This window comes from Mycobacterium pinniadriaticum (genome assembly GCF_026242045.1).
GTDB lineage: Bacteria > Actinomycetota > Actinomycetes > Mycobacteriales > Mycobacteriaceae > Mycobacterium > Mycobacterium pinniadriaticum.
In genome coordinates this window covers 167,927-225,461 of the sequence record NZ_JAPJDO010000010.1, presented here as the reverse complement: position 1 = coordinate 225,461, position 57,535 = coordinate 167,927, and the positions used below count along the sequence as shown (strand labels likewise).

General features: G+C 66.9%; 52 protein-coding genes, 3 tRNA genes and 2 pseudogenes (1 of these 57 only partly in view). 17 read left to right on the top strand and 40 right to left on the bottom strand.

The genetic code is table 11. The annotated features are described in order from the left end of the window. A partial coding sequence (locus tag ORI27_RS14580; RefSeq protein WP_265997590.1) for a hypothetical protein occupies positions 1-242 on the top strand: 242 nt, incomplete at its 5' end. Between the two features lie 49 nt (positions 243-291). Here ORI27_RS14580 and clpX read toward each other — a convergent pair. Then, positions 292-1,572, bottom strand: a complete 1,281-nt coding sequence (gene clpX / locus ORI27_RS14575) for an ATP-dependent Clp protease ATP-binding subunit ClpX (RefSeq protein WP_265997588.1) — start codon at positions 1,570-1,572, stop codon at positions 292-294. A 291-nt stretch (positions 1,573-1,863) separates the two neighbouring features. On the opposite strand from clpX, the gene mmuM reads away from it, so the two are divergent. After that, positions 1,864-2,730 (top strand): homocysteine S-methyltransferase, encoded by an 867-nt coding sequence (gene mmuM, locus ORI27_RS14570; protein ID WP_407666311.1) that lies wholly within the window; start codon positions 1,864-1,866, stop codon positions 2,728-2,730. On the opposite strand, the gene ORI27_RS14565 is transcribed toward mmuM, so the two are convergent. The 4 genes from ORI27_RS14565 to ORI27_RS14550 all read right to left on the bottom strand — a co-directional run bounded on the left by ORI27_RS14565 (position 2,727) and on the right by ORI27_RS14550 (position 5,623). Continuing rightward, positions 2,727-3,389 carry an ATP-dependent Clp protease proteolytic subunit gene (locus ORI27_RS14565; protein ID WP_265997586.1) on the bottom strand — a complete coding sequence of 221 codons (663 nt, stop codon included), beginning with the start codon at positions 3,387-3,389 and terminating at the stop codon, positions 2,727-2,729. The genes mmuM and ORI27_RS14565 overlap by 4 nt on opposite strands. Then, positions 3,382-3,969, bottom strand: a complete 588-nt coding sequence (locus ORI27_RS14560; protein WP_265997599.1) for an ATP-dependent Clp protease proteolytic subunit — start codon at positions 3,967-3,969, stop codon at positions 3,382-3,384. Before ORI27_RS14560 ends, ORI27_RS14565 begins: the two co-directional genes overlap by 8 nt. 105 nt (positions 3,970-4,074) lie before the next feature. Continuing rightward, a complete protein-coding gene (gene tig / locus ORI27_RS14555; protein WP_265997585.1) occupies positions 4,075-5,496 on the bottom strand; it encodes a trigger factor in 1,422 nt (473 codons plus the stop codon). 53 nt (positions 5,497-5,549) lie between these two features. Next, positions 5,550-5,623 (bottom strand) — tRNA-Pro (locus ORI27_RS14550). A 134-nt stretch (positions 5,624-5,757) separates the two neighbouring features. Between ORI27_RS14550 and ORI27_RS14545 the strand changes: the two genes are divergently transcribed. The 3 genes from ORI27_RS14545 to ORI27_RS14535 all read left to right on the top strand — a co-directional run bounded on the left by ORI27_RS14545 (position 5,758) and on the right by ORI27_RS14535 (position 7,985). Beyond that, positions 5,758-5,828, top strand: a tRNA-Gly gene (locus ORI27_RS14545). 192 nt (positions 5,829-6,020) lie between these two features. Beyond that, positions 6,021-6,845, top strand: coding sequence for a hypothetical protein (locus tag ORI27_RS14540; RefSeq protein WP_265997584.1), 825 nt, complete (start codon positions 6,021-6,023; stop codon positions 6,843-6,845). A gap of 228 nt (positions 6,846-7,073) precedes the next feature. After that, entirely contained in the window at positions 7,074-7,985 is a 912-nt protein-coding gene (locus tag ORI27_RS14535) for a CHRD domain-containing protein (RefSeq protein WP_265997583.1), read from the top strand. A gap of 14 nt (positions 7,986-7,999) precedes the next feature. Here the strand turns inward: ORI27_RS14535 and ORI27_RS14530 are convergent, their stop codons facing one another. From ORI27_RS14530 to ORI27_RS14505, 6 genes are all read right to left on the bottom strand, one after another. Next, positions 8,000-8,326 carry a hypothetical protein gene (locus ORI27_RS14530; protein ID WP_265997582.1) on the bottom strand — a complete coding sequence of 109 codons (327 nt, stop codon included), beginning with the start codon at positions 8,324-8,326 and terminating at the stop codon, positions 8,000-8,002. Positions 8,327-8,464: 138 nt separating this feature from the next. Further along, positions 8,465-9,940 (bottom strand): hypothetical protein, encoded by a 1,476-nt coding sequence (locus ORI27_RS14525; RefSeq protein WP_265997581.1) that lies wholly within the window; start codon positions 9,938-9,940, stop codon positions 8,465-8,467. Positions 9,941-10,061: 121 nt separating this feature from the next. Next, complete coding sequence (locus ORI27_RS14520) at positions 10,062-10,799, bottom strand: hypothetical protein (protein WP_265997580.1); 738 nt, start codon at positions 10,797-10,799, stop codon at positions 10,062-10,064. After that, positions 10,796-11,980 carry a zinc ribbon domain-containing protein gene (locus tag ORI27_RS14515; RefSeq protein WP_265997579.1) on the bottom strand — a complete coding sequence of 395 codons (1,185 nt, stop codon included), beginning with the start codon at positions 11,978-11,980 and terminating at the stop codon, positions 10,796-10,798. Before ORI27_RS14515 ends, ORI27_RS14520 begins: the two co-directional genes overlap by 4 nt. Then, a complete protein-coding gene (locus ORI27_RS14510; protein WP_265997578.1) occupies positions 11,977-13,560 on the bottom strand; it encodes a S53 family peptidase in 1,584 nt (527 codons plus the stop codon). Before ORI27_RS14510 ends, ORI27_RS14515 begins: the two co-directional genes overlap by 4 nt. Positions 13,561-13,623: 63 nt before the next feature. Beyond that, entirely contained in the window at positions 13,624-15,252 is a 1,629-nt protein-coding gene (locus ORI27_RS14505) for a metallophosphoesterase (protein ID WP_265997598.1), read from the bottom strand. A 248-nt stretch (positions 15,253-15,500) separates the two neighbouring features. On the opposite strand from ORI27_RS14505, the gene ORI27_RS14500 reads away from it, so the two are divergent. Continuing rightward, positions 15,501-16,682, top strand: coding sequence for a serine hydrolase domain-containing protein (locus ORI27_RS14500; RefSeq protein ID WP_265997577.1), 1,182 nt, complete (start codon positions 15,501-15,503; stop codon positions 16,680-16,682). 54 nt (positions 16,683-16,736) lie between these two features. Beyond that, entirely contained in the window at positions 16,737-17,546 is an 810-nt protein-coding gene (locus ORI27_RS14495) for a DUF1542 domain-containing protein (RefSeq protein ID WP_265997576.1), read from the top strand. A gap of 32 nt (positions 17,547-17,578) precedes the next feature. Here ORI27_RS14495 and ORI27_RS14490 read toward each other — a convergent pair whose 3' ends face one another. The 7 genes from ORI27_RS14490 to ORI27_RS14460 form a co-directional block, all read right to left on the bottom strand. Then, positions 17,579-19,270 carry a cation:proton antiporter gene (locus ORI27_RS14490; RefSeq protein ID WP_265997575.1) on the bottom strand — a complete coding sequence of 564 codons (1,692 nt, stop codon included), beginning with the start codon at positions 19,268-19,270 and terminating at the stop codon, positions 17,579-17,581. A 36-nt stretch (positions 19,271-19,306) separates the two neighbouring features. After that, complete coding sequence (locus tag ORI27_RS14485; RefSeq protein WP_265997574.1) at positions 19,307-20,098, bottom strand: Fpg/Nei family DNA glycosylase; 792 nt, start codon at positions 20,096-20,098, stop codon at positions 19,307-19,309. A 3-nt stretch (positions 20,099-20,101) separates the two neighbouring features. After that, entirely contained in the window at positions 20,102-20,581 is a 480-nt protein-coding gene (locus ORI27_RS14480; protein ID WP_265997573.1) for a ribose-5-phosphate isomerase, read from the bottom strand. Positions 20,582-20,668: 87 nt separating this feature from the next. Next, entirely contained in the window at positions 20,669-21,622 is a 954-nt protein-coding gene (locus ORI27_RS14475; RefSeq protein WP_265997572.1) for an isopenicillin N synthase family dioxygenase, read from the bottom strand. Further along, positions 21,619-22,065, bottom strand: a complete 447-nt coding sequence (locus ORI27_RS14470; protein WP_265997571.1) for a nucleoside deaminase — start codon at positions 22,063-22,065, stop codon at positions 21,619-21,621. Before ORI27_RS14470 ends, ORI27_RS14475 begins: the two co-directional genes overlap by 4 nt. Next, a complete protein-coding gene (locus ORI27_RS14465) occupies positions 22,062-23,456 on the bottom strand; it encodes a purine-cytosine permease family protein (protein ID WP_265997570.1) in 1,395 nt (464 codons plus the stop codon). The genes ORI27_RS14470 and ORI27_RS14465 overlap by 4 nt, the downstream gene beginning before the upstream one ends. Before the next feature lie 57 nt (positions 23,457-23,513). Next, positions 23,514-24,122, bottom strand: coding sequence for a mycothiol-dependent nitroreductase Rv2466c family protein (locus ORI27_RS14460; protein WP_265997569.1), 609 nt, complete (start codon positions 24,120-24,122; stop codon positions 23,514-23,516). 85 nt (positions 24,123-24,207) lie between these two features. On the opposite strand from ORI27_RS14460, the gene pepN reads away from it, so the two are divergent. Next, positions 24,208-26,814 carry an aminopeptidase N gene (gene pepN / locus ORI27_RS14455; RefSeq protein WP_265997568.1) on the top strand — a complete coding sequence of 869 codons (2,607 nt, stop codon included), beginning with the start codon at positions 24,208-24,210 and terminating at the stop codon, positions 26,812-26,814. A 23-nt stretch (positions 26,815-26,837) separates the two neighbouring features. Then, entirely contained in the window at positions 26,838-27,176 is a 339-nt protein-coding gene (locus ORI27_RS14450; protein ID WP_265997567.1) for an HNH endonuclease, read from the top strand. A 138-nt stretch (positions 27,177-27,314) separates the two neighbouring features. Here ORI27_RS14450 and ORI27_RS14445 read toward each other — a convergent pair whose 3' ends face one another. Genes ORI27_RS14445 through ORI27_RS14435 form a run of 3 tightly spaced genes read right to left on the bottom strand, consistent with a single transcriptional unit; the run spans position 27,315 to position 28,672 of the window. Further along, positions 27,315-27,794 carry a DUF5130 domain-containing protein gene (locus tag ORI27_RS14445; RefSeq protein ID WP_265997566.1) on the bottom strand — a complete coding sequence of 160 codons (480 nt, stop codon included), beginning with the start codon at positions 27,792-27,794 and terminating at the stop codon, positions 27,315-27,317. Continuing rightward, on the bottom strand, positions 27,781-28,020 hold the full coding sequence (ctaJ, locus tag ORI27_RS14440; protein WP_265997565.1) for an aa3-type cytochrome oxidase subunit CtaJ: 240 nt from the start codon (positions 28,018-28,020) through the stop codon (positions 27,781-27,783). The genes ORI27_RS14445 and ctaJ overlap by 14 nt, the downstream gene beginning before the upstream one ends. Before the next feature lie 19 nt (positions 28,021-28,039). Further along, positions 28,040-28,672, bottom strand: coding sequence for an HNH endonuclease (locus tag ORI27_RS14435; RefSeq protein WP_265997564.1), 633 nt, complete (start codon positions 28,670-28,672; stop codon positions 28,040-28,042). Positions 28,673-28,802: 130 nt separating this feature from the next. Here ORI27_RS14435 and ORI27_RS14430 point away from each other — a divergent pair, with 130 nt between their 5' ends. Both ORI27_RS14430 and ORI27_RS14425 read left to right on the top strand, forming a co-directional pair. Next, positions 28,803-29,198 carry a globin gene (locus tag ORI27_RS14430; RefSeq protein WP_265997563.1) on the top strand — a complete coding sequence of 132 codons (396 nt, stop codon included), beginning with the start codon at positions 28,803-28,805 and terminating at the stop codon, positions 29,196-29,198. Positions 29,199-29,206: 8 nt separating this feature from the next. Then, entirely contained in the window at positions 29,207-30,817 is a 1,611-nt protein-coding gene (locus tag ORI27_RS14425) for a glycoside hydrolase family 13 protein (protein WP_265997562.1), read from the top strand. Here the strand turns inward: ORI27_RS14425 and ORI27_RS14420 are convergent. The 6 genes from ORI27_RS14420 to ORI27_RS14395 form a co-directional block, all read right to left on the bottom strand. Beyond that, complete coding sequence (locus ORI27_RS14420) at positions 30,814-31,476, bottom strand: DUF1345 domain-containing protein (protein WP_265997561.1); 663 nt, start codon at positions 31,474-31,476, stop codon at positions 30,814-30,816. The two genes, ORI27_RS14425 and ORI27_RS14420, sit on opposite strands and share 4 nt — an antisense overlap. A 9-nt stretch (positions 31,477-31,485) precedes the next feature. Next, positions 31,486-32,121 (bottom strand): hypothetical protein, encoded by a 636-nt coding sequence (locus ORI27_RS14415; RefSeq protein WP_265997559.1) that lies wholly within the window; start codon positions 32,119-32,121, stop codon positions 31,486-31,488. Next, positions 32,118-32,531 carry an acyl-CoA thioesterase gene (locus tag ORI27_RS14410; RefSeq protein ID WP_265997597.1) on the bottom strand — a complete coding sequence of 138 codons (414 nt, stop codon included), beginning with the start codon at positions 32,529-32,531 and terminating at the stop codon, positions 32,118-32,120. The genes ORI27_RS14415 and ORI27_RS14410 overlap by 4 nt, the downstream gene beginning before the upstream one ends. Beyond that, the gene (locus ORI27_RS14405; protein ID WP_265997558.1) at positions 32,524-37,356 is read right to left on the bottom strand and encodes an NAD-glutamate dehydrogenase; all 4,833 of its coding nucleotides are present in this window, start codon (positions 37,354-37,356) and stop codon (positions 32,524-32,526) included. Before ORI27_RS14405 ends, ORI27_RS14410 begins: the two co-directional genes overlap by 8 nt. A gap of 51 nt (positions 37,357-37,407) precedes the next feature. Continuing rightward, entirely contained in the window at positions 37,408-39,081 is a 1,674-nt protein-coding gene (gene ettA, locus ORI27_RS14400; protein WP_265997557.1) for an energy-dependent translational throttle protein EttA, read from the bottom strand. Positions 39,082-39,195: 114 nt separating this feature from the next. Then, complete coding sequence (locus ORI27_RS14395) at positions 39,196-39,657, bottom strand: single-stranded DNA-binding protein (protein ID WP_265997556.1); 462 nt, start codon at positions 39,655-39,657, stop codon at positions 39,196-39,198. A 554-nt stretch (positions 39,658-40,211) separates the two neighbouring features. Here ORI27_RS14395 and ORI27_RS14390 point away from each other — a divergent pair. Continuing rightward, positions 40,212-40,709 carry a hypothetical protein gene (locus tag ORI27_RS14390; protein WP_265997555.1) on the top strand — a complete coding sequence of 166 codons (498 nt, stop codon included), beginning with the start codon at positions 40,212-40,214 and terminating at the stop codon, positions 40,707-40,709. A 29-nt stretch (positions 40,710-40,738) separates the two neighbouring features. Here ORI27_RS14390 and ORI27_RS14385 read toward each other — a convergent pair whose 3' ends face one another. The 5 genes and pseudogenes from ORI27_RS14385 to ORI27_RS14370 all read right to left on the bottom strand — a co-directional run bounded on the left by ORI27_RS14385 (position 40,739) and on the right by ORI27_RS14370 (position 46,714). Continuing rightward, complete coding sequence (locus ORI27_RS14385; protein WP_265997554.1) at positions 40,739-43,075, bottom strand: glycerol-3-phosphate 1-O-acyltransferase; 2,337 nt, start codon at positions 43,073-43,075, stop codon at positions 40,739-40,741. Further along, positions 43,075-43,230 (bottom strand): annotated as a pseudogene (locus ORI27_RS33145) (hypothetical protein); the annotation flags it as partial. The pseudogene ORI27_RS33145 and the gene ORI27_RS14385, both read right to left, overlap by 1 nt. Before the next feature lie 189 nt (positions 43,231-43,419). After that, positions 43,420-44,634 (bottom strand): annotated as a pseudogene (locus tag ORI27_RS14380) (HAD-IB family hydrolase/lysophospholipid acyltransferase family protein); the annotation flags it as partial. Positions 44,635-44,678: 44 nt separating this feature from the next. Next, entirely contained in the window at positions 44,679-46,163 is a 1,485-nt protein-coding gene (locus ORI27_RS14375) for a wax ester/triacylglycerol synthase family O-acyltransferase (protein ID WP_265997552.1), read from the bottom strand. Between the two features lie 302 nt (positions 46,164-46,465). After that, entirely contained in the window at positions 46,466-46,714 is a 249-nt protein-coding gene (locus ORI27_RS14370) for a hypothetical protein (RefSeq protein WP_265997551.1), read from the bottom strand. Positions 46,715-46,830: 116 nt separating this feature from the next. Here ORI27_RS14370 and ORI27_RS14365 point away from each other — a divergent pair, with 116 nt between their 5' ends. The 3 genes from ORI27_RS14365 (at position 46,831) to ORI27_RS14355 (ending at position 48,118) form a co-directional block, all read left to right on the top strand. Continuing rightward, on the top strand, positions 46,831-47,055 hold the full coding sequence (locus ORI27_RS14365) for a hypothetical protein (RefSeq protein WP_265997550.1): 225 nt from the start codon (positions 46,831-46,833) through the stop codon (positions 47,053-47,055). Beyond that, entirely contained in the window at positions 47,052-47,354 is a 303-nt protein-coding gene (locus ORI27_RS14360; RefSeq protein ID WP_265997549.1) for a hypothetical protein, read from the top strand. Before ORI27_RS14365 ends, ORI27_RS14360 begins: the two co-directional genes overlap by 4 nt. A gap of 95 nt (positions 47,355-47,449) precedes the next feature. Beyond that, complete coding sequence (locus ORI27_RS14355) at positions 47,450-48,118, top strand: SDR family oxidoreductase (protein WP_265997548.1); 669 nt, start codon at positions 47,450-47,452, stop codon at positions 48,116-48,118. Positions 48,119-48,120: 2 nt separating this feature from the next. Here the strand turns inward: ORI27_RS14355 and ORI27_RS14350 are convergent, their stop codons facing one another. Further along, on the bottom strand, positions 48,121-49,329 hold the full coding sequence (locus tag ORI27_RS14350) for an alpha/beta hydrolase (protein ID WP_265997547.1): 1,209 nt from the start codon (positions 49,327-49,329) through the stop codon (positions 48,121-48,123). A 264-nt stretch (positions 49,330-49,593) separates the two neighbouring features. Between ORI27_RS14350 and ORI27_RS14345 the strand changes: the two genes are divergently transcribed. Continuing rightward, positions 49,594-49,953: a hypothetical protein gene (locus tag ORI27_RS14345; protein WP_265997546.1), complete on the top strand. Its 360-nt coding sequence runs from the start codon at positions 49,594-49,596 to the stop codon at positions 49,951-49,953. A gap of 70 nt (positions 49,954-50,023) precedes the next feature. Then, positions 50,024-50,097 (top strand) — tRNA-Arg (locus ORI27_RS14340). A gap of 193 nt (positions 50,098-50,290) precedes the next feature. Here the strand turns inward: ORI27_RS14340 and ORI27_RS14335 are convergent. From ORI27_RS14335 to fdrA, 7 genes are all read right to left on the bottom strand, one after another. Further along, positions 50,291-50,677 carry a hypothetical protein gene (locus ORI27_RS14335; RefSeq protein WP_265997545.1) on the bottom strand — a complete coding sequence of 129 codons (387 nt, stop codon included), beginning with the start codon at positions 50,675-50,677 and terminating at the stop codon, positions 50,291-50,293. Further along, on the bottom strand, positions 50,670-51,311 hold the full coding sequence (locus ORI27_RS14330; RefSeq protein WP_265997544.1) for a nucleotidyltransferase domain-containing protein: 642 nt from the start codon (positions 51,309-51,311) through the stop codon (positions 50,670-50,672). Before ORI27_RS14330 ends, ORI27_RS14335 begins: the two co-directional genes overlap by 8 nt. Positions 51,312-51,562: 251 nt before the next feature. Then, positions 51,563-53,260, bottom strand: coding sequence for a sensor domain-containing protein (locus ORI27_RS14325; protein WP_265997543.1), 1,698 nt, complete (start codon positions 53,258-53,260; stop codon positions 51,563-51,565). Positions 53,261-53,314: 54 nt separating this feature from the next. Then, the gene (locus tag ORI27_RS14320; protein ID WP_265997542.1) at positions 53,315-54,412 is read right to left on the bottom strand and encodes a GGDEF domain-containing protein; all 1,098 of its coding nucleotides are present in this window, start codon (positions 54,410-54,412) and stop codon (positions 53,315-53,317) included. A gap of 77 nt (positions 54,413-54,489) precedes the next feature. After that, positions 54,490-55,857: a carbamate kinase gene (locus tag ORI27_RS14315; protein WP_265997541.1), complete on the bottom strand. Its 1,368-nt coding sequence runs from the start codon at positions 55,855-55,857 to the stop codon at positions 54,490-54,492. Continuing rightward, complete coding sequence (locus ORI27_RS14310; RefSeq protein ID WP_265997540.1) at positions 55,854-57,272, bottom strand: YlbE family protein; 1,419 nt, start codon at positions 57,270-57,272, stop codon at positions 55,854-55,856. The genes ORI27_RS14315 and ORI27_RS14310 overlap by 4 nt, the downstream gene beginning before the upstream one ends. Then, positions 57,269-57,535, bottom strand: the final stretch of a protein-coding gene (gene fdrA, locus ORI27_RS14305; protein WP_265997539.1) for an acyl-CoA synthetase FdrA. Its footprint extends 1,278 nt past the window's final position; only the last 267 of its 1,545 coding nucleotides appear in the window; the start codon falls outside the window, past its right edge; the stop codon is at positions 57,269-57,271. The genes ORI27_RS14310 and fdrA overlap by 4 nt, the downstream gene beginning before the upstream one ends.

The window sequence follows — 57,535 nt, the reverse complement described above, 5'->3', positions numbered from 1 at the left end:
TCCCGTTTAAACTCGTCGGGATAATTTTTCCTTGCCATCGTGGTGGATCATCTCGCTTCCCCCGCCAATCTTGCGGGATTAAGCGTGTCCAACACACGGGGGCAGGGCCCAAGTATCAGAAGCTCGGCATCGACGCGATTCGCATCGAAAGCCCCGCCAGTCAGGCGCTGTACGACACGAGCCGGTTAGAAGACGTTTCGCGGATCTTCTCCGAATACGGAGTCACGGCAGAAACAGGCTGAGCGGGACGATTCGTGCCGATTCCCATCGCGGGGCTCGACGAATCGCTCGCTACGCGGACTTGTCGCGGCGCTCGGGGCGGGCCGGCTTGCGGGGCACGATCGTCGGCAGGACGTTGTCCTGGACGGTCTCCTTGGTCACCACGACCTTGGCCACGTCGTCGCGGCTGGGGATGTCGTACATCACCGGCAGCAGGACTTCTTCCATGATCGCGCGCAGGCCGCGGGCACCGGTGCCGCGGTGGATCGCCTGGTCGGCGATGGCCTCCAGCGCGTCGTTGGTGAACTCCAACTCGACGCCGTCCATCTCGAACAGCCGGGTGTACTGCTTGACCAGAGCGTTCTTCGGCTTGGACAGGATCTGCACCAGCGAGTCCTTGTCCAGGTTGGTCACCGAGGCCACGACCGGCAGACGGCCGATGAACTCCGGGATCAGACCGAACTTGATCAGATCCTCGGGCATCACCTCGGCGAAGTGATCCTGGGTGTCGATCTCGGCCTTGGATTTCACCTCGGCACCGAAACCCAGGCCGCGCTTTCCGACCCGGTCGGAAACGATCTTCTCCAGCCCCGCGAACGCACCGGCCACGATGAACAGCACGTTGGTGGTGTCGATCTGGATGAACTCCTGGTGCGGATGCTTACGGCCGCCCTGCGGCGGGACCGAGGCCTGCGTGCCCTCCAGGATCTTCAGCAGCGCCTGCTGCACACCCTCACCGGAGACGTCGCGGGTGATCGACGGGTTCTCGCTCTTGCGGGCGATCTTGTCGACCTCGTCGATGTAGATGATGCCGGTCTCGGCACGCTTGACGTCGTAGTCGGCCGCCTGGATGAGCTTGAGCAGGATGTTCTCGACATCCTCACCGACGTAGCCGGCCTCGGTCAGGGCCGTCGCATCGGCGATCGCGAACGGGACGTTGAGCATCTTGGCCAGGGTCTGCGCCAGGTAGGTCTTGCCGCAACCGGTGGGGCCGAGCATCAAGATGTTGGACTTGGCCAGCTCCACCGGCTCGGAGCGGGAGTCGCGGTGCTTCTCGCCGGCCTGGATGCGCTTGTAATGGTTGTAGACCGCCACCGCGAGGGTGCGCTTGGCGGTGTCCTGCCCGATGACGTAGCTCTCCAGGAACTCGCGGATCTCGGCCGGCTTGGGCAGCTCGTCGAGTTTGACGTCGTCGGCGTCGGCCAACTCCTCTTCGATGATCTCGTTGCACAGATCGATGCACTCGTCGCAGATGTAGACGCCCGGACCCGCTATGAGCTTCTTCACCTGCTTCTGGCTCTTACCGCAGAACGAGCACTTCAGCAGGTCACCGCCGTCTCCGATACGCGCCATGGTGGTGGGGTCCTACTTTCCTTCGCCGGGTCTTCGATCGTTGCCAAGAAGTCAGTGTCGGTGTCTGTCCCGACGCTACCCGCTTGCTCTGCCGGGGTGCGACAGATAAAGCCGAATCGCGTCACTGGTATTCGTGCGTGATGGAGAACATATCCCCTGACACGCCTCTCGTCGCCCCGGAACGCGTAGCTGTGTTTTTGGCGTGTCGCCCCCGTGACCGAACCGAGAGGCTTTGAGCTGCGCCGAACGTAGAGTTGCGTCGTGGTGTTCGCCGTTCCCCACGATACCGTGCTGATTGCCGATGGCGGGCTGGCCACCGAGCTGGAGGCCCGTGGCCATGACCTGTCCGACGACCTGTGGTCGGCCCGGCTCCTGGTGGACTCCCCCGACGAGATCGTGGCGGTTCACGAGGCCTTCTACACCGCCGGCGCCGACATCGCGATCAGCGCCAGCTACCAGGCGTCGTTCGACGGTTTCGCCGAACGCGGAATCACCCGGGACGAGGCCCGCCGGCTCCTGATCCGCAGTGTCGAACTGGCCCGAGCGGCCCGCGACCGGGTCGGCGACGGTGGCTGGGTGGCCGCGTCGGTAGGCCCGTACGGCGCTGCGCTGGCGGGCGGCGAGGAGTATCAGGGTCGTTACGGCCTTACCGTCGCGGAGCTGGCCGACTGGCATCGCCCGCGGCTCGAGGTGCTGGTGTCCGCGCAACCGGACGTACTGGCCCTGGAAACGGTGCCCGACGTCGACGAGGCCGAGGCGCTGGCCGCCCTGGTGCACGAGCTGGGCGCCCCGGCGTGGCTGAGCTACACCATCGCCGGCGGGAGCACCCGCGCCGGCCAAAGCCTCGAGCAGGCGTTCGCGGTGGCCGCTGACATCCCGGAGATCGTCGCCGTCGGGGTCAATTGCAGCGCGCCCACCGACGTGCTCGGCGCCGTCGAGGTGGCCCACCGGGTCACCGGCAAGCCGGTGATCGTCTACCCGAACAGCGGCGAGGTGTGGGACGGCCCGCGCCGCAGGTGGACCGGTCGGCCCGGCCTGGACACCGATCTGGCCAGGCAGTGGGTCGACGCGGGCGCCCGCATCGTCGGCGGCTGTTGCCGGGTGCGGCCGGACCAGATCGCCGCGATCAGTTCCGTTGTCGGGAAGCTCCGGCCCTAGGCGTTCTGAGCGGAGAGCTTCCGGTACTCCAGCACGGTGTCGATGATCCCGTAATCCTTGGCCTCGGTGGCGGTCAGGATCTTGTCCCGGTCGGTGTCCTTGCGGATGACCGCGGCGTCCTTGCCGGTGTGGCGGGCCAGCGTCTCCTCCATCAGGGTCCGCATCCGCTCGATCTCCTTGGCCTGGATCTCCAGGTCGGAGAACTGGCCCTGGATGACGCCACCCAGCGAGGGCTGGTGGATGAGCACCCGCGCGTTGGGCAGTGCCAGGCGCTTGCCCGGGGTGCCGGCGGCCAGCAGCACCGCGGCGGCCGAGGCGGCCTGGCCCAGGCACACCGTCTGGATGTCGGCGCGCACGTACTGCATGGTGTCGTAGATCGCCATCAACGAGGTGAACGAGCCACCCGGGGAGTTGATGTACATGGTGATGTCACGGTCGGGGTCCAGCGATTCCAGCACCAGCAACTGGGCCATGATGTCGTTGGCCGAGGCGTCGTCCACCTGCACGCCGAGGAAGATGATGCGCTCCTCGAACAGCTTGTTGTAGGGGTTGGATTCCTTCACACCCCAGCTGGAGTGCTCGACGAACGACGGAAGGATGTAGCGCGCCTGCGGTGCGAGCCGCGAATCTGCCTCGGAAAAGGGCGTTGTATCAGGCATTGGATGCTCCGTTGAAGTGGGCGCGGGTGATGATGTGGTCGACAAAGCCGTATTCGAGCGCTTCCTGCGCGGTGAACCAGCGGTCGCGGTCGGAGTCGGCCTCGATGCGTTCGATCGGCTGGCCGGTGAACTCGGCGTTGAGCCGGAACATTTCCTTCTTGATGAGCGCGAACTGCTCGGCCTGGATGGCGATGTCGGCGGCTCCGCCGGTGATGCCGCCCAGCGGCTGATGCATCAGGATGCGGGCGTGCGGCAGGGCGTAGCGCTTGCCCTTGGCGCCGGCGGCGAGCAGGAACTCGCCCATCGAGGCGGCCATGCCCATCGCGTAGGTGGCTACGTCGCAGGGCGCGAGCACCATGGTGTCGTAGATCGCCATCCCGGCGCTGATGGAGCCGCCGGGTGAGTTGATGTACAGCGAGATGTCCTTCGTCGGGTCCTCGGCGGCGAGCAACAGAATCTGCGCGCACAGCCGATTGGCGATGTCGTCATCGACCTGAGAGCCGAGGAAGATGATGCGCTCGGCGAGCAATCGCTCATATACCGAGTCAGTGAGATTCAGTCCTGGCATGCCCGAACGCATATCAGTCACGACTTGATACCTGCTTTCTACGGACTTCGTTCTACCCGACCCTAACCAACGCAGCGCGGCGCGCACGCCCGGGCGAGCGCGCTTTCGCTGTCGGCGTTATTCGGCCTTCTCGGTCTGCTGCTCAGCGGCCTCATCGGCCTCGACGCTGGTGTCGTCCGTGTCGTCGGCACCCTCGACCTCGGCCGCCTCGGCGTCGGCCGGCGGACCGAAGAACTCGGCGGTGTCGACGACGTTGCCGTCGGTGTCGGTGACGGTGGCCGCCTCGACCACAGCGGCCACGGTCAGCCCGCGCCGGACGTCGGCGAACATCGCCGGCAGCTGGTTGTTCTGCTGCAGGATCTGCAGCAGCTGGGCCGGCTCGATGCCGTACTGACGCGACATCAGGACCAGCCGCTCGGTCAGGTCGTTCTGGCCGACCTGGATGTCGAGGTCATCGGCGATCGCGTCCATCAGCAGCTGGGTCTTGACGGCCTTCTCGGCGGCCTCGCGGGTGTCGGCGTCGAACTTCTCGCGCGAGCTGCCCTCAGCCTCGAGGGCCTCGGCGAACTTGTCCTCGTCATGGTCGAGACCGTGGATCGCGTTGTGCACGGTCTGGTCGACCTGGGCCTGCACGATCGCCTCGGGCAGCGGCACCTCGGTGGTCTCCAGCAACAGCTCGAGCGCGTTGTCGCGGATCTTCTCGGCCTGGTGAATGCGCTTGACCCGCTTCACCTGGTCGACAAGGTTCTCCCGCAGTTCGGAGATGGTGTCGAACTCGCTGGCCAGTTGGGCGAACTCGTCGTCGGCCTCGGGAAGCTCGCGCTCCTTGATCGACTTGACGGTGACGGTGACCTCGGCCTCCTCACCGGCGTGCTCGCCGGCGGCCAGCTTGGTGGTGAACACCTTCGACTCACCTTCGGCCAGACCGACGATGGCGTCATCGAGACCGTCGATGAGCTGGCCGGAGCCCACCTCGTGGGACAGCCCCTCGGTGGCGGCGTCGGGAAGGTCCTCGCCGCCGACCGTGGCCGACAGGTCGATGGAGACGAAGTCGCCTTCCTGGGCCGGACGCTCCACACCCTTGAGGGTGCCGAAGCGGGCGCGCAGCGACTCCAGCTCGGCCTCGACCTCGTCGTCATTGATCTCGATGGGCTCGACCGAGATCTTCAGCGCACTCAAGTCGGGCAGCGCGATCTCCGGCCGCACGTCGACCTCGGCGGTGAACACCAGTTCCTCGCCGTCCTCGATCTTGGTGACCTCGATCTCGGGCTGCCCCAGCGGGCTCACCTCGGTGGCGGTGACGGCCTCGCTGTAGCGACCGGGCAGCGCGTCGTTGACCACCTGCTGCAGCACCGCGCCGCGGCCGATGCGGGCCTCGAGCAGCTTGGCCGGCGCCTTGCCCGGGCGGAACCCGGGCAGCCGAACCTGCTTGGCGAGCTCCTTGTAGGCCCGGTCGAAGTCGGGCTCCAATTCCGTGAAGGGCACCTCCACGTTGATGCGAACCCGAGTCGGGCTCAACTTCTCGACGGTGCTCTTCACGGCGGTACTCCTCGGGTCGATCTTCGGTCGTGGTGGGACATTGTTCAGGCGTGTCGGGGTGACAGGATTTGAACCTGCGGCCTTCCGCTCCCAAAGCGGATGCGCTACCAAGCTGCGCTACACCCCGGTGCTGTATTTCTCGCGCCCGAATCCTACGGCCCAATGCCTGTTCAGCGGCAATCGCCCTCGACGATGCGCTCTCAGGTGGGCCGATTGGATTTGATCAGGTCGGCGCCGGTACATTTGGGCTCGCGCAAGCACGCGGGCGTAGCTCAATGGTAGAGCCCTAGTCTTCCAAACTAGCTACGCGGGTTCGATTCCCGTCGCCCGCTCTCAGGAACCGGCTGGCCCCGTCCTCGAACATGCGTTCGCCTGCCGTCGGACCTATGCCCGCTCATCCATGCCCGCCCCGTTGGGGGGCCATATTGACGCGATCGCAAGCGATGCTGGCGAAAATGCGATTTCGTTCGCCACGCCGGTGCGATGATCGATCCGCTTGTTCGTGTGGCCGACGACCAAAGGTAATGATGCGCCGAGGATTCCAGAGCACGTCTGTTCGTCCGTACACCGCTGGTTCAGCGCTCGCCGGCGCCGCCCTCCTCGCGCTGGCTCTGGTGATCCCGTCCCCCGTTCCGGCCGTCCCGGTCCCGCACGCCGCCGCCCCGGCGATACAGCTCACGAGCGTCGCCGCCGCCGACCTCAGCAGCGCCGCGGTAGAGGTGTCCGCCGCCCTCGCCGAGGTGGTGACATCGCCTAGCCCGGCCACCGCGGCCCCGGCGCCGGTAGTGGCGAGCCGGTCGGCGGCGGCAAGCCCGACGGCTGCCGACACCCCCGACCTCCTCGCGTTCGCGGCCTCGATCCTGGAATACCTGAACAGCCTCGGCCTGGGCGCGGGCCCCGGTCTCGCGGCCATTGGCCTCACCGGGCTGGCCGTCGCGTTCGCCGCGACCGCGTACGCCTGGAACGGCTTCGCCGACCTCGTCAATCCGACGCTGAGGTTCTTCAACATCCCGAGAGTGCCCAAGTTCCCGGTTTGTTTCGCCGGCGACCCGAGCTGCGGCAGCTCGGCGGCGGCGCAAGCCCGGGTGGTCAATCCCGATCACCCGGCGACCACCACCCCGGGGGCGCCGGCCAACCGGGGTGTGGCGAGCTCCAAGCGCGCCGCCGAGCGTCCGGCGGCGACCATCGACCGACAGGGGCTCAAGGCCATCCCCGCAGCGGTGTCGATCCGAACCGCCCGGAAAACCGCCACCCCCACCTCGACGAAGGTCCGCGGTACCAAGAAATCCACCCCTTCTTCATCGGGGGTGGGCGGCAGCAAGCGTGACAGGGGCACAGCCGACCACTGAGTCGCGGTGGCAACCCGCCTGCGCCGAAAGCCGAACAGAGAACTGCCAGCTCTTTGTCAGCACCGATAGGCCGAAAGTGCCGGTGCGGCGCGGAAGACTGGCTGAGTGTGAGTGGCGTGGTCCGCTGTCGACGCCAGGGCATTGGCGATGCACAGAAGCACATTGGTCGCCGACTCCGGGAGTAGCCGGCGCCACCGCGCCTCAATCGTCGACGGAGAAGAGGGGCACATGAACACCAGGATCAACAATCGACGTATCGGGACGCCGCCCGTCATCGTGGCCGGTGCCGCCGCCGTGGCTCTGGTCATCGCCGGGTGCAGTTCCAACTCGACCCAGTCGGCGCCCTCGACGACGACGGAGGCCACGACCACGACCGCACCCGCCGAAGCGGCCGGCCCGGTCAACGTCCCACTCGCCGAGGAACCCTCCGGCACCGCCACGTTGACGTGGAACCCAGACTCCAAGATGGTCACCGCCAAGCTGCAGCTGCAGGGCTTCACGCCGGGAAGCAGTCACGCCATGCACATTCATCAAGGCAGTTGCGCAGCACCGGGGAAGGTCGTGGTCCCGTTCCCGGACGTGACGGCCGACCAGGGTGGCGCGGTCAATGCGACGGTCACCAGCTCGCAGCCCGCGCCCGACGGTCTGGCGGCCGGCACGCTGCTGAACATCCACCTGGGTCCATCGGACCAACTCGGCGGCCCGGACTCGCTGGCGTTCACGCCGGTCTCCTGCGCGGACATCACCCCAGCGGCACCGGCCGCACCGACGACCATCACCATGACGCCGCCGACTGCCGGACCACGGCCGGAGGGTTCGGCGACCCTGACCTATGACCCGGCCGCCAAGACGCTCACCGTGGCCGTCACCGGCAGTGCCCTGGCCGCCGGCGCACATGCCGAGCACATCCATCTCGGCTCGTGCGCCGCCCAGGGTGCGGTCAAGTTTCCGCTCAACGATCTGGTCGCCGCGGCGGACGGTACCGCCGAGGCCACCACGGTGATTCAGAACGTCGATCAGGCCCCGCCGGCCACCGGCTGGTACGTCAACATTCACCTGGGGTCGGCTTCCCAGATCGAACAAGACGGTCAGCCCACCCTGTATTTCCAGCCGATCCTCTGCGGCGACGTCGGTCAGTAACCGACTGGCGCCGGTCACCGAGGGTGCACGATCACCGACAACCTCGGCACGGCGTCGATGGCGCGCGGCATGCCGCCTCGCCGAGGTGTCGCCACAACGATGCCCGGCGTGAACAGCGGCGACGCCGATGAACAACTACCGCCGCCGAATTCGGTTTCGGCGACACCCAGCCGGCTGGGACTCGAAGGCGTGTCATGGTGGGCCGGCGATGCCGTCGAGACGATCGACCACGACTGCGCGAGCAGCACCGCGGACGGCGGATCGTTCAGGAAATACGTTGCTGCCATCGCCAATACGGCTATCACCGGAATCGTGACCACCTTTGTCGCGGCAAGCGTCATTGCCCCGCCCCTTTCATGGGAGCTGTCTCGCTGGCGGACTACCTCCGTTCACGACGGCCAGGCCCGGTCCGGTTCACCAGGGCGCAGTGATCTGCATCACATCTCAGTGGATCCGGTGAAGCTGCCGGTGTGCACAAGTCACATACTGCGTTGCCACGACCGGTAGACAACCCTGCCGACCGTTGCAGGGTCGGGCTCGGGCGCACTCATCGAGGCGTCGAGCCCTGAATGATCGTGTAGGCCAAGGACTTCACGGAGATGGAACGCCACGTCGCCGTCGCCGGCGCGATCGGGGTGCTTGAAATACTTCGTCTGCGCCGCGCCCGGCCGCAGCCGGTCGGGCTCGTTGCCGTTGACCAGGACCTCGCGAATACCCGGCCCGAACAGTGGGCGCAGCACACCGCCGAACCAGTCACCGCGAATGCTACCGCGGCGCACCGGAAACCAGAGATTGGTCCAGCGTGTCACGGCGAATGGCGACTGCGGCCCCAACACGGTTGCGCCGGAAACGTCGATGCCATAGCTCGCCGGCCCCGACTCGGCGGCGTCGACGGGCGCGGCCTCGGAGCGGGGCGGGCAGGTGACCACCACACCCCTACGGATCAACCGGTTGAACAACTCCCGCCGCTTGCTGTCGGAGGATCCGAGGCCGCTGAGGATCGGCGGGCGCCCGACAAACAGGTCGGCCAGCGCCATGGGTGTCCCTATGGTCACGAAATCTGTTATTCGCCAGGGGTTTCCCTGCGCGCGAACGTCGCGCCACAGGGCGAACTGCGCGACCTGGAAGTCATCGAGCGCGCCGGCCGCGTCGGGGTCTGCGACCAATCGATCGGCGGCGGCCTCGAGATCTCCCAAGGAGCTCAGACCACCGGGAGTCGCGGCTGGCGCGGCCCGGAGTTCGTGTGTCTCGTCCCAGAGCGTCGTCATCGCGTCGTAGGCGATGTAGCCGCCGATGCCGTGTCCGACCACGACGATCCGCGCATAGCGGCCTTGGTGCAGGGTGTACAACAGATCGACGAGCCCACCGCGGATCGCCCGGCGTGCCGCGTGGGATTCCGGCACCGCAGGATCGAAATAGCGGGCCACGTTGATGAAGCCCGTCGTCAGAAAGCTCCGGATCAAGGCCCTTGGCGCCGTGCGGAGCACGGCCAGCACCGCAGTCAGGACCACCACGCTGGTGACCAAACCGATGATCCACCCCGCGACCCCGGTCTGGAGGAAGTAACCCCCGACGATCAACAACCCCGCCAAGACGGTCAGCGGGATGAGCACGACCATCCACATCACCCGCCAGATGCCGAACAGCGGGTCCGGCACATTGCGCGGCCGGCGCAGAAACAGCCGTCCCAGCGCGGGCACGAAGCCCGCATACCGAGCATTGGTCATGAGAAAGGACCAGTCGTACTCGTAGAGTTCGATGCCCGCCGAGGGCACGACATAGCGGCGCGCTTCGTACGAGTCGGTGATCTCAATCGGCTGGGGGTAGTACTCCCAGCGGCCGTCCTGCGGCGCCAGCACCGTCTTGGCGAAATCGTCGAAGGTGTCCATCGGCCGGCGTTCGAGCAGACCGTGCACGAAGACCACGGCGGTGCGTACGGCGGTTTCGGTGCTCAATCGTCCTCCCGGGACCGTGCGGCGGCGAGCAGGTTGACATTTTGCCGAAACACCCGCGGCTCAGATGCTAGCGGGCGCACCAGCAAGGGTCTGATGAACGAGTTCGCCGTCGCCGGCAAAGCTACCGCGGCGGATCGCCCTTCCACTGAAAGCTGTTGATGTACTTGCCCAGATCCTCGGCGAGTTGCAGGTTGGCGCCCGACGGGAGGCTGGGACCGTCGCCGGGCCGGAACGGGCGATACGGGCCGATCGCGGCACCGATGAGAGTCAGATCGTTCTTGACGGCAGCCATCACCACGATGCGGTTGCGTCGCGCGACCCCGGTCGAGGTTTGTGGGTAGACGTCGAGGACGGCGCCGTATCCGAGTTGGTAGCCGACCGTCGCGTTCGGCAGGACGTAGGCCACCGTGGCGTCGGGCTGTTTCTCGTGCAGCAGGTCGTCGACGACCTGCTCGGCCGTGCGACCGTTGGCGGGCACGCCGAACAGCTCCATCGCGCCACCGTCGCCGGCGGTGAATTCGGCGCTGACGCCGTCGTCTTCCTTGGTGATCTCGTATGCCGACCCCGGTGCCGGGTAGGCCACCGAGAACGACCCGTCGGCCGCGGTGAACCGCGGGTTGGCCTGGACCGGAACGCCCGTCGGCGGTTGACCGCACTCCGGCGGGCAGGCATAGCGCACCGGCGGCGGGGCGGTCAGTAGCGAGGCGGCGGTCATGGCACCGACCACCACGGTCAGCCCCGCCGCCAGGAGCAGCAGCAACCGCCGCAGCGAGGTGTAGGACGCCGGGGTAGCCGTGTACGAGCCCGACAGCACCGAATAGCCCGGCGCAAGCTCACGAGCCATCGACGGCGCACTCATCGCTGCACCAACTCGGTGCCCGGTTGCGGCCGGTCCTGTCGGCGGGCCTCCCGCGACGCCCGCGACGATGCGTGGGCGGCCACACCGCACGCGGGGCAGAAGGCCATGTCCGGCACGACGTGGCCGCATCCCGGGCACAGGATCGGCAGTCCGGGATGCATCCGATCCTGCGGCTCGTGCAAAACCGCCACCTGCAGCCCCACCCGCAGAGCCACCACCGCTGCCAGTGCGAGGGCCACATGCACCAGGAACTGGACATCCGAGGCGATGTCCAGTACCTCGACCAGTCCGACGTTGGCGTAGGCCGCGGCGGCGACCACCAGAACCAGCGCACCGGCCGCCAGATGCCGAATACGGGAGGCGCCCGGTCGCCGGGTGTACCACAGGCCGATCCCGACCAGGCCGCTGACCGAGGCGGCGGTCAACGGCATCGTCAGGGCGCGCACCCCCGCTTCGGTCAACAGGTCGGTGACGGACTGGTCGCTGATGGTGATGCCGGCGTCGATCTCCTGAATGAGCCGGACCATCGTCACCGTGACCGTGAACACCATCGCCGCGAGCACACCGATGACGAAGCCGTACAACGACTCCCGGATCGGTGGCCGGCTCAGCCGGACCAGCACGGTCGGCAGTTGCATCGCCAACAGTCCCCCGAACGGAATCAGCACGGCATCGCGCACCACCGCCGCGATAGATGTTTCAGCACCCAGCCCGACACTGTAGGACTCGGCGACGATCTCGCCGGTGAGAAGCGCCCACCCCACCCCGGCGGCGACGGCGAACACAATGGTCAAACCCCATACCCACCAGGGCAGGTCAGCGCTGACGCCGGTCTCGGTCAGGTAGATCACGAAGAGCAACAACGGCGCGAAGGTCGCCACCGCCACCATCGGCACGTACCAGTGCAGCAGGCAGAATGCGACCAGCACGGCCGCCACCAACGCCAGCCCGACGCGGAACGAGCCGTGCGAGCGCCGCGGCAGATGCGGAAACACCGAGCTGACGAGCGAGGGCTGTAGAACGTTCTCACTCGGCGCGGCCACATACGCATTGCCCCGCAACCAGTCCGGGCCGCTACCGCGTTCGCGCGCCAACCGTGCACCGCACCGTCCGCAGAATCTGCCCGCCGGCACATCGTGTCCGCACAGCCGGCACGGCATGGTTTCGGGCTGAGCGCTCATGCCACCCCCCGTTGCAGATCCAGAACGTCGCGAGCCAGGTTGTCGACGTTGGGCGAGCCCAGACCGGTCACCATGTCGTAGCCCGGGCCCGCGACAGCCACCGCGTTGGTGCCCAGGACGATGTCGTGGAAGGCGGGCCGCGTGGCCCCGGCGGCGATGCGGTACAGGGTCGGGTTGAACTGGCCCAGCACGCGGCCACCGTTGTCGATCAGGAACTGGTTGAGCACCGCGGCGATACCGGCCCACAGCGGCGCCGCCTGGGAGGTCCCGCCACCGATGACAACCTGCTGATTGAGGACGATGGCGGCGCCGGTGCTGGTGTCGGCGACCGCCGAGATGTCGGGGGTCAGGCGGCGCAGCGTGTTCTCCGGCACCGCGGTCTGCCACGACGGCCGGTCGAACAGGGCGGAGACTCCGCCGCCACTGCCCTGCGTCAACGGCCCGTCGCTCCAGCCGTTTTCGGCGAGCCACTGATAGCGCTCGTCGGTCGACAGGGAAGTACCCCCGACCGTCGTCACCTCGGGCAGCGATGCGATCGCGTCCAGTCCGACGTCGGCCGGTCCCGGCGGCGCCGACCAGTCATGGCCGCGTTTGCATTCCAGACCCGCGAGATCGCCGCTGGCGTTGAACACGGTGGTGCCGCGGGACGTCGCGCCGGCCACGGCTTCACGCACCGGGGCCAGGTCCGCGGCGGTCATCATCCGGTCGCAGCCCCACCCGATCGACAGGCTCCACACCGCGCCGGGGAACCGCCGGTCCGTATCAGCCATCATTTCGGCGATCTTGACGTAGGTGCCGCCGCCCTCCACGGTGGGGCGGGCGTTCACCAGGACCGTGTGCGCGTCGGGTGCCATCGCGTGGGCTACTTGCAGGTCCATCGACGCTTCGTTGTTTCGCTGTTCGGGCATGCCACCGACGACCTCGGGCGTGAACTTGGGCAGGCCGAAGGTCTGCGCGAACATGTCGAGGTCGGCCTGGTCGAAGCCGTCGAACGCGAACACCACGATGGTGGTGTTCTTGCCGGTGTAGCCCGCGTCGGCCAACGGCCGTGCGTTGTACACGGTGCGCAGGGCATCGGGCGGAAGGCTGTGGTCGGGCACGTCGGCCGGAAGCGGAGGGATCGAGGGACTGCTGGAGTGATACGGGGTGTAGCTGAGGATGCGACCCAGGCCCGCGACCGAATCGGCCAGGGCCGCAGGCACCGCGGGCTGTTCGGGTGAGGCATAGAACCGCTCCCCAGACCGTTTGCGGTAGTCGCGCACCGGCACTCCGAGCGCGGCGGCGACACCGGCCGGCGGGCCCTGCAGCACTGCCCAACCGGCACCCGGCTGCCAGCGTACGGACAGGCCGTTGGCCGCCGCCCAACGCTGCAAACGGTCCGGTCGCTGGGTGCCGCGGAGTTCGACGGTGAGCTGCACCGCCCGCGCGCGGGAGTCACCGAGATCTGCCGAGGCCGCCAGCAGGAGCGCGTATGGACCCGAAATCACTTGCGCCTGTGACGAATCAGGGAGATCGCGCGCCCCACATCCGGCGAGCGCGAGCACGCCCACCGACAGCAGGGCCAGCAGCGTACGGGACATGAGAACCGAACCCTAGTGCACTGTCGGGCGATTTACACGGCCTTGGGCAGGCCGGGACACCGTTCAGGGGTGAACCTGGCGACGGTAGGTGAGCTTGTCGAACTCGCGGCCGTATTCGTCGACGGCGGTCACATCCATCTCGCTCATCAGGTTTCCCGGCCGCACGTCGACGCGAATGAACGCGTAGTTGCGGAAGCGTACCCGCGACCAGCTGACCGCCTCGGGCTGCTTGCCACCGTCGGCCGTCCAGACGTAGCTGTTGGGCACGTAGGTGTCGGGTATCTCGTGCCCGCGGTAGCTCTCCTGCTCGCCGGGTTGGAATTTGTACCGTGGCCGCCCCGCCGATCCCACTGTGTAGTAGACGGTCCCGTCGGTCTCCGGGTAGACGATCGCGTTGTCCTCGGCGGTCCTGGTCGGCGCACCACCCCGGATCGGATCGGATCGTTCGAAGGCATGGTTATGGCCTTGGAGCACCAGGTCGACCTGGTGGCGGTCGAACAACGCCTCCCAGGCTGCCCGCACACCTCCGTCGCTGGCGTGGTCCTCGACAGTGGCGTAGGCGCAGTGGTGGAAGAAGCAGACGATGAAGTCGATGTCGGGGTTGGCCCGGTGTGCGGCCAATGTCCTATCCACCCAGCTGTTTTGCGCTCCGTGCGAGTACCCCGTGTTGGCGGTGATCTCATAGCTGACGTCGTTGGCATCCAGCGAGAGGACCGCGACGTTGCCGTAGGTGAACGAGTAGACCGATGGACAGGCCGCCGGACCGTTGCCCGGGAAGTCCAGCCGCGCCAGATGCCCGCCGTAGCCGTGTACCGGGTAGGCGGCCTCCATATCGTGGTTGCCGGTGGCGAACATCCACGGCGTCGTCGATGCGCTCGGCTCGATGGAGCCCAGATACACATCCCAGACGTAGGGATTGAACTTGTCGAAACCCTTGGGGGGTTCGCCTTTTCGGACGAATTGTGGCGGCTTGCCGGCCCCGGAGGGGTCAGCGTAGGCGATGTCGCCGGCCAGCACGTGAAAGTCGGGGCGCGAGGCGATGATCTGGTTCAGCACGTTCTCGGTGTGCGCGACCGTCGGGTCGTTATCGGGTTTGTAGTAGCGGTCGTCGTAGACGCCCGCCGCCAGGCCCGGCGGCAGAGTTGGCGTCACGTCGGTGCCCTGATCCCCCATCATCGTGAACCGGAACCACCCCACGGCATTTCGTGCGGTGGGCATCGCGGTGGTCGCGGGCAATACCTCGCTGACAAAACCATCCTCGGTGCGCCAGCGATAGAAGTGCGGGGTGCGCGCGGGCAGGCCGTCGATCGGGGCGTGAACGTAGAACTGCTCGGCCGACAGCACCCCGCCACTGTTGTCCGGTATCTGTGTCACCAGGTTGCGGACTTCGGCCTCGATGGTCGCGCCCAATCCCGGCGTCGGGCCGTGATCGACGAAGACCTTGGTCGCGCCCGGGTTGCGCGAGAGTTGGGCGGCCAGCCGCAACTGGCTCGCGGCATCCGGGCCGTAGCCGACGCGCCGGCCGGCCACCCCCAGCTGCGCCTCGGCGGCATACGCGCGGCGCCCGAACGGGGAGACGCCCAGCGCGGCGACGGCGGCCGCGGCGGCCGACCCGCGCAGAAAATTGCGTCGGGAGATGCGGTGGCGGCGCAGATACGTCTGATGCCACTCGTATTGCTCGGCCATCGTCATCCGGCCGGCCAGCGCCGGCGGGATTCCGGTATCGGGAATCTCCACCTCAGAATCGTCACCCAACACCCTGCAAGAACGGGGAATCGGCAGAAAACGCCAGGTGAACTTCACTTATCAGCGGTGACGCTAATTACGACGCGGTTTCGATTGCGCTCCAATCCTTCTCCAAGCTTTCGTGGGTACCGTCGCCTCACCTAGATTCACCCTCAGTTCCCGACGCCCACCCGGGACGCAGGCCAGGAGGCGTTTTGAGCGACGACATACCCATCGGCGGCGCGTGCGCCGCGGGTTTCGGCGCCGTCCGCGACGCCTTCACCAAGAACTTCACCTCTGGCGACGAAGTCGGTGCGGCCGTGGCGGTCTGGGTCGACGGGGATCTCGTGGTCAACCTGTGGGGTGGCTACGCCGACGCTCGTCGCCGTCGGCAGTGGCGGCAAAACACCCTGGCCAGCATTTTCTCCGGGACCAAGGGCCTGACGAGCACGTGCGTGCATCTGCTGGCCGACCGCGGCGAGATCGACTTGTACGCCCCGGTCGCCGCCTACTGGCCGGAGTTCGCCCAGAACGGGAAAGACGACATCACGGTCGCCTCGGTGCTGGGACACCGTTCCGGGCTGATCGGCCCGCGTACCCGCCTGCACTGGCGGGACACCGCCGACTGGGATCGAGTGTGCGCCGACCTGGCCGCCGCCGCGCCGTGGTGGCCACCCGGGACCGCACAGGGCTACCACATGGTGAGTTTCGGCTTCATCCTCGGCGAGGTGGTCCGCCGCGTCACCGGTCGCACGATCGGCCAGTACCTGCGGACCGAGATCGCCGAGCCGATGGGGATCGACGTGCACATCGGCCTGCCGGCGGCCGAACACGCGCGCTGCGCGGACATGGTCAACAAGCCGCACATCCGCGACGTCCTGGCCAACGGCCAGGCGCCGGGGCATCCGAGCTCACTGGGCGAACATCCGATGGCCGGGCTGTCGGTCGCGATGGGCTTCGTCCCCGACGACGAGCTCGGCTCCAACGATCTGGCGCTGTGGCGCCGTTCGGAGTTCCCGGCCACCAACGCTCACGTCTCGGCGCTGGGCCTGGCCACGTTCTACAACGGGCTGGCACAGGAGAAGCTGCTCAGCCGCGACCACCTGCAGTCCGTGCGCGTCTCGCAGGGCGGTTTCGACGCCGACGTCGTGCTCGGTGCCCGGGTCGCCGACCACGGCTGGGGGCTGGGCTACATGCTCAATCAGCGCGGGGTCGCCGGGCCGAACCTGCGCAGTTTCGGACACGGCGGATCGGGCGGTTCGTACGGGTTCGTCGACCTGGAACACCGCATCGGCTACGCCTACGTGATGAACTACTTCGACGCCACCAAGTGCAACGCCGACCCGCGCAGCACCGCGTTGAGCGATGCGGTCTACCGCGCACTCGGCGTGCACTGACGAGCTAATTCTCGCCCCGTCGGGCACATTCACAGGATCGGTACTGTGGACGCCATGAACGGTGTGCTGGTGGTGCTCATCCTGGTCGTCGTCGCCGCGATCGTGTTGGCGGTGGTGAGCTCGTCGCGGGCGTCAGGCAATCGCACCGCGGCCTCGCTGGCCGACGCCAAGGCCGACGCGCGGCGGGTGATCGAACGCCTCGGCGGTCAGGTCCTCAATCTGTCCGGCAACAACGACGCGGCCACGCAGGCACTGGCCGACGCCTCGGAGCGGTTCACCGCGGCCTCGTCGCAGATCGATCAGGCCACGACTGCCAAACAGGCCATGTTGGCCAAGGAGAGTGCGCTCGAGGGGCTGTACTACGTGCGCGCCGCGCGCAGCGCGATGGGCATGGATCCCGGCCCGGAACTGGAGACGATGGCCGGCCAGAAGGCGGCCGGAGCAGTCACCGAGGATCGCACGGTGCAGTTCGAGGGCCGCGACATCGAGGCGTCGCCGGTACCCAGCCCCCGCACCCCGAACTATTACCCCGGTGGCCGGGTCGCGGGCCGTCCGGTACCGGCCGGGTGGTATTCCGAGCCGTGGTGGAAGACAGCACTGGTCGCCGGCGCATGGGGCGTGGGTTCGGTGCTGCTGTTCGATGCGCTGTTCTCGGGGATGAACGGCGTCGGCTACGACGCATCGGGATTCGAGAACGGCTACGGATCGGGCTTTGACCAGGGTTATGACCAGGGTCTGGACGCGGCGGGCCAGGACGGCGGCTGGGCCGACAACGGCGGCGGCTGGGGCGGCGACTCCGGCGGCGGGCTGGGCGACAGCGGTGGCTGGGGCGGCGACTTCGGCGGCGGGTTCGGCGACTTCTAGATCCGGCGGGCAGGAGCGAAGCGACCCGGGGATCAGAGCCTGCTCTCCAGCCGGGCGGTCACACTGGCCTCTTGCAGGTCCAAGCGCCCGAGCATCGCGCGCACGGCTTCGTCGTCGATCTCACCTGCGTCGCGTTCCTGGATGAGCGCGGCCCGCTGGGCGGCCAGCACGTCCCGGTACAGGGCCGAGAACACGTCCGCACGCAGGGTGTGCGCCTCCGGATCGGGCATCTCGTCGGCGTCCTGGGAGTGCCGGGCGATCCGGTCGCGGATCTCGGTCAGCACCTGCGCATCGAGGCCGTCGGGCGGGTGCGCCTCGAACCGGGCAAGCACCTCGTCGGCCGCCGAGTGCACGATGTGCTCCGCCTTGAAGGTCGCCTCCCGGTGGTAGGCGCGGTCGTCGCCCTGTGCCGACACCTTCAGCCGCCGGATCAGGGGTGGCAGTGTCCAGCCTTGTAGCAGCAACGTCCCGACGGCCACGACGAACGCGATCGCCTGGATGGTGGCGCGCTCCGGGAACGGCTCGCCGTCGGCCGTCGTCAGCGGGATACCCGCCGCGGCGGCCAGCGTGACCACACCGCGCATACCCGTCCAGGACACCACCACGTTTTCCTGCCAGGTCAGCGAGCTGTGGTCGATCATCGACCGCCACTTGCCTTTTGGCCGGCCCCGTTTTCGAACTCCGAGCGCCCCCCGGCCGCCGCTCTCGGGAATGGGCACACTCAGCGTCCGATCGACGTGACGGAATAGGACACCGCGTCCGAACATCACGAACACCGACAGCGGCCGGATCGCGAGCACGATCGCCAGCACCACCGCCGAGCCGACGGCGACCTCCGCCAACGACTCGTGAGCCTCACGCAGGTCTTCCAGCACGAACCGCAGATGCAGACCGATGTAGGCAAACACGAACGCCTCGAGCAGCACATCAACGGAGTGCCAGACGTAGCGCTCCTGCAGCCGGGTCTGATAGCCGGCGCTCAGCGTTCCGCTGCCGACGACGAACCCGGCGGCCACCACGGCCAGCACACCCGAGGCGTGCAGCCGTTCGGCGGCGATGAAGGCGGCGAACGGAACCACCAAGCCCTGGATCGTCTCCAGGCTCGCGCTGTTCAGCCGCTCGCGGATCCACAGCGTCACATAGCCGAGGGCGGCGCCCACCGCGGGGCCGAGCACCGCGCTGTAGCCGAACAGCAGCAGCGGGTTGGCGATGAAGGTGTGGGTGCCGGCGACCTGAGCCACCGCGATCGAGAACAGCGTGAGCGCCGCGGCGTCGTTGATCAGGCTTTCGCCGGTCAGGATCGCCATGACCCGTTTGGGCAGGCCCAGCTTGCGGCCCACGGCCACGGCGGTGACGGCGTCGGGCGGCGCGACGATGGCACCCAGGACCAGTGCGGTGCCGAAGGTCAGCGGCACCACCACCAGCCACGAGGACACCGCGGCAACCGCGACCGCGGTGACCACCACCAGGCCCACCCCCAGACCGAGGATCGGCTTGATGTTGCGCATGAACGTCGGGAACGAGAAGTCCAGCGCCGCCGAGTACAGCAGCGGCGGCAGGACCACCGTCAGCAGCACATGGGAGTCGAGTTCGGGTGCGGTGAATCCCGGTAGGAACGACGCGGCGATGCCGACGACGACGATCATCAGGGCGGGCTCGAGACCGCGTTGGTTGGCGATCGCCGCGACAACGATGGCGCCGACGACGACGAGAATCAGTTCCATTCAGGCATTCTCGCGGGTAGCGCCCTGCTGCGCCCGTCAGATTTGGCAGGTAGGGCACCAGAACACGTTGCGGCCTTCCAGGACGGCGGTCCGGACCGGGGTGCTGCACACCCGGCACGGCTCGCCGGCCCGTCGGTAGACATAGGTGCGCGGACGGTTCGGCGCGTACGGCGGTGCACCGTGATCGTGCTCGGGTGCCACCACGACGATCTTGCCCCGCCGCACGCCGACCTTCATCAACGCGACCAGGTCGGTCCAGGCCTCGGCGAACTCAGCGTCGGCGACGTCACGACCCGGCCGGTAGGGGTCGATGTGATGGCGGAAGAGCAACTCGCTGCGGTACACGTTGCCCACCCCGGCGATCACCCGCTGGTCCATCAGCAGCGCACCGATCGACTTGCGGGACTTCGAGATTCGCGTCCAGGCCAGTTCCGGATCGGCATCCCGGCGCAACGGGTCGGGACCGAGCCGGGCCACGATGGCCGACACCTGGGCCTCGTCGACCACCTCACAGGCGGTCGGGCCGCGCAGGTCGGTGCCGTATTCGGCGCCGACGACCCGCATGCGCACCTGCCCGACGGGCAGCGGCATCGGCACCGGCGCCTCGGTGAAGGTGCCGTACAGACCCAGGTGGATATGCACGATCGGGCCGCCATCGTAGTGGTGGAACAGGTGCTTGCCCCAGACCGAGGCGCGAGTGAACACCCTGCCGGTGATCATCGCGGCGTCGGCGAACCGGCCCTGCGGGCTCGACACCACCGCCGGGGCGCCGGCGAAGCGGCGTTGATGGAGCCGGGCCAGCCGGTGAAGGGTATGCCCTTCCGGCACGGCTCAGGCCGGGGCGCCGGGCACCGGCGGCGGCACGTGAGTGCGCTCGTACTCATCGAGGATGTCGATACGCCGTTGGTGGCGTTCGGCTTTCGACCATGGGGTGTTCAGGAAGGCATCGACGAACGTCAACGCCTCCTCGACCGGGTGCATCCGGCCGCCGATGCCGATCACTTGGGCGTTGTTGTGCTCGCGCGCCAGTGACGCGGTCTCCACGCTCCACGCCAGCGCGCAGCGGATGCCGGGCACCTTGTTGGCGGCGATCTGCTCACCGTTGCCGGAGCCGCCGATCACGATGCCGAGGCTGTCCGGGTCGGCCTGGGTCTTGGTGGCCGCGGCGATGCAGAACGCCGGGTAGTCGTCCTCGGCGTCGTAGCTGTACGCGCCGCAGTCGATCGGCTCGTGACCACCGGATTTCAGGTGCTCGATGATGGCCTGCTTGAGTTCGTATCCGGCATGGTCTGAGCCGAGGTAGACACGCATGGCCGATACTCTACTTCTTCCGCCCAAACCGACGATTGGCTGGAAAACCTCGAGTAGATCGCTGCAGAACGTCGATCTCGGCCCGCCTCAGCCCACCGTGATGGCGTCCAACCGCTCCTTGATGAACGCCGACGAGGTCACAGGAGCCAACCCCGCCACCTTGCCGACCGGCGGCTCCAGCGGCGTGACGAGCGCGTCATGGTTGGCCTCGTAGAAGTAGATCAGCGAGATCAGGTCCTCCTCGGGGGCATGCGGCTGCGGCGGCAACACCCGATGGCGGCCCGACGGCCAGCGCCGTCCGCTCCAGTACTCGAGCAGGTCGCCGATGTTGATCGTCAGCGCCTCGGGATCGTAAGGGGCATCCTCCCAGCCGTCAGCCTCGGAAAACACTTGCAGCCCACCGGCTCCCGGCTCGCGATCCAGGATCGTCACCGTCCCGAAATCGGTGTGCGGGCCGATCCGGAACTGCCCGGGCTCAGGCTCCCCGACGACGCTCACCGGCGGGTAGTGATTGATGTTCATCGTCCAGGTCGGCCGGTCGGCCAGGGTGGCGAACGGGTTCTCGACGAGCCCGAGCGCATGGGCCATCAGCGCCAGCAGGTCATCGGCCAGCCGGTGCATCGCCGCGGTGTATTCGGTCACCAGCGTCTGCAATTCGGCCACTTCGTCCGGCCAGACGTTGGGCGCAAACCAGATCCGGTCGACCTCGGGATCGCCGACGGCGGTTTCGGCGCCCAGGCTGTAGCTCTCCTTGAGGTCAGGCGGGGTCTCGGTGCCTTCGGCGTAGGCATTGGCTTCGGCACCGGGAGCGATCCAGCCGTGGCCGCCGACCGGCACCGAGTACCGCCGTTTGACGTCGTCGGGCAGGTTGAAGAACCTGCGCGACGCGGCTCGTACGCTCGCGGCCAGCGCCGGGTCGATGCCGTGGCCGGTGACCAGGATGAATCCGGCCCGCTGTAACCCTTCATCGAGCTCGGCGGCGACGGCGTCGGCCTGCGCTCCCCCGGCGTGCCAGCGGGAGAGGTCGACGGTGGCGATCATTCGGCCACTCCGATGTCTTCGTTCCACAGTGCGGGGTTCTCGGCGATGAAGTCCGTCATCATCGCCACGCAGCGTTCGTCGTCCAGCAGGGTCACGCCCACACCGTGTTCGGCGAGCCAGTCGTGGCCGCCGGTGAAGGTCCGGCTCTCCCCGATCAGCACGGCACCGATGTTGAACTGACGCACCAGGCCGCTGCAATACCAGCATGGCGAGAGCGTGGTAACCATGATCGTCGAGCGGTAGTCGCGTTGGCGGCCGGCGGCGCGAAAGGCGTCGGTCTCGGCGTGCAAGGAGGGGTCGCCCTGCTGTACGCGCCGGTTGTGTCCGCTGCCCAACAAGACCCCGTCGGCGCTGAACAACGCCGCCCCGATCGGAATCCCGCCTTCCGCGAGACCCTTTCGCGCCTCGTCGTAGGCGACCTCCAGCATGTCCTCCCGTGTCATACCGCTTCGCGTTCGGCAGCGATCTTCGATCGGCATAGCACAAGATAACTCGCACCGGCGATCAGGAAGCCGACGAAGAAGGTGATGTCGCCGAGTTGCGGCACGACCCGGACGATGTAGCCGGAGAATATCTCCTGGTTGCAGAACAGCAGCACCGACACCACCAGGCCGGCGGCGAACGACAGCAGGCCACCCCAATTCGCGTAGCTGCGGTCGTAGAGATAGCCCGCTATGGCCTGGCCGCGCCGCAGGTATTGGTCGGCGAACACCACACCGAGCCATGGCCCGATCCAGTACGCGATGACCAGCAGGAATGCCTCGTAACTGTGCGCCGCGTCGGGTAGCGCCCACCATGCGATCGCGAAGCCCGCGACACCGAAGAACACCGTGACCAGAGCGCGCGCGATGTGGTGCGGCAGCTTGATGCCGATCGTCACGAACGCCATTGCGCCCGAATAGATGTTGATCGAGTTGGCCGCGATCGCACCGATCGCGATCGCCAGCAGCGTCGCCTTGGCCAACAGCGACGGCAGCTCACTGGTGAACGACCCGGTGGGATCACCGAGGTTGGCCTCACCGGTGGTGACCGACGCGGCACCGACGACTTCGAGCACGAAGCAGGACAGGAACAACCCGGCCGAGGCATACAGGCCGGTGGCCGCCGTCGACACCGTCGACGGCAGGTAGCGGGTGTAGTCCGCCGCATAGGGTGTCCAGCCCGCGGCGTAGCCGAACGCGGTGCCCACCGTCAGCAGGAATCCACCGAGCCCACCGACGCCACCGGTCGGCGCCGCCGCACTCAGATCGGCATGGGTGAAGATCGCTACCGAAGCCGCCAGGAACACCACGGCGAGCACCGGGAACGACCATCGCTCGAAGGCCTGCACCAGGTTGTGACCGAAGAACGCAAATCCGGTCTGCAGCAGCACGATGATGATCAGTCCGATGAGCGGCGAGAAGCCGAACAACGTGCTGAGCGCGAACGCGCCACTGACACTGTTGGTGGCGAACCAGCCGACACCCGCTGTCACCGACATCAGCCCCGCGGGCAGCGCATTGCCCTTGAAGCCGAACGCCATTCGTCCCAGCACCATCTGCGGCACACCGTGCAGCGGACCGCGGGCAGACAGGAAATAGTGCGCGATCGCGCCCAGCCCGGTGCCGACGGCGATGCCGACGACGGCCTGCCAGAAGCTCATCCCGAAGGCCAGAACCGCCAGCATGCCGACGAAGATCGTGGCGAATTCGAGATTCGGCGAGGTCCACGTCCAGAACAGCTGGTGTGGCTTGCCGTGCCGGTCAGCCTCGGCGATGAACTCGTTACCGCCCGGCTCGACCGCGGCGATCCGATCGCGGTAGGAACCGTCGGTAGTGGGCTCGGCGACTGTCATGGACATACCGTCGCCCGCCGTTCGCCAACCCGCAACCGGAACGTCGCCCGGGGCAGGTCAGTCGAACTGCGGGGCTTCGGTCCGCGTCCGCTTGAGCTCCCAGAAGTGCGGGTAGGAGGCGAGCGTCACCGAGGCGTCCCACAGCTTGCCGGCTTCCTCACCGCGAGGGATGCGGGAGAGCACCGGGCCGAAGAAGGCCACCCCGTTGATGTGAATGGTCGGTGTCCCGACGTCCTCGCCGACGACGTCCATCCCCTCGTGATGACTCTTGCGCAGAGCGTCGTCGTACTTGTCGGTGGTGGCGGCTTCGGCGAGCTCGGCGGGCAGGCCCACCTCCGCCAGCGACTCGGCGATGATGACGTCGAAGTCCTTGATGCCCTGGTCGTGGATGCGGGTGCCCATCGCGGTGTACAGCGGTGAGAGGATCTCGCGGCCTTTGGCCTGCTCGGCGGCGATGGCAACCCGGACCGGGCCCCACGCCTTCTTCATCGCCTCCTGGTACTGCTCGGGCAGGTCACGGCCCTCGTTGAGGACGGCCAGGCTCATCACCCGGAAATCGGTGTCGATATCGCGAACCTTCTCGACCTCGAGAATCCAGCGTGAGGTGATCCAGCACCACGGGCACAGCGGGTCGAACCAGAAACCGGCGACGGATTTCTCGGACATACGGGCTCCTTCCAGCGATTGACGCGGACTTCACAGTCAACTCATGCCGATAGAACACTGTTCCCGCTACCAGTAGGTTGGATGCGTGGCACTTCCCAACCTGACCCGTGACGAGGCCATCGAGCGCGCTGCTCTGGTCACCGTCGGCAACTACTCCATCGTTCTCGACCTGACCGGCTCCGGCGGGCAGGAGCGAAGCGACTCGGGGATCGGCGCGCAGACCACGTTCCGGTCCACCACAACCGTCGAGTTCGAGGCACTTCCCGGCGCCGACACCGTCATCGACCTGGCCGCCGACATCGTGCACAGCGCCGTGCTCAACGGTCACGAGATCGACGTGTCCGGATATGACGAGTCGACCGGGATCCCGCTGCGCGGCCTGGCGAAGACCAACGTGCTGGTGGTCGACGCGGACTGTCGCTACTCCAACACCGGCGAGGGTCTGCACCGATTCGAGGACCCCGTCGACAGCGAAGTCTACTTGTACTCCCAGTTCGAGACCGCCGACGCCAAGCGGATGTTCGCCTGCTTCGACCAGCCCGACCTCAAGGCCACCTTCGACGTGACCGTGACCGCGCCGTCGCACTGGCAGGTCATCTCCAACGGTGCGACCACCACGGTCGACGAGGACGGCAAAACGAAAGTGCACACCTTCGCCACCACCCCGCGGATGAGCACCTACCTGGTGGCGCTGATCGCCGGCCCGTACGCCCGCTGGGACGACGTCTACGCCGACGAGCACGGTGAGATCCCGCTGGGTCTGTTCTGCCGGTCCTCGCTGGCGGAGTTCATGGATGCCGAGCGGCTGTTCACCGAAACCAAGCAGGGCTTCGGGTTCTATCACCGCAACTTCGGGGTGCCGTACGCCTTCGGCAAGTACGACCAGTTGTTCGTGCCCGAATTCAATGCCGGGGCAATGGAAAACGCCGGAGCGGTGACATTTCTCGAGGACTACGTCTTCCGGTCCAAGGTCACCCGATACAGCTACGAGCGCCGCGCCGAAACCGTTCTGCACGAGATGGCACACATGTGGTTCGGCGACCTGGTGACGATGACCTGGTGGGACGACCTGTGGCTCAACGAGTCGTTCGCGACGTTCGCCTCGGTGCTCTGCCAGGCCGACGCCACCGAGTACGACCAGGCCTGGACGACGTTCGCCAACGTGGAGAAGTCCTGGGCCTACCGCCAGGACCAGCTGCCGTCGACCCATCCGGTCGCCGCCGACATCCCCGACCTGCATGCCGTCGAGGTCAACTTCGACGGCATCACCTACGCCAAGGGTGCCAGCGTGCTCAAGCAGCTGGTCGCCTACGTCGGGTTGGAGCACTTCCTGGCCGGCCTGCGCGACTACTTCGCCGCGCACGCCTTCGACAACGCGACGTTCGACGAGCTGCTGGGCGCGTTGGAGAAGGCCTCGGGCCGCGACCTGTCCGACTGGGGACGGCAGTGGCTCAAGACCACCGGGTTGAACACACTGCGCGCCGACTTCGATGTCGACGCCGACGGACGCTTCACCCGGTTCGCGATCCTCCAGGGCGGTGCGGCGCCGGGCGCCGGCGAGACCCGAGTGCACCGGCTCGCGGTCGGTATCTACGACGACGACCCGATGACGGGCAAGTTGGTGCGGGTGCACCGCGAGGAACTCGACGTTGCCGGTCCGCTTACCGAAGTTCCCGCGCTGCAGGGTATTTCGCGCGGCAAGCTGATCCTGGTCAACGACGACGACCTGACCTACTGCTCGCTGCGGCTCGATGATGCGTCACTGAAGACCGCGCTGAGCCGCATCGCCGACATCTCCGAGCCGCTCCCCCGCACGCTGGTGTGGTCGGCGGCCTGGGAGATGACCCGCGACGCCGAGCTCAAAGCCCGCGACTTCGTCGCGCTGGTGATGAGCGGCATCCAGGCCGAGACCGAGGTCGGCGTGGCCCAGCGGCTGCTGCTGCAGGCGCAGACCGCCCTGAACTCCTACGCCGACCCGCAGTGGGCCTGCGCGAACGGCTGGCCGGCCTTCGCCGACCGGCTGCTCGACCTGGCCCGCGAGTCGACACCGGGGTCGGATCACCAACTGGCATTCATCAATGCGCTGTGCACGTCGGCGCTGTCGCTGCACCACGTCGCGGTACTGGCCACCCTGCTGGACAACGAGCCCGCCGAGGTGAACCTGCCCGGCCTGGTGATCGACACCGATCTGCGCTGGCGCATCGTCACGGCGCTGGCCGCCTCCGGTGACCTCGACGGCGACGGGCCCGAAAGCCCTTTCATCGACGCCGAGGCGCAGACCGATCCCACCGCGGCCGGTCGCCGTCACGCGGCCGCGGCCGCGGCGGCCCGCCCGCAACTCGCCGTCAAGGAGGCGGCGTGGCAGCGGGTCATCGAGGACGACACACTGGCCAACATCACGGCTCGGGCGATCATCGGCGGTTTCGCACCGGCCGGGCAGAGTGCTCTGCTGCAGCCGTTCACCGCGCGCTACTTCGCGGCGATCCCCGGAGTGTGGGAGCGCCGCTCCAGCGAGGTAGCCCAGACGGTCGTCGTCGGCCTCTACCCGTCGTGGGACATCAGCTCCGAGGCGCTGGCCGCCGCGGATCAGTTCCTCGGCGGGGAGCTGCCCTCGGCGTTGCGCAGGCTGGTGCTCGAAGGCCGAGCCGGGGTTGAACGCTCGCTGAAGGCGCGCGCCTTCGACGCCGGCTAGGCTCTGCCGCCTACGCTCGCCCCATGGCGGCACCCAACAGCCGGCGAGCCCGCGCGGCGCGCAGGCGCACCCGGCGCGTCAAGGCCGTCGTCAACGATCTGACCGAAGAGCAGTGGGCGGCGCTCAAGGCGGCCTGGAACGGCTGTGCCTACTGCGGGGTGACGGGTAAGCCGCTGCAACGCGATTGCGTCATGGCGATATCCCGTGGCGGCCGGTACACCGCGGACAACGTGGTGCCCGCCTGCGCGGCGTGCAATGCCAGCAAGTGCAACGACGAAGTGACCGGCTGGCTGCGCCGCAAGCGGCTCGACGAACGCCTGTTTCTGGAACGGTACGTCCAGATCCGCGCCGAGCTGGCGTGATTTCGGCGCGCTAACCTCCCAGCGAGCGTGCGTGTCAGTACGCCAACACGCCGCAGAAATGCGCATTCCGCGCACCCTCGCGCCGAGTCCAGCAGCGCCGGCGGCTTCCACGAGAAGCCCCGGCCCGCGCCGAAATCGCTACGGGCGGGAGATGCCCGCCGACATCACCCGAATGGCGCTGACCAGCCCGTCGATGAGGTTGCCCTCCTTGAACGCCGACGCGGCCGCCGACACCCCGAGCGGGGCCGCCGACTCCGCTCCGCGGCTGCGCACGTCGGCGCCGTAGACCACCTCGATCGCCTTCTGATCGGGCGACACGGCAAGCAGAACGGCGTTGTTCGGCGTGGGAACGTCGGCGAGGATCTCGCGTGCTCTGGCCGCAGTGTCACTGCCCAGGTCGCCGATGTAGACGGCAAACCGGGCCTTCGACTGCCGGCTGCCGTACTTGAGCGCGTCATCCAGCTCGACCAGCTCGCTGATCGGGAACGGGTAGTGCACCGACAGCTCGCCGGGCTCGGTGACACCCGAAACCCGTCCGCTGGTGGTGACCGCCCAGCCGTACGGCAGGTTGGCCGGATCGACGGTCGCTACCGCGGTGCCGTGTTCACCACTTGCCACTTGCTCCACCTCCCACACTCACCTCGGCGGAACCGTGACCGTGATGGCCGCCGCCGGGAACCACCTCGTCGACGGCCGCCCACAGGATCGGCGCGTGCGTCCAAGGCTCGGACAACGAATACGTCGCGGGGTGTACGCCCTTGTGAGTGAAGATCAACAGGGACAGGATGACGACGAGCGCCAGCGGGATGCCCACGAACAACAGGTGCACGACAGCAGCAGTCACGAGGCAAACCGTAGCAGTCTCACGCCGCGCCTTCACCCAGGTAGCGCACCCAGGCCGGGTCGAGTTCCTTGATGGTGCACAGCAGCCGCCAATGCTGGCCCTTCGGCGGCATCGGCACCAGCCTCAGCGTCCAGCCCAACTCGGCCAGGAGCTTGTCGGCCTTGCGGTGGTTGCAGCCCGCGCACGCGGCCACGCAATTCTCCCAGGAATGCTCGCCACCGCGGCTGCGCGGCACCACGTGGTCGACGGTGTCGGCCTTGGCTCCGCAGTACGCGCACCGGAATCGGTCCCGGTGCATCAACGCGGCCCGGGTCATCGGGATGCGCGCCCGGTAGGGCACTCGGACGAAGCTGCGCAGCCGGATCACCGACGGCACCACGATCGCCCGGGTCGCCGAATGAATCACCGGGCCCGCGGGGTCGTCGTGGACCACGTCGGCCTTACCGCACAGCAGCATGATCACCGCCCGGCGCATGGGGAGCGCCGTCAGCGGTTCGTAGGTCGAATTCAGTAACAGCACCCGGCGACGTCCCCACACTGATCCGTCGGCCGGGCCGGGTATGTGAGGGTCTGCGTGCAGGCTTGAACTCGGTAGGGACCCGATCGGGCCCGCCGCGGCACGGTGGCCGCGGTTCCGTTTGCGCTGCGACATGCGTCCTCCGGGGACCAGTCCACCACGGATCCGTCGCGACCGCACGACTATTTGTCCTGTGTTCGCAGGTCAAATCCGTGAACATCGGGTGACGTGAGTCGCGCCCGGTGCCGGCGTACACAATGGTGGGGTGACGGAGGATCCGCAGACGTTCTACGACGCGGTCGGCGGCGCTGAGACGTTCCGCAAGATCGTGTCCCGCTTCTACGAGCTGGTTCGAGAGGATGAGGTGCTGCTTCCGCTCTACCCGCCGGACGAACTCGACGACGCCGAGGACCGGCTACGGATGTTCCTCGAGCAGTATTGGGGCGGGCCGCGCACCTACTCCGATCAACGGGGTCATCCGCGGCTGCGCATGCGTCACGCCCCGTTCCGGATCGGGTTCCTCGAACGGGATGCCTGGCTGCGCTGCATGCACACCGCGGTCGCCTCGATCGACGCCCAGACGCTCGATGATGAGCACCGCCGTGAACTGCTCGCCTATCTCGAGATGGCCGCACAATCGATGGTCAACTCCGCCTTCTGAGGACGCCGATGACCCGATCTGCCGCCCCGTGGTGGGCGAACGCGATTTTCTACCAGATCTACCCGCGCTCGTTCGCCGACAGCAACGGTGACGGCGTCGGCGACCTCGGCGGCGTCGTCGCCCATCTCGATCACCTGAGCTGGCTCGGTGTCGACGCCATCTGGCTCAACCCGGTGATGGTCTCGCCGATGGCCGATCACGGCTACGACGTGGCCGACCCCCGCGATGTCGACCCCCTGTTCGGCGGGCTGGCCGCGCTCGAGCGGCTGATCGACGCCGCGCATGCCCGCGGTATCCGCATCACGATGGACCTGGTGCCTAACCACACCAGCTCCGCACACGCCTGGTTCCAGGCCGCCCTGGCGGCCCGTCCCGGCAGCCTCGAGCGAGATCGCTATATCTTCCGCGACGGGCGCGGGCCGAGCGGAGGGCAGGAGCGAAGCGACCCGGGAATCGACATGGGCGCCAGCCCGCCCAACAACTGGGTGTCGGTGTTCGGCGGGCCGGCCTGGACGCGGGTCACCGAGGCCGACGGCACGCCCGGCCAGTGGTACCTGCACCTGTTCGACGCCGAACAACCCGACCTCAACTGGGAAAACCCCGAGACGTTCGAGGACCTCGAGAAGACGCTGCGGTTCTGGCTGGACCGCGGCGTGGACGGCTTCCGGATCGACGTCGCACACGGTATGGCCAAGCCGCCCGGCCTGCCGGACATGACCAACCCCGACCTGGAGATGCTCACCCTCGACGATGACGATCCCCGGTTCAACCACGAGGGTGTGCACGAGATCCACCGCGGGATCCGTTCGGTGCTCGACGACTACCCGCACGCGGTCACGATCGGCGAGATCTGGGTGTTCGAGAACGAGGACTTCGCGAAGTATCTGCGCCCCGACGAACTGCACATGGGGTTCAACTTCCGGCTGGTACGAGCCGAATTCGACGCCGCCGACATCCGCGGCGCGATCGAGAACGCGCTGGCGGCAGCCTCTCTCGCCGATGCCAGCCCGACCTGGACATTGTCCAATCACGACGTCGAGCGCGAGGTCTCCCGATACGGCGGTGGGGTCCGGGGGCTGGCCCGTGCCCGCGCCATGGCGATGCTGATGCTGGCGCTGCCGGGAGCGATGTTCCTCTACAACGGCGAAGAGTTGGGCCTGCCCAACGTGGAGCTGCCCGACGACGCGCTGCAGGACCCGGTCTGGGAGCGCTCCGGGCACACCGAGCGCGGCCGCGACGGCTGCCGGGTCCCCATGCCGTGGGCCGGCGCCGTTCCCCCGTTCGGCTTCTCGTCGAACCCCGACACCTGGCTGCCGATGCCGTCGGACTGGGAATCGCTGACCGTCGAGCGCCAGCTGGCCGACCCGGATTCGACACTGGCGTTCTTCCGGACGATTCTGCAATTACGGCACAACCGCTTTCATTTCACCGAGTACGACGTCGAATGGCTGCAACTGCGGCCCGACGCCCTGGCATTTCTGTCCGGCGGCGTGTTGTGCGTGCTCAACGCCGGGAGCACCGCACTGCCACTTCCGCCCGGCGAACTGCTCACCGCCAGTGCGCCGCTCGACGATGGCAAGCTGGCGCCGGATTCGGCGGCCTGGATCGCGACGGGCTAGACACCCGAGGCGATCAGGTTGACCACCGACGCGAGGATGATGGCACTGAACACGAACGACAACAGTCCGTGGCCGAGCACGGTGGCCCGCATCCTGGTCGAGGTCAGGTTGGTGTCGGATATCGCAAAGCTCATCCCCACCGCGAACGCGACGTAGAAGAAGTCCTTGTAGCAGGGCATCTCACGGCCGTTGAAGTCGATGCCGCCGGGCTGCTGCGGATCGAAATAGTGTTTGGCGTAGATGAGCGCGAACAACGTGTGGATGGTCAGCCAGGCCAGCACCACGCTGCCTACTGCCATCCAGGCGGCACCAGAATCATGTTGGACATCCTTGGAGACGTCTTGGCTGCGGGCGAGTAGAACCCCCACTCCCACCAGGCTGGCGACCGAGGTGCCGAGCACCAAGGTGGTGACCACCGCCGGCAATGGCTGCTCCTGCTCGGCATGCCTTTGGGTCTCGACTGAATCGAAAGACCACAGCGCCAACCATGTCCACGCCGTGAAAATCATTGCCAGCGCCGTGCACCCGCCCAGCAGCGACAGCACTCCATTGTCGCGCCACAGCAGCGCCGTCACGACCGCGCCGACGGCCACACCGACGGTGACCCGGGCGGCCGGGCCTTTCCAGAACGGCAGCTTGCCGTGCGCCGTATCAGCCATCGGCGGACACTACCGCAGCACCACCGCGGGGTCTCCGCGCCGGCGATACACCGAGCCGAACCGCGCGTCGATGCGCAACCACGTCGGCGACAACCGCACCCGCACGATCTCGTCCTCGCCCACCGCTTCCGGCACGAATCCCATGGCGGTCAGGGCGAACACACAGCGCATCGGAACGCCGACGGTGGCATCGCCCGAACTCACCTGCAGCACGTCCTGGTCCAGCAGTGAGGCCGGTGGCCCGTGTGCACTGCCGTGTTCTCTGGCCAGGCCGGCACCGCGCTCGGCCAGATCGACGAGCACAGCCGCCGGTACGTCGTCGAGATGGACGAAGCCGGTGTCCGGCGGAAGCACACCCCGCCACGCGGAGTCCATCGGATAGCCGAAGTCGACATGGCCCGATACGTCGGCGGCACGCAATCCTCGCGCCAATTCGTCTGCTCCGCACGACAAATCACCGGGGCTGAGCTGAGCGGCGACAGCGCGCCCGGCGAGCACGTCCAACCCGGTGACCACCCAGGCGGTCACCAACCCGTCGGGCCGGGCGCGCAACCGGATCACCGCCGCCTCGTCGAGACGAAGCGCGTGTTCGACGAATACGGTCAGGTCGCTGCGTCCGACGGCGTCGGGGATGACGAGGGTCATCGCTGCCAGCGCTGCAGGTACTCCCGGTGCTTGGGCGAAAGGCGAACCAGCCGTTGCTCTTCGATGTGCACCGCGGCTAGCTGTGTCTCGGCGATCACCGATGGCCGCGAGTCCGGCTCGGCGGTCAGCGAACGCACCTCGTAACCGAGAGTGAAGTCGACCGCACGCAGTCGCTTGGTCCACATCGTCACCTGCAGGGGTGAATCAGCAAGCCGCAGTTGACCTTTGTAAAGCACCTGCACTTCGTGAATCAGCAAGCCGATGGTGGCGATGTCGTCGGCGAAGGGCTCGGCCAGGAAGTCCACCCGGGCTTCCTCCAGGATCGTCACCATCGTGGCGTGGTTGATGTGCTGGTACATGTCGATATCCGACCAGCGCACATGCACGCCGGTGGTGAAGCCCTTACCCACTTGATCCTGTCCCATTGGTCCTGGTCATGCTGCGGATCTGGCGCGCGGCCACCGACAGTGTGGCCAGATCGCGTTCATCGTCGGCGTAGATCTCGGCCAGCGTGCGGCGCGCCCGCTCCACCCGCGATCCGTTGGTGTGCTCCCACTCCGCGATTTTCTCCTCCCCCGTCTCCTCCGGCTCGCCGACCGCCAACACGTCGAAACTCAACGCACGCAGGGATCCATAGATGTCGTCGCGAATCGCCAGCCGGGCCAGCGCATGCCAGCGGTCGTCGCGAGGAAGGCCGGACACCGCGGTGAGCAGCCCGTCGGTGCCGAGGTGATCCATCAGCGCGAAATAGGTGTCAGCGACCTCGGCGGGCTCGCGTTCGAGGATGTCGGCGGTGTCGATCACGTCGAGCAGGCTGTACTGGTACAGGCCACTGGCCACCGCGTAGGCCAGATTGCTCGCGGCGCCGTGCGCTTCGAAATCGCCGGCCTCCTTGTTGACGATGGCCTTGTCGTCGCCGCGCAGCCACTGCGGCATCCGCGGTGTCAGGTCGGCCACTTTCGCGGCGAACCGGTTGATTTCGGCGCCCACCGCCAGCGGCTGCGGGCGGTAGTTCAGCAGCCACCGCGCGGCCCGGTCGAGCAGGCGGCGCAGATCCAGTGTCATCCGATCCGAGACATTGACCGGTATCTCGTTGTTGCGGGACGCATCGAGAATGCGCTGCCACACCTGGGAGATTCCGAAGATGGCATCGGCGGCCACGAATGTGCGCACCGCGTCGACGTACCCCACCCCGGTGTCCTCGGTGACGCGGTAGGCGAACGTGATGCCACCGACGTCGACCACGGTATTGACCAGCATCGTGGTGACGATCTCGCGACGCAGCTGGTGGGTGCGGATCTCGGCGGTGAAGTTGTCCCGCAGCTGGCTCGGGAAATACTGCGGCAGCCGGGAAGCGAACACCTCCTGATCGGGCAGGTCGCTGGCCAGTATCTCGTCCTTGAGGGCAAGCTTGACGTGCGCCATCAAGGTCGCCAATTCCGGTGAGCTGAGCCCGATTCCAAGTTCCTGACGGCGACGGATCTCTTTGTTGGGGGGCAGCGCCTCGAGCTCCCTGTTGAGCCCGCGCCGCTCCTCGAGCTCGGCGATCTGGCGGGCGTGCACGTTGAGCATCGCCGCGGCATTGGCCCGGCTGGTGCCCATCAGGTCGTTCTGATCGATGTTATCGGTCAGCACCAGCCGCGATACCTCGTCGGTCATCGAGGCCAGCAGGTCGGTGCGCTCATCGACACTGACCTTGCCCGCCGTGACCAGCGAGTCGACCAGGATCTTGATGTTGACCTCGTGGTCGGAGCAATCGACACCCGCGGAGTTGTCCATGGCGTCGGTGTTGATCCGCCCACCGCACAGGTCGAATTCGACCCGCCCCAGCGATGTCACACCGAGGTTGCCGCCCTCGCCGATCACCTTGGCCCGCACCTGGTTTCCGTTCACCCGCACGATGTCATTGGCGCGGTCACCGACTTCGGCGTCCGACTCCGACTCGGCCTTGATGTAGGTGCCGATCCCGCCGTTGAACCACAGGTCCACGGGGGCTTGCATGATCGCCTTCATCAGGGCCGGCGGCGTCATTTCCTCCGCGGTGCCCTGAAGACCGAGTGCGGTGCGCATCTGCGGGCTGATCGGAATCGACTTCTGCTGGCGGCTGAAGACGCCGCCGCCCGCACTGATCAGTGCGGCGTCGTAGTCTTCCCAGCTCGAGCGCGGCAGGTCGAACAGCCGGCGCCGTTCCGCCCAGGAACGCTGTGCGTCGGGGTTGGGGTCGATGAAGATGTGCCGGTGGTCGAAGGCCGCGATGAGCCGGATGTGGTGTGACAGCAGCATGCCGTTGCCGAAGACGTCGCCGCTCATGTCGCCGACTCCGACGACGGTGAAGTCCTCGCTCTGGGTGTCGACCCCCATTTCACGGAAGTGGCGTTTGACGGCCTCCCAGGCACCCTTGGCGGTGATGCCCATGGCCTTGTGGTCGTACCCCACCGACCCGCCCGAGGCGAACGCATCGCTCAGCCAGAACCCGTACGAGTCGGCGACGTCGTTGGCGATGTCGGAGAAGGTGGCGGTGCCCTTGTCGGCGGCGACGACGAGGTAAGCGTCGTCGCCGTCGCGGCGCACCACACCGGTCGGGGTGATGACCTGGCCGGTGGCCCGGTCGACGTTATCGGTGATGTCGAGCAGCCCGGCGATGAACAGCCGGTAGCACGCGATTCCCTCGTGGCGTAGCGCATCCCGGTCGGCTGCTGCGTCGCCGAGCGGCGCGGGCGGTTTCTTGACGACGAAGCCGCCCTTGGCTCCCACCGGCACGATGACGGCGTTCTTGACCGCCTGCGCCTTGACCAGGCCCAGGATCTCGGTGCGGAAGTCCTCCCTGCGGTCCGACCAGCGCAACCCGCCACGGGCGACGTGACCGAACCGCAGGTGCACACCTTCCACCCGCGGGGAGTAGACGAAGATCTCGAATTTCGGCCGCGGTAGCGGCAATTCGTCGAGGAGTTGGGGGTTCAGCTTGAGCGACAACACATTGTTGGCGTGCGCCGAGTCCGGGCTGGTGACGAAGTAATTGGTGCGCAGCGTGGCCTGGATCAGCGAAGCGAAGGCCCGCAGGACCCGGTCGGTGTCCAGGCTGACCAACGCGTCGATGTCGGCGGTCACGGCATCCGCCGCCGCGGGGGCGTCCAGGCCCTTGCCGGCAGAGTCCGGATCGAACATCGCCTCGAACAGGGTGACCAGGGATCGCGTGGTTCGGGGATTCTCGTTGAGCACCGACTCGATGTGGGTCTGGCTGTAGGGGAAGGCCGCCTGCCGCAGGTATTTTGCGTAGGCACGCAACACTGCCACCTGCTGCCAAGTCAGGTTGGCCCGCAGGACGAGTTCGTTGAACCGGTCGATCTCGGCACGTCCCTGCCAGATCGCGGTGACCGCATCGGCGAACCGTTGCGCGGTGGCGTCCCACTCCTCCTGGGTGGCGGCGTCGGGCATCGATGCGTGGGGCCGGATCTTGAACTGGTAGATCCAGACCTTCAGCCCGTCGGGGCGCACGACGGTGAACGGGCGCTCTTCGAGCACCAGGACGCCCATGCATTGCAGCATCGGGAGCAGGTGGCTCAGCGACGCGGTCGACCCGCCGAGATACCAGGTGAGAAAGGCATCGGCGCTCTCGTCACCCTTTTCGAACTGCAGCTTGACCGAATCCGCCTGCAGCGCTTCGATCAGGCCGATGTCGGTGATCGCCTCGGTGGCGGTGACAGCCTGCTTGAACTCCTCGGGCAACGCCTCGGCGTAGTGTTCGGCGATCGCCAGGTCGATCTTTCCGGCCCGCGCGAAACCGATCAGCCGATCACCCCAGGTGCGCAGCGCCTCGGTCAGCAGGCCCTGGACGCGGACGCGGTTCTCCTCGCTCGCGTCGATCGACTGGTGCGTGGCACTGTCAGGCAACCGGACAGTGAAATGAACTACCGCCCAAGGTGATTCACTCACCCTCGCGGTGTAGTCGATGCTCAGTCCGCCGAACTCGCGCACCAGGATGTCCTGCATGGCCAGCCGCACCGCGGTGGTGTACCGGTCTCGCGGCAGGTACACCAGGCAGGACACGAAGTGGCCCAGCCGCCCGGCACGCAGGAACAGCAGCGCGTGGCGCCGCGAGCCCAGATCGACCACCGCGGTCACCATGGGGTGCAGCTGCTCGGCGGTCAGCGCGAACAGCTCGGAGCGTGGGATGGTCTGGATGATGTCGAGCATGAGTTGGCCGGGGTGGCTGGGGTCGTTGTGCGACAGCGCCAGCACCTCGCGGACCCGCCGGGAGATCAGCGGGATGTCGAGAACGTTGGCGCCCATGGCGGCCAGCGTGAACAGCCCGACAAATCGGTGCTCGATGTCTCCATGAGGGGTGTGCTCGCGGATCGCCACAACGTAGGGGTAGGCGCCGTAACGCAGGAAGCTGGGCATCGTGGCCTGCGCCAGAACCAGCAGGTCGCCTTCGCCGGTGAGCTCGGGTAGCACCTCGGTGCGCAATCGTGCCACGCCCAGGCGGCTGGCGACGATGACGGTGGCCACCCCGTCGCTGACCGTGCAGTCCTGGCAGCCCAGCAGGATGAAGTTGCCCTCGGACAGCCAGCGCAGGAGGTCGGCGACATCCCCGCGATCGGGGCCGGCGAACCGCGTTCCCGAATCGCTGTCGACATCGCGCGCCAGATCGCGCAGCACGGAGCTCAGCGCTTCGGAATCCTCGGCCACCTGCCGGGCGTCGGCCACCACCATCGGCAGCATCCGCTCCGCCTCGGCCAATGCCTTGCGATTGACCGACGGTGAGAGCTGCACGTGGATCCAGCACTCGTCGATGCCGTCCTGGTCCGCGCCGGGCGCGGTCGGCGGCCGCAAGTCGAGCAGTTCGCCCGTCGCGTCCCGCCGAACCCGGAACACCGGGTTCATCAAGGCGGTGTAGGCGACGCCGAGCCGGTGCAGCAGCACCGTCACCGAGTCCACCAGCAAGGCGGCCTGGTCGGTGACGATCTGCAAGGCAGGCCCGAAGCCGCCCGGGTCGTCGGCGGGATAGACCGCGACCAAGGTCTGCGCGATCGAGCGAGTGTGTGCCAGCCGCTCATGTGCGGCGATCAGGCCCGGCGGGACCACCCGCTCGGCGGCCGCCGCCACCAGCGGACCGGTATCCGCGGCATCGGCGTCGGGAGCCCCACCGTGTGGACCCCGATAGGTGGCGAGGTAGGCCTCGCCCATCGTCTCGGCCGGCAGACCGAGGCTGGTAGTTCTGGGGTCAACCGTCATACCTGCCGCTCCTGATCAGCATGCGAACCGACGCTGGCCCGCAGCGCCACATTAGTCGCGTGTGAGCCTGCGGTGGGTGACCCTGTGCGGACGAGCCGCGTCGGCTCCCAATCTCTCGATCTTGTTTTCCTCGTAAGCCCCAAAATTTCCTTCAAACCAGAACCACTTGGCCTCGTTGTCGTCATCACCCTCCCACGCCAGGATGTGCGTGCAGGTGCGGTCGAGGAACCAGCGGTCGTGGCTGATCACCACCGCGCAGCCGGGGAAATTCTCCAGCGCGTTCTCCAACGAGGACAGCGTTTCGACGTCCAGGTCGTTGGTGGGCTCGTCGAGCAGGATCAGGTTGCCGCCTTCTTTGAGCGTGAGTGCCAAGTTGAGCCGGTTGCGTTCACCACCGGAGAGCACCCCGGCCGGCTTCTGCTGATCGGGCCCCTTGAATCCGAACGCGGACACGTAAGCCCGCGACGGGATCTCGTTCTGGCCGACCTCGATGAAGTCGAGTCCATCCGAAACCACCTGCCACACCGTCTTTTTCGGGTCGATCCCGGCGCGGCTCTGGTCGACGTAGCTGAGCTTCACGGTGTCGCCGACGCGCACGCTGCCGCTGTCGGCCTGCTCGAGCCCGACGATCGTCTTGAACAGGGTGGTCTTACCGACACCGTTGGGACCGATGACGCCGACGATGCCGTTGCGGGGCAACGTGAACGACAGATCCTTGATCAGGGTGCGACCCTCGAAGCCCTTGTCGAGGTGTTCGACCTCGACGACGACGTTGCCCAGTCGCGGCGGCGCCGGGATCTGGATCTCCTCGAAGTCGAGCTTCCGGGTTTTCTCGGCCTCGGCGACCATCTCCTCGTACCGGCCGAGGCGCGCCTTGTTCTTGGCCTGCCTGGCCTTGGCTCCGGAGCGCACCCAGGCAAGCTCCTCCTTGAGGCGCTTCTGCAGCTTCTGGTCCTTTTTGCCCTGAACCTCCAGGCGCTCGGCCTTCTTCTCCAGGTAGGTCGAGTAGTTGCCCTCGTAGGGGTAGGCGCGGCCGCGGTCGAGCTCCAGGATCCATTCGGCGACGTTGTCCAGGAAGTAACGGTCGTGGGTGACGGCCAGGATGGCGCCCTTGTAGTCGGCGAGGTGCTGTTCGAGCCACAGCACGCTCTCGGCGTCGAGGTGGTTGGTCGGCTCGTCGAGCAGCAGCAGGTCCGGCTTGGATAGCAGCAGCTTGCACAGTGCCACGCGGCGCTTCTCACCGCCGGAGAGGTGGGTCACCGGCTCGTCGGCGGGCGGGCAGCGCAGGGCGTCCATGGCCTGCTCCAGCTGGGAGTCGATATCCCAGGCGTCGGCGGCGTCCAGCTCCTCCTGGAGCTTGCCCATCTCCTCCATCAACTCATCGGTGTAGTCGGTGGCCATCAGCTCGGCGACCTCGTTGTACCGGTTGAGCTTGGCCTTGATCGCAACGCCTTCTTCGACGTTCTCCCGGACCGTCTTGGTCTCGTCGAGTTGCGGCTCCTGCATGAGGATGCCGACGGTGGCGCCGGGCGCCAGCAGGGCGTCGCCGTTGTTGGCCTGGTCGATACCGGCCATGATCTTGAGCACGCTCGATTTACCGGCGCCGTTGGGGCCGACGACGCCGATCTTGGCTCCGGGCAGGAAGGCCAGCGTGACGTCGTCGAGGATGACCTTGTCGCCGTGCGCTTTGCGGACCTTCCGCATGGTGTAGATGTATTCCGCCATTGCCGCGGTGTTGCCTTCCGTTTTGGTCGTGAATTGCTCGCCGACCATCCTAGGCGTCGCGACATCGGAGCCTTGCGGCCGCGCTGGCCAGGCCAACGCGGCCGCCGCCGGTGATCACGCCGACAGGGGCAGGCCCGTCGCCGCCTCGGCGTCGTCGGTGTCGTCTGTGTCCAGGTGTTCCTCGGCGCTCGGCTGGTCAGCAGCGGGTTCAGCCGGCTTGGGCTGGGGCTGCTCGAACCGGACGATCGCCCGGGACAGATCGGGGCCGACCGCGGTGGCCCGCATCTCCAGTGACGACCGCCGTATCCCCTCCTTGTCTTCGTACTCGCTGGTGAACACGTCGCCGACGACGATGACCGGAGCTCCCTTGTAGAGACCGGCGCCGACACCGGTGACCAGCTTGCCCCAGCAATTGACGGTGATGAACAACGAGTTGCCCGGCTCCCAGGTGCCGTCACCGGTGCGGCGCCGGGAATTGCTGGCCACCCGGAAGCTGATCAGTTCCTGGTCGCCGACGACGCGGCGACGAAGGTCGGTGACGATGCGGCCGACGACAGTCAGATGGGTCTCGAACATGGCTTGGTCCTCTCGATTCGCTTGGGTTATGCGAGTCCAGTGAGCCGTCACGCCCCGACAACCGGATGATGCCGGAGGCTCGAGTGTCTGGGGTTGTGTGTGAATTGGGATCTGTGAATAGGCGCCGGCCTGGGTGACTGGTTGGTCCGGGCGGCCGCATCTAGGCTTGGCGCGTGGGACGTCTTCAGGTTTGCGACGAAGCCTTGCGGGCCGTCGCTGATCAGTGCGCTGCCACCTCGGCTCGGTTAGCCGACCAAGTGCCGACTTCAGTGTTGGGACCTCCGGGTCAGGCCACTTCTGAGGCGGTGGGTGCGACGTACGCCACGCTGAGCGCGCACTGGCAGCTCTATTGGCGGCTCGAGTGCAGACAACAGGCGACAAGATCGCAACGTCGGCGACCCGGTTTGAGACGACGGGGGCCGAATCGGCAGATCGATTTGCCCGCTTGATCGGAACGGTGCAGGCTTAGATATGTCCGCGTTTGGTGCTGCGCCGAGCTTGTCTCAGATCCTCAGCTGGGATAACGAGCACCTGTACCGAGCAGCCACAGCGCGGTGCGCGCAGCTGCAGCTCGCGCACACGCTGAAATCATCGCCAGTCGCGCCCTCGCCCTCAGTACCGCTGACAAAGAGCTGGCATCCAAGATCACAACTACGTCAGCAGAATTGACGAATCACCGATTCAACGAGCCCCCCGAGAGCGGGGGGATTCACGCAGTCGACTTCAAGGAAGCCCCACCGCCGTCCCCGTCGTATCCGATCAACGACGTCATCGCGGAGGCGACCGACCTCGACGGCAATCACGTAGTCATGCGTCGCGGCTACTACGACGCGGCAACGCAACAAGGGTTCGGCTGGGACAAAGCGTACTGGCGGCACGGCGTTATCAATCCGAATGTCTTCAAAGACCTCATCTCTCACAGTCGGCCAATCAGCAATACCAACGGCGATATTCCCGAACCGTACCGGCAATCGTCATTTCCGGTGTCTGCCCCAAAACCGCAGCAGCCGCTATCTGCTACCGAACCCCGCCGCTACGGAAATCCGGTCTGAGTCACGCCTGCCAGTGGCCGTTGCCGCGATCAGCCGGCCTGCGCACGCAGTCTCAGTTCACGCGCGTAGAACTGCTCGGTGGACAGCGCGCTGATGCGGTCCATGTCAGCCAGGATGCTGCGCAGCTCGTGCAGGAACGCCCGTCGCCGCTGCGCAAGGTCGGGGGCGGCTTCCAGGAGGTGTTGGTCGACAGCCACCTGCCGGGCGGTCGCGAACAGCAGTGCCGACACCGACTCGTTGCTGCGGATGCGCCCCTGCGCGGCGTACTGGGCGCCCACGCCCAACGCCCGCTTGGTCAGTTCCTTCTCCTCGATGTCGGTCGGCGCGCCGCAGAGCACGTCGGCGACGATCTCGTAGGCCTCGAAGAACGGCCGCAGCATGGCGTGCGACATCAGCGGCTGCTTGCCTCGCAACAGGTTGTCCACGGCGTCGCCGCCGGCGGCCACTTGGATCTCCCAATCCTCTTGCCACGACATCTCTTCGGCGAGGTGTTCGCGGAATGCGGCGGAATCGGCGAAGTAGAAGTCGAACTTCAACAGATCGCGCAGCCGCATCGCCTGGTCCCAGAACACCGCCACCCGGTCACCGTCGGGGGCCCGCCCGGCGTGGGCCAGCGCCAGTTCGGCGATCGCGGTTTCCAGGAACGCGTGGATAAGGGTGTTGCGGTAGAAGGCCGCTTCATGTTCGTGCTCCGGAGCGATGCGCCACACCGGTTCGTGGCCGCCGTCCACCCGGGTCACCGGATGACCGTTGGACAGCGCGTCGACCGCGGCCCGCACCCCCTCCGGGGTGCGCAGCCGCAGGGCGCTGTTGGTCACCGGATTCTGCTTGCGCTCGAGGTAATCCAGCGAATCCTGCAGCGTGTGGTGCAGCTGGTTCAACGTCAGCGCCCGGCCACGGGTGGTCAGCAGCAACGCCGACAACAGGGCGGTCGCGTTGATCGGCGTCACCCGCAGGATCCGCCAGGCCACCTCGAACGCCATCTTCTGCATGGCCAGCCGCTTCGCGGCCGGATCCGAAGCGATCGGGCCGGCCGGCTCACCGAGGTATTGCCGCATCGACACCGCTTCGGGGAAGCGGACGTAGATCTTGCCGTAGTTGCGCTCCCCCTGGGCCTTGATGAAGTTGAACAACCACTCGACGCTCTCCGGGGTCTTCTCCCCACCCCGAGCGTAGGCCGCGTACTCGGTGGTCTCATGCAACTGGTCGAAGCTGATCGACACCGGCTGCAGCAGGATGTCCTCGCTGCGACCGTCCAGATACGCGTCGGCGACATAGGCCAACAGACCGAGCTTGGGCGGCAACATCTTTCCGGTTCGCGACCGGGTACCCTCGATCGACCAGCTGAGGTTGAAGCGCTTCTGCACGATGAAGCCGACGAATTGGCGCAGCACGAACTTGTACAGCGGATCGTCGAGCTTGCGGCGCAGGAAGATGACACCCGAGCGGCGCATCAGCGGCCCCATGAACCCGAAGGACAGGTTGATGCCGGCGAACGTGTGCGCTGGCGGCAGCTTGTTCTCCTGCATCGCCACCGGCACGATGACGCCGTCGAGATAGGACCGGTGCGACCACAACAGCACCGCCGGATGGTCTTCCAGCCCGCGCCGCATGGACTCGATCTCCATGGCGTCGTAGTCGATTCGAGGATCGAAGCCCCGGCTGAAGATGGCTCGCCCGAGGTTCGGGATCAAATCGACCGAGAACCGGCTCCATCCGGTGGCCAGCTCGTTGAGCATCTCCTCGGCCTTGGCCGGGGTGGCCCCGGGAATCTTCTCCAAGCCCTCCATGAACCGCGAGGACGCCATCAGCTCGTCGGTGATCAGTCGCGGCGACTTGTATTCCGGTCCGAGGAGCCGCAATTCCATCCGCTCGACGGCCAACGCCGCGCGCCGCAGCACGAAGCGTGCAAAGTCACGGGGGCTGTCGCCGACGGTGTTCTCCTGCCACTGCTGACGCAGTTCGGAGACCTTGGCGGGCTCGCCGGCGACGATCCGTGCGCGGGACGGATCCTTGCGAAGGATGTTGCGCTGCACAAGTTCCGGCGGACGGTAGGTGTCCCGACCGGACAGCAGGCCGACGATCTTGACCCGGGTCGGCAATCCGCCGGGGACCCAGAACACCCGGACCGGGACGACCAGCCGATCCTCCCCAACGCCGAGCTCCTCGACGAGCTGGGCCACCACTCCCGGCGGCGGGTCGCCTTCGGGCAGGCGCAGCACCTCGACCTTGGTGTCAGGGTGCGCCCGCCGCTGGGCGTGCAGCCAGTCATTGAGGAGTTCGAACTCCGCCTTCGAGGACACCGAGGCCAACACCAACGCATCGTTGGTGGTGCTGAAGTCGGTGAGGTGGTCGGCGTGGGTCATTTGCGACCCTTGGCCGGCGTGGACTTCTTGGCCGGAGCCTTCTTGGCGGCCGCTTTCTTCGCGGGAGCCTTTTTGGCCGCCGCCTTCTTCGCGGGCGCCTTCTTGGCGAGCGCCTTCTTGGCCGCCGCCTTCTTGTATATATCCGGCACCGGCAATTTGTCCTTCGGCCAGTCCTTGAGAGTGTCCAGATACAGCTGGCGCACTTCCTCGATCCGCTCCGAAAGAGTGTCCAATGTCCACTCGGCTACCGAAAGAGGCGGGTAGACAACGATATCCACCTCGCCGGGATTCATGGTGGAGGAATCGCGGGAGGCGATCACCTCGGCGTTGCGGATCACGATCGGCACCAGGGGTACACCGGCAGCCATGGCCAGCCGGAACGGCCCCTTCTTGAACGGGCCGACGGTTCGGGTGTCCAGCCGGGTGCCTTCGGGTGCGATCATGATCGACAGACCCTTGGCCACCAGATCCTCGACCTCGTGCATGGTTTCGACAGCAGCCTTGGGGTCGTCTCGGTCGATGAAGACTGTGTCGACCAGCTTGCCCAGCGTCCCGACGACCAGGTCGTCCTTCAGTTCCTTCTTGCCGACCCCGGTCCAGTTGTCCCGCAACAGCGATGCCACGATGACGGGGTCCGCATTGTTGCGGTGGTTGAAGATGAATACCGCCGGTCGCTGCTTCTTGAGATTCTCTTCGCCGAGGACATTGAGCCGCACGCCATTTACCGCCAGCAGCAGATTCGGGAACGCGGTGGTGAAGAAGTTCACCCCACGCCGGCGGCTGCGGGTCAACGCGCCCCACCAGATCGCGCCGGTCGCGGCGGGCACCAGCGCTCCGACGCCGAGCAGCGTGCGGACCTGACCCATCAGCCCGCCGCTGCCGCGGCTGTGGAACTGCAAGATCGGCCAGCCGCGTCGGCGCGCCACCGCGGCCATCTTGCCCTCGGGGTTGGTCGGGCGCGGGTTGCCGACCAGATACATCAGGGCGACGTCCTCGTCGCCGTCGGCGTAGAAGTAGGACTGCTTGAGGTCAATGTCGTTGTCGGCGGCGAACTTCTGCACGGCGTTGGCCTTGCCGGGCCCCCACAGGATGGGCCGGATGATGTCGCCGGTCAGCACATCGTTATCGTCGACCTCGAAGCGGTTGGTCAGGGTGTTTTCGATACCGAGGAAGCGCGCCACCGGATCGACCTGAATGGTCAGCGCCGACGAGCTGAGCACCACGGTGTGCCCGCGCTCCAGATGCGCATGCACCAGTTCGCGCATCTCCGGATAGATCCGCTTCTCGATCTTCTGCACGAACATCCGCTCACCGATCTCATGCAGATCGCTCATCGCGCGGCCCCGCAGCGCCTGCGATGCCTTGGTGATCAGCTCCTCGAACTCCAGTCGGCCGAGCTGATGGTTGAGCCCGGCGGCGATCATCGTGATCAGCTCCCCGACGCCCATATCGCGGCTGCGGAAACGCTCCCTGGTGAGGATGACGGCGGTGAACCCGGCGACCAGGGTGCCGTCCAGGTCGAAGAACGCCCCGATCTTCGGCCCCTCCGCGCTGGCCATCACCTCGGCGACCGAGCCGGGCAGACGCATGTCCTTGTCGCGCATCAGAAGGCCACCGATCCGTTCGGGGAAACTTGAGTGGAGTCGTCTACGGGGTCGGGGAACGACGAGGGCACCACCCGCGGCGGCGGATCACCGGCCAGCGCCAGCACTTCGTCGAAACCTTCGCGCAGGCACCGCGCGAACAGGTCCTCGTCGGTGATCGATGCGCGGTCGTAGCGCGCGGTGATCGTCGCGAAACCACCGCGGGAGACCAGAACGACCATCATCGCCACACCGGGCAGCGGGCCGATTCCATACTGCCGCAGCACTTTTGCTCCAGCGATGTAGGTATCTCCGGCGTACACCGGCACATTGCTGGCCTGCACGTCGGAGGCGATGACCGAACCGGTCATCGCCTCGAGTACGGCGTCGGGCAGCAGGCCGAGCACCGGCGCGACGGCGCCCATCAGATCGATGGCCGCCTCCTCGCGCCGCGAGGTCATCTGCTTACGAATCTTCTGGATCCGCACGCCCGGGTCGGCGACGGCGATCGGGGCGGCGAGGTTCACCCCGGCGAAGCGGTTGCCGCCAGCCGGGTCCGCCTCGGCGCGCAGGCTCACCGGCACCGCCATCGGGAGGCTGTTGACCGGAACGCCGAGCGCCTCGTGGTAGCGACGCAACGCCCCGCACAGCCCGGCCAGGTAGGCGTCGTTGATCGACCCGCCGGCGGCGTGCGCCGCCGAACGCAGGTCCGCCAGGCGCATCTCGATCGCTTCGCTGCGCGACGACAGGCTCCGGCGACGAAGTAGCGGCGATGGTTCGGCGGCGCGTCCCACCACCCGGCGCCCGGAGCGGGCGTAGTCGACAGCGTCCCACACGGCCGTTCCCGGGTTACGCACCACGCGCCCGACGACCGACAGCCCACCGGACACGGCGCCGAACAGCCCGCCGAGGATGGCACCGGGCAGCTGGTTGAAGCCTTCGCGCATCAGGTCGTTGGGTGTGAGGTCTTGCGGCACCGGCATCGGCGGGGCGGGCCTGGGCGGCGGTTCGCGTTCCAGGTCGTAGATCTCGGCGAACATCGCGGTGGCGCCGACGCCGTCGGTCACCGCATGGCTCAGGTGCAGCAGGGTCGCGGCCCTGCCCCCTGCCAGGCCTTCAACCAGGGTGGCCGTCCACAACGGTCTCGAGATGTCCAGCGGCGACTGCAGGCTCACCTCGGCCAGGTCGAGCACCTCGCGCAGGGTGCCCGGCTCGGGTACCCGCACGCGGCGGACGTGGAAGTCGAGGTTGAAATCGGGGTCGACCACCCAACGCGGGGCCGCCGTCGGCAGGGTCGGCACGACGACGCGCTGACGCAGGCGAAGGACTTTGCGGGACGCGTTCTCAAAGCCTGTTCTGAACCGGTTCCAATCCGGGGTGGTGTCGAGGATTTCCAGAGCCATGATGCCCGACCGGGTCCGCGGATTGGCCTCGCCGCGATGCAGCAGCATGTCCAGGGCACCGAGTTCGGATGACATGCCGTTCTCATCGACGGTCCCGCTCATCGATCCCTCCTCATCGACACCGGCACACCCTCCTGTTTCGCGGAGCCGTCAACGCTGATGGCCTGGCACGCTTCGCTTCGCTAGGCGGCCCCAACCACGCTAGTCGGCGCACGGGGATGGCGGGTATCGATTGTGGGACGTCTTGGCATGCAGTCGGCACCGAACGTCAGCCGATCGACGGCCATGGTTAGCCCATGGTTGATCGAGGATCGCGAAAGGGCGGATCACGGCGGACATCTCGCGCGCCTACGACAGTGCTGCCGCACGCTGGCGCCGGCGGGCAGCGACGAACCTGGCTCCGATCACGCGATGCACAACGGCGGGAGCAGCAACAGCACCGGCCACAGCAGGGCGGCCAGCACGTAGGCGCCCACCTCGGCGGCGGCCGGCAATATCCGGTCGAGCTGGTCCTGTAGCTGCTGCACCGCCTCGACATGGAAGAAGGCCCAGGTGAGCCCGATGATCAGATGCGGGATCGCGAGCCACATCGCCACCTCGATCAGCGCCTCGACGCTGACCTTGTAGTTCAGCACGCGACGCAATCTGGTCATCAGATCATCCACCAGGCCCCTCCCCGAGTTTGAAAACGCAGCTTCTCACAAATCATCCTCCCCTGGGGCGGTCCTGACTACGATTGGATTCAGCCGAGGCGGGAGGGGCCTCAACGTTGCTGACGAAGCTGCGCCAAGTGCTGAACTACAAGCTGACCATCGCCGAGCTGATCGGCATCGGGCTGCTGCTCGGGATCCCCTACCTCGCGGTCGGGCTGGTGTGGTCATCGACGCATACCGAGCATCTGCATCAGCTGCACGGCGCCGACCTCGTCGTGTCCTTTCTGGAGTCCATCGTGTCCTGGCCCGTGCTGTTGTTCGCGAACGTCTGCATGACGTGACCGTTCGCCAGATCGCCGCGGGCATCGTCGCGGTGGTGCTGCTGATGGTCGGCGTGCTCGCCCTTCACTGGCCGGTGTACCTCCCCGATTTCGATCCGTGGGGAGTACAGATCAAGTGCGGCAGCGGGTTTAGTGCAGATCTGGTCCAAGCGTCGTTCGCCGGGGAGGCCGACCACTGCCAGCACGCGCTCGTCGTGCGGCGGATGTGGGCGATTCCCGTGACGGTGGTGGGCTGGCCGATCGTCGTCGCACTGGCGCTGCCGATGCTCCGGCCGCAGGATGTCGGCTCGTCGAACTGAGACGGTCGACTATCTTAGTGTTATCTTATATTTACCTTAATTTTCTTAGGGTGGGTGTACGGTGGACTACGTCGCAGCAACGGAAGGAGCCCGCCATGCAGCCACCCGCACGCGTCGTCTTGATCACGGGCGCATCGAGAGGCATCGGAGCCGAGGTCGCGAGCCAGCTCGCCGCACCCGACACCCACGTCATCGTGAACTACCGCGAGCAGGCGGACCGCGCGAATGACGTCGTCAGCGCGATCCGCAGTGCCGGCGGCAATGCATCGGCCCTGGCCGCCGACATCTCCGACGAGGTCGAAGTCGCGGCGATGATGCAATACGTCACCGCGCAGTTCGGAAGGCTGGACGCGTTGATCCTCAACGCATCTGGTGGCCTCAAGATGGGCCCGGGTCCCGGCTACGCGATGCGGGCCAACCACGACGCTCAACGCCGGCTCGCATCGCTGGCCATGCCGTTGATGCCGGTCGGCTCCCGGATCGTGTTCGTCACCAGCCACCAGGCCCACTTCTATCCGAACAAGGCGGTGCCGAAGGGATGTGCGGGAGTTGCCGCGAGTAAGCGCGCGGGCGAAACTGCGCTCTACGCAATGCGTTCCGGATTCGACCACGCAGGAATCCACTTGACGGTGGTATCCGGTGATGGCGCCAGCATCGTCCCGGTCGAAGAGTTCGCCACCGCGATCGTCAACGCCGCGGTCACCCCGAGCCCGTCGACCATCGTCTATGTCGGTTCCGCCGACTATCTGATGACGGTGACCTGACGTCAGCTCGCTGAGCTGACAGCCGCCCTTCTGATCCGCTTCCCCACCGCGACATGCCGGCCGTAGATGATGCCGAGGAAGCTTGCGACGGCCTCGGCCGCCAGTTGGCAGCGCAAGGTGGCAATGGTGTCGAAGGCGTGGTGGGCGTTGGGCAACTCGGCATAGGACACCGTGCGGGAACCCGACTTACGTAGCGCGGTGGTGAAGGCTCGCGCTTGCGAACTCGGTATGACGGCGTCGTTTTCACCGTGCAGCACAAAGAACGGCGGGGCACCGCGGTGGATGCGATGCATCGGCGACGCGTCGCGGTACAGCTGGGGATCGTCGGCCAGGCGGCGCTGCATCACGACATGCTCGAGCAGCGGCATCATCAGCGGGTGCATGTTGTCGGCGTTGGTCAGGTCGTAGACGCCGTAATAGGGCGCCGCGGCCTGCACGCTGGTGTCGGCGGCTTCGAAGCCCGGCTGCAGCGCGGGGTCCCCGGAGCTGAGCGCGGCCAGTGAAGCCAGGTGCCCACCGGCCGAGCCGCCGGTGATCGCTACGAAGTCGGGGTCGCCGCCGTACGCGGCGATGTTGGCCTTGACCCAGGCGATGGCCCGTTTGACGTCGACGATGTGGGTCGGAAACGCGTTACGCGGGCTTCGGCTGTAGTTGATCGAGACGCAGATCCAACCCAGCTCGGACATCCGGGTCATCAGCGGATAACCCTGGCCTCGTTTGTCGTTGACCGACCACCCGCCGCCGGGTACATGGATCAGGACCGGCGCGCGACCCCCCTTCGGCAGGTCGGGACGGCGCCAGATGTCGAGTAGGTGATTGCCACCGCCGGGTCCGTAGGAGATGTTCCTGGTGGTCGCCGCGTACCGGCCTCGATGCCGCATGGCCTCGACGACGGCGGCCAGGTTGGGCCGCCGGGCGGTGTACGGCTCCAGCGGGTGCCGCACCGCGGCGGTGTAATCCTCGCCGAACGTCTCCTGGAGCGCGCTGTCCAGGACGGTGTCAGCCTTCTGAACAGCCAGGGCGCACGCGATTTTCTCCAGCGGCGACGGCACTGCCGAGAGCGCGTGTCCGGTAAGGACGTGCGGGGCGAATTCAGCCGAGAGCCAGCCCAGCAGCCAACCCGCGGCTGCCGGCGACCCGCGCAGCAGCAGCGAGCCGGTGTGGTAGGCCCGCGTGCATCGCGCGGTGACCTGCTCGATCGGGCTGCTCATAAGCTGTCAGACTCCCTCGTCCTTAGCTCCCCTAACGCCTTTGCCAGGCCGCGGAATCGGCGCCCCGAGCAGGCGTGTGCCAGTCGTCACACCATAACTCAACTTTGGCCAAACCTGAGGATTTCTCAGGAACTTTTCCTGCCCGGCCGCCATTCCCGCAGGCCAGCGACCAAGAAATTGGCGAAACTATCTAGATAGCTCACACGGGCCGCCTGCAAGGTCGACTCCCAGGAAACCCCAAGTGTTCCATCGGACTATTTGTCCATGCTTCTGGACGATCCACCCGCGGGCCCCGCCGTCGGCCCGCCCGCCCGCACCCGGTCGATCGTCACCGCGGGTGCGCCTAAACCGTCGAGTTCGCGGAGCCCACGCAATCCGGGCAAGCATGCCGCCCATCCCAACGACACCGCTCAGGCCCGGGTATTCACCGAGTCGCTGCAAGGTGAGATCACCGACCTCGAGGACCTGATCCTGGTCGCGCAGGGCCGTTGGACCACTCGGCGCGACGCCGGCTGGGGCGCCGCGCGGACGCCCGAACCGGCATTGCGGCTGCGCGAGAAGCTGCGTGAAGTCCAGCGGCTGCGCGACGCATTGCAGATCCGATTCGGCACCGAGGACGGCTGAGACGCTTCCGGCTCACCGGTCTACACGCGCCTCAGCTGGCAAATCCGCCCCGCTAGACTGTCGAGGCGCTGCCTCCGTAGCTCAGTTGGATAGAGCAAGGGCCTTCTAATCCCTAGGTCGCAGGTTCGATTCCTGCCGGGGGCGCTGGTCAGAGGGCATCATTAGATGAACTCTACAACGTTAATCATCGCTTATTCATCGGAATTAATGGCCCTCTCCATGGGATCAGCTACAGCAGGATGGCGTCGAGAATGCGATGAGGCTCCTAGGATGTAGAGAATATTTGGCGCGAGATTGGTCGGGGATGTCGCGCGCACCTACCGGGGCGCGATGAGGATCAGCCACTTGCGGCCGCGCGGCGGGCGGCCTGTACCAAAGCCTCTGCCGCGCGTCTCGACCGCTTACGCTCATCCGCCGTAGCCGACTGATGCGTGTACGACACCTTGGACTTCACATTCAGCAGCGTTCGTAGGTGTTTTTCGACCCCGGCATCGGCCTTCGCAAATAAAGCAACGGCCTCGTTGTGATTTTCACCAGCAGCGTAGATACCAAGGCGCACACCACATATGACGTCGGCGGCCGCGATGCCCGCGTTGACCAAGAGTGAGACGGCTGCATCTGGCATATCGCCATCGATAAGGATCGCGCCGTCAAGGAACTCGACAGCCTTTCTGAGCCGGCCGCGTCGGATGCTCTCGGTGCTGGGTCTCGTGCGTTCACTCATCGATCACGCCTTTTCCTGCGCGGACGGGCTTCACCTGCTTCAACAGCCAGGCCCGCGATCCGGCCACGGTGAGCCCGCGTTCGAGGAGGTCTTGCACCATCGGTTCGGTTCTCGCGCTCTTGAGATCGATCTCCGTGTACTCCACAACACGTGCGTCGTTACCCGTCCAGGCCGTGACAGCCGTGGCAAGCTCGTTCACCTGCCGCGCCCAAAGAGCGTCAGGCGTCCCAGTCGCACTGACCAGGAACAGGTCCACGTCGCTCTCCGGCGTCATCGCGCCGCGCACAGCTGAGCCGAACACCGCGGCGTATACGGGTGGGTACTGCCACCCGCCGAGTTCTTCTTCGAGCCGCTTGAGGAACGTGTCAAAGAGTCTCGCCAACTCCAGGATCGGCTCTGCCGCCAGATGTGCGGTGTTGAGCCGGTACGCAAACGCATTGCCGATGCGTTCTGAGAGCACGACGCCCTGCGAGACGAGTCTGGCGAGGACCTTCCGAATGCCTTCCTCGGAGAAGGAATTCAGCACGCGGTGAATCTGACCGGTTGTGAACGTGACATCGTGCGCCGCCAACACAGCCAGGACATCGCCATCCAGAGTCGGCGTGACCGTCGCAAATGGGCGGTTCAGCTCCACGGCGCACCTCCAAGTTGCCAACTATAGTTGGCTCATCCGTACTATAGTACGGGTAAGGCGACTCGGAGATCCGAAGTCTCAATGCCCCTGGACCGCGTTGCCATTTATTCGGTGATTACGACCAAGAATCGACGGATTCGGCCAGTCCGAGAGCGCAAGCAAGCACATTTTCGGATCGGCCCGGCGCCCGAAATCTCAAATCCCTTAGGTCGCAGGTTCGATTCCCTGCCGGGGCGCTGCCGGGGCGCTGGTCAGAGGTGGTATTCCGGCGGGCTGCCCGCACCGCGCTTGGCCCGGTACATCGCTTCATCGGCATCGGAGAGCAACTGGTCGGCGGTGGAGTGGTCACCGGCGGCGCTGCCGATGCTGGCGTTGACCGCCAATTGGCAGCCGTTGATGGCGAACGGTGTGGCGAACACGTCCTGGACACGCTCGATGAGGTCGTCCAGTTGCTCGGGACCGGAAAGGTGTTCGCGCACAATGACAAACTCGTCACCACCGAGACGGACGGTCGTGTCGGTATGACGCACCACGGCGCTCAGCCGGATGCCGACCTCGCGCAGTAGGTCGTCGCCGGCGTCGTGACCGAGCGTGTCGTTGACTTGCTTGAACTGATCGAGATCGATGAACAGCACGCCCACCTTGGTGTTGTCGGACCGCGCTGCGGTAAGCGCATCGGTCAGCCGGCCTTCGAGCACGGTCCGGTTGGGCAGTCCCGTGAGCGGGTCGGTGAGCGCGGCGCGTTCGAGACGGGCGGCGGCGTTTTTCTGCTCGGTGATGTCTTGGAGTTGGACGAGGAATTGGGTGATGGCACCCGATTCGTCCGGTAGCCCGATGAGGGTGTGCAGGCACCAGGCGACCGTCCCGTCAGGCCGAACGAATCGACGCTCGCTCTCATGATGACCCCGCGTTCCGGCCTGCACGTCCGCGATCGCGTCATCCCGGCCGAAGTCCTCGTCCAGGGCGAACTCTCGTAGCGAATGCCCCACCAATTCATCTGCGCTGCGACCGAGGATGCTGCACAACGCCGGGTTGACCCTCGACAGGACGCCGTCCCGCTGGCGCCAGGCAACTCCGATGGTGGCGTGCTGCATTGCCATTTCGAACATCCCCACGGCGGCATCGCGAGCGCGTTCGGCGATCACGCGATCGCTGACATCCCGATGGGCGGTGATCATCTGCTGAGGTCTGCCCTCCTGGGCGGGAAGAACATGGGCCGTGGTCTCGATCCATCGATAGGAACCGTCCGCGTGCCGCATGCGCATCATGAACCTCGGCAGCGCATCCGTCGCGGCCGGCCAGGACTCGGCCAGCCGGGCCCGGTCATCGGGGTGGACGAGGTCGATGCCGTACGTGCCGATGAGGTCGTCGGGGTGGAAACCCAGCACCGTACGAGAGGCGGGCGACACCCACAAGAACGTTGTGTCAGGCACCAGCTGCCAGGCCACCATGTCCGAGCTGTGTTCGGCGATCATCCGGAAGAGTCGCTCGGAGTCGCGCAGTTCGAGGGCCCGAAGTCGCTCTCCGCGTACCGGGCGGAACACTACGACCACGGCCCACGGCTCCGGGTCCCCACCCCGGAAGAGCGGAACAGCATCGACATGAAGCCACACATGGTGTCCGGCCGCGTCGCTGCCCGGTCGGTGTGCGCCGATGATCTGGCCACGGATGGCGGTGCGGGTGCGCAGCGCGATGATCGCTGGGTGTTGAGCACCCTCGACGAACTGACCGGACTCGTCGACGGCCGCCCAGCGCGGATCTTGCGAGGTACGTCCGCGCATCTGGTCGATCGTCAGCCCCAAGATGGTCTCCGCTTGCGCACACGCGGCGACAATCTCACCGTCAACGTCCTGTATGACGACACCCGCATCGGGCGACAAATCGGTGAAACCGGCAGCCGCCACCATCGAATCGATCGACACCTGCGCATCGTCGGATTCGACCTGCATGGGTGCCCCCCTGATCCCCGATCCCACGTTCACCCCAGTCTAGGTATCCGTCCCTCACACCGCGGGCTGCTCTCCCCCGACATGCGGCGGTTCCACCACCACGGCCGTGCCCCCGCCGACCCGTTTCGCGCGGTACATCGCCTCGTCGGCGCGATGCAGGACGGCATCCAGATCGAAGTCGACGGTGTCCGCGAGCTCCCACGTCACGCCCACGCTGAACCGCAACGTCAGCCCGTCGGGGTTGCGCAACGTGAGCGCCTGTACCCGACGGATGAAACTGTCGAGGTCGTGATCGTCCAAAAGCGAAGCGACGAGCACGAATTCGTCACCACCGATGCGGGCGGCGATATCCCGGGTCCGGATCATCTCGGATAGCTGTTCGGCGACGGTGCGCAGCGTGGCGTCGCCGGTGCCGTGCCCGTGAAGATCGTTGAGCTGCTTGAATCCGTCGAGATCGATCACGACCACGGCGAGCACCGCACCCCGCGGACTCCGGGCCAGCGCCAGCCCGGTTTCCCTATACAACCCGCGGCGGTTCAGCAGACCGGTCAACGGATCACGGTTGGCCGCGTACGCGGTGGCACTCAGACCACGGCGGGTGCCCTCGATCACCATCGCGGCGATCGCCGGCATCACCACCACCGTCGTCAGCGCGGGCAGAAAATACAGCGACAACACCGCCAGCGACGCGCCGTCATAGCGCACACCGACCCAGGTGAACGCCACGATCGTCGCGGTCGCGAATCCGCAGTGCAGGAACAGCACCCGGTACCCGAGCAGCACCGCCGCGAACACCCCGATCAGACACATGTAGACGGTCGCCGACAAGCGCGCCTCGGGCACCGCGAGGGTGGCCCCGGACGCGGCCAGCGCGACGTCACCCCACACGGCGAACGCGATCGCCCGCCGATGCCCCGGCCACGGGGCGGCCAGCCACCAGACGCCGATCACCAGCGCCGACACCAGCAGCGCCAGGTGGATGGCGCGGGCCGGCACCCCGTGCGGCCCGAGCGGCTGAATGCCCTGCAGCTGTTCGAGCGAGCTGAGCAGCCCCAGGCAGATGCAGGCCATGCCGGTGAAGATTCGGATGGCCCCCAGGAAGCCGGTGGCACGCAGCACCGAGGTGGCGATGGCGAACTCGCGCTCACCCATGCGATAGCCCTTGGGTCGTGGTCAGTATGTGTGACGGATGGTATCGGACACCATCGACCGTGGCTATACCATCTTGGTCACACCAGCCCTTCGGCCGCCGTGTAGGCCCGCCAGCCGCCGAACTCGCTGATTTCGCGCTGCCCCTCGACCAGAGCGGGCTCTCCGATCACGCCGAGCACCGTCGACCCGTCGTGGAGGCGCACCTTGCCGATCGACAGCCCAGGCGGCTCGTTGAGCAGGATTTCGGCCAAGCCCGCCGCGGGTACCTCCCACACCTCGACGGCCACGGCGACACCGGAACCGTCGGTGACCCGGATCATCGCGGGGTGGTCGTCGTTGATGGTCCACAACCGGTACACCGGCTCGGTGCCGGCCTCCCGAACGAAGGTGGCGCCGGCGGCGGCCATGTTCGGTGACAGCTTCAGTCCGCGCATCAGGGTGCCGTTCACCGCCAACAGCACCGCATCGGTGTCGGTTTCGTCGTCAGCTGGCACCGCTTCAGTATCGCCGACGATGCGGGTTCCCGACGTCCCGGCCAGGATCGCCGGGATCTCCTCGGCGGCCCCGATGACACCCACTGCCCCCGGTGTCGCGGCAACGAAGTCGGCGACGGCCGCCACCTTGGGTTCCATCGAGCCCTTGCCGAACTGGCCGGCGGCGATGTAGTCGCGAGCCTGCGCCACCGTGATCGTGTCGAGCCAGGTCTCGTCGGGTGTCCCGAATCCGATGGCCACCCGGGGCACTCCGGTGGGGATCATCAACAGATCCGCCCCCAGTTCATGGGCGAGTAGCCCCGAGGCGATGTCTTTGTCGACGACGGCTTCCACCCCGACGACGGTGCCGTCCGGTTCGAGCGCGACCGGGATACCGCCACCGCCGACCGCGACGACGATCGCGCCGTCGTCGATCAGCCGGCCGATCACGTGGGTCTCCAGGATCGTCGTGGGCCGCGGCGAGGCCACCGTGCGCCGCCATCCGCGGCCGGAGTCCTCGGCAATCGTCCAGCCCTGGCTGGCCGCCAACGCCGTGGCCCTGGCCTCGGTGAGGAACGATCCGACCGGCTTGGTCGGATCGTCGAAGGCCGGATCGTCGAGGCGGACCACCGAGTGGGTCACCACTGCCACGACCGGCCGGGACAGCCCCCGCCGGGCCAGTTCGTTGCGCAGGGCTTTGACGAACATGTAACCGATCGCGCCCTGGGTGTCGGCCACGGCGTAGTCGACGGGAACCGGATCGACCTCGTCCTGGGCGAGTTCGGAGCGGCGGAGGATGAATCCCACCTGCGGCCCGTTGCCATGCGACACAACGAGTTTCCAGCCCCGCTCTACCATGTCGACCAGCGGTGGCACGGTCGCGCTGACCGTCTCGTACTGTTGCGGGATGGAGTCGTGGTCGGCGTCGGTGACCAGTGCGTTGCCGCCGAACGCGACGATCGCAATCGTCATGCGCCGGCTCCGAGCCCGCAGGCCAGTGTGGCCAGCGCGTCGGTGAAGCATTCCATCGGCGCGGTGGTGATGCCGGCGCCGATCTGTCCGACGCCGGCCTTGCGGTGCGCGATGCCGGTGTTGATGATCGGCAGGACACCGGTATCGACGACCAGGCGGGCGTCGATTCCGGCTGGTGTACCGCCGAAGTTCAACGGCGGCAACGTGAACGCCGGATTGGTGCCCAGCGTGATGGACAGCATGCGTCGGCTGTTGGCCGTCGCGTCCGCGGGTGTCCCTCCGACGAACTGGACGATCGCCGGTGAGGCGGCCATCGCGAATCCGCCGAGCCCGTTGGTCTCGGTGATCGCCGAGTCGCCCAGGTCGGCGGCCGCATCGTCGACCGAGTATCCCGGGAAGTACAGTCCGTCAATGGGATTGGCGGGAGCCTGGAACCATTGATCATCCGTTCCGGACAGCTTGATGCCGAAGTTCACCCCGTTGCGGGCCATCACCGTGACCATGCTGCTGCCCGGCACTCCGGCCGCGGCGTCCGACATCGACTTGGCCGCGGCCATCGAGATGTTGAGGAAGAAATGATCGTTGCCCGCCACGAACTCCAGAGCTCGTCGCACGGCATCGCCGGGCACGCCGGAACCCAGCAGTGACAGCGTCAGCCGCTTGAACAGAAGCGCCGACGCGGCGGCGTTGCGGTTGTGCAGTTCGTCGCCCATGTGCAGCGCCTGCGCCATCAGCGGTTTGAGGTCGGGGTCGGCCAGCCCCCGCACGGCGACCTGCATGGTGGCGAAGAATTCGCTGCCCAGCCAGCGCAAGCGGTCGATTACGTCAGGTGAGTTGGCGCCGAACCGCAGCACCTTGCCGAGCCCCTCGTTCAGATTGCAGAAGGCCCGGTTCCCCGCAGCGGTGTTCTCCACCACCCACACCGGCATGGACGGGCTGATGATGCCCGCCATCGGCCCGACCGCGCTGTGCTCGTGGCAGGGATCCAGCGCCACTTCCCCACTCTCGGCGAGCTTTTCGGCGGCGTCGAGATCCTCGGCCCATCCCTCGTAGAGGATCGCCCCGGCGATGGCGCCGCGCTGCGGCCCGCACATATCGGGCCAGGCGATCGGCGGCCCAGAGTGCAGGATGCGGCGCTCGCCCGGACCGAGGCCGACGATCGCCTCGCCCGCGCGAACCAGTTCGACCAGGCGTGGTTGCGCCTCCAGATAGCGGTCGTGGGCGATCCGGTTGGCCGCCTCGATGCGGGGGTTACCGACCAGGGTGGCCAACGTCCAGCCCAATACCGGATCGGCTCCCGCGGGGGGCACCCAGGCGATGTTGGTGACCTGGCCGCCGGCGGCGGTGATGTTGGCGGCGAAACCCTGCACGCCGACGTTGACGACCTTGAGATCCTGTTCGAACAGCTTCTTCACCGGTCGACTCCCCGCGCGGTGATCAGGGTCGCCGACCACAGCGCGGCCTCGGCGTTGCTGGACGCGACCAGCACCCCGGCCGACCGCAGGCCGGCGACGGCCTTGGTGCGATCCTGCGGGTCGAGGTCGGTGCCGCACACGTAGCCGATGAATGCGACCGTCGATCCCTCGGCGCGAGCGGACTCGATGATCGAAATCAGTTCCGCCGTGGGGTCATCGGCCGAACCGTAGCCGAGGACCACGTCGAACAGCACGACCGCCGT

Coding starts and splice junctions, on each gene's coding strand:
- clpX (WP_265997588.1), bottom strand. CDS start 1,572: ATGGCGCGTATCGGAGACGGCGGTGACCTGCTGAAGTGCTCGTTCTGC.
- ORI27_RS14565 (WP_265997586.1), bottom strand. CDS start 3,389: ATGCCTGATACAACGCCCTTTTCCGAGGCAGATTCGCGGCTCGCACCG.
- ORI27_RS14560 (WP_265997599.1), bottom strand. CDS start 3,969: ATGCGTTCGGGCATGCCAGGACTGAATCTCACTGACTCGGTATATGAG.
- ORI27_RS14540 (WP_265997584.1), top strand. CDS start 6,021: ATGATGCGCCGAGGATTCCAGAGCACGTCTGTTCGTCCGTACACCGCT.
- ORI27_RS14535 (WP_265997583.1), top strand. CDS start 7,074: ATGAACACCAGGATCAACAATCGACGTATCGGGACGCCGCCCGTCATC.
- ORI27_RS14530 (WP_265997582.1), bottom strand. CDS start 8,326: ATGACGCTTGCCGCGACAAAGGTGGTCACGATTCCGGTGATAGCCGTA.
- ORI27_RS14520 (WP_265997580.1), bottom strand. CDS start 10,799: ATGAGTGCGCCGTCGATGGCTCGTGAGCTTGCGCCGGGCTATTCGGTG.
- ORI27_RS14515 (WP_265997579.1), bottom strand. CDS start 11,980: ATGAGCGCTCAGCCCGAAACCATGCCGTGCCGGCTGTGCGGACACGAT.
- ORI27_RS14510 (WP_265997578.1), bottom strand. CDS start 13,560: ATGTCCCGTACGCTGCTGGCCCTGCTGTCGGTGGGCGTGCTCGCGCTC.
- ORI27_RS14505 (WP_265997598.1), bottom strand. CDS start 15,252: ATGACGATGGCCGAGCAATACGAGTGGCATCAGACGTATCTGCGCCGC.
- ORI27_RS14495 (WP_265997576.1), top strand. CDS start 16,737: ATGAACGGTGTGCTGGTGGTGCTCATCCTGGTCGTCGTCGCCGCGATC.
- ORI27_RS14490 (WP_265997575.1), bottom strand. CDS start 19,270: ATGGAACTGATTCTCGTCGTCGTCGGCGCCATCGTTGTCGCGGCGATC.
- ORI27_RS14480 (WP_265997573.1), bottom strand. CDS start 20,581: ATGCGTGTCTACCTCGGCTCAGACCATGCCGGATACGAACTCAAGCAG.
- ORI27_RS14475 (WP_265997572.1), bottom strand. CDS start 21,622: ATGATCGCCACCGTCGACCTCTCCCGCTGGCACGCCGGGGGAGCGCAG.
- ORI27_RS14470 (WP_265997571.1), bottom strand. CDS start 22,065: ATGACACGGGAGGACATGCTGGAGGTCGCCTACGACGAGGCGCGAAAG.
- ORI27_RS14465 (WP_265997570.1), bottom strand. CDS start 23,456: ATGACAGTCGCCGAGCCCACTACCGACGGTTCCTACCGCGATCGGATC.
- ORI27_RS14460 (WP_265997569.1), bottom strand. CDS start 24,122: ATGTCCGAGAAATCCGTCGCCGGTTTCTGGTTCGACCCGCTGTGCCCG.
- ORI27_RS14450 (WP_265997567.1), top strand. CDS start 26,838: ATGGCGGCACCCAACAGCCGGCGAGCCCGCGCGGCGCGCAGGCGCACC.
- ORI27_RS14435 (WP_265997564.1), bottom strand. CDS start 28,672: ATGTCGCAGCGCAAACGGAACCGCGGCCACCGTGCCGCGGCGGGCCCG.
- ORI27_RS14425 (WP_265997562.1), top strand. CDS start 29,207: ATGACCCGATCTGCCGCCCCGTGGTGGGCGAACGCGATTTTCTACCAG.
- ORI27_RS14420 (WP_265997561.1), bottom strand. CDS start 31,476: ATGGCTGATACGGCGCACGGCAAGCTGCCGTTCTGGAAAGGCCCGGCC.
- ORI27_RS14415 (WP_265997559.1), bottom strand. CDS start 32,121: ATGACCCTCGTCATCCCCGACGCCGTCGGACGCAGCGACCTGACCGTA.
- ORI27_RS14405 (WP_265997558.1), bottom strand. CDS start 37,356: ATGACGGTTGACCCCAGAACTACCAGCCTCGGTCTGCCGGCCGAGACG.
- ettA (WP_265997557.1), bottom strand. CDS start 39,081: ATGGCGGAATACATCTACACCATGCGGAAGGTCCGCAAAGCGCACGGC.
- ORI27_RS14395 (WP_265997556.1), bottom strand. CDS start 39,657: ATGTTCGAGACCCATCTGACTGTCGTCGGCCGCATCGTCACCGACCTT.
- ORI27_RS14385 (WP_265997554.1), bottom strand. CDS start 43,075: ATGACCCACGCCGACCACCTCACCGACTTCAGCACCACCAACGATGCG.
- ORI27_RS14375 (WP_265997552.1), bottom strand. CDS start 46,163: ATGAGCGGGACCGTCGATGAGAACGGCATGTCATCCGAACTCGGTGCC.
- ORI27_RS14370 (WP_265997551.1), bottom strand. CDS start 46,714: ATGACCAGATTGCGTCGCGTGCTGAACTACAAGGTCAGCGTCGAGGCG.
- ORI27_RS14355 (WP_265997548.1), top strand. CDS start 47,450: ATGCAGCCACCCGCACGCGTCGTCTTGATCACGGGCGCATCGAGAGGC.
- ORI27_RS14350 (WP_265997547.1), bottom strand. CDS start 49,329: ATGAGCAGCCCGATCGAGCAGGTCACCGCGCGATGCACGCGGGCCTAC.
- ORI27_RS14345 (WP_265997546.1), top strand. CDS start 49,594: ATGCTTCTGGACGATCCACCCGCGGGCCCCGCCGTCGGCCCGCCCGCC.
- ORI27_RS14335 (WP_265997545.1), bottom strand. CDS start 50,677: ATGAGTGAACGCACGAGACCCAGCACCGAGAGCATCCGACGCGGCCGG.
- ORI27_RS14325 (WP_265997543.1), bottom strand. CDS start 53,260: ATGCAGGTCGAATCCGACGATGCGCAGGTGTCGATCGATTCGATGGTG.
- ORI27_RS14320 (WP_265997542.1), bottom strand. CDS start 54,412: ATGGGTGAGCGCGAGTTCGCCATCGCCACCTCGGTGCTGCGTGCCACC.
- ORI27_RS14315 (WP_265997541.1), bottom strand. CDS start 55,857: ATGACGATTGCGATCGTCGCGTTCGGCGGCAACGCACTGGTCACCGAC.